This window comes from Citrobacter sp. U14242 (assembly GCF_046555775.1).
GTDB lineage: Bacteria > Pseudomonadota > Gammaproteobacteria > Enterobacterales > Enterobacteriaceae > Citrobacter.
The window spans coordinates 288,358-346,028 of record NZ_JBKGLW010000003.1; the positions used below are offsets into that span (position 1 = coordinate 288,358).

The 57,671-nt window shown below is 53.1% G+C and carries 54 protein-coding genes (2 of these 54 only partly in view); 21 read left to right on the forward strand and 33 right to left on the reverse strand.

Translation table 11 applies throughout. The features are described 5' to 3' along the window. The 3 genes from sbcD to araJ form a co-directional block, all read left to right on the forward strand. Positions 1 to 427: the 3' portion of an exonuclease subunit SbcD gene (gene sbcD / locus ACLJXE_RS06355; protein ID WP_410750387.1), read on the forward strand. It extends 776 nt beyond the left edge of the window; only the last 427 of its 1,203 coding nucleotides appear in the window; its start codon lies off the left edge, out of view; the stop codon is at positions 425 to 427. Next, complete coding sequence (gene sbcC, locus ACLJXE_RS06360; protein ID WP_410750388.1) at positions 424 to 3,567, forward strand: exonuclease subunit SbcC; 3,144 nt, start codon at positions 424 to 426, stop codon at positions 3,565 to 3,567. The genes sbcD and sbcC overlap by 4 nt, the downstream gene beginning before the upstream one ends. Before the next feature lie 194 nt (positions 3,568 to 3,761). After that, positions 3,762 to 4,931 (forward strand): MFS transporter AraJ, encoded by a 1,170-nt coding sequence (araJ, locus tag ACLJXE_RS06365; RefSeq protein ID WP_286628532.1) that lies wholly within the window; start codon positions 3,762 to 3,764, stop codon positions 4,929 to 4,931. Positions 4,932 to 4,935: 4 nt separating this feature from the next. Here araJ and mak read toward each other — a convergent pair whose 3' ends face one another. Next, entirely contained in the window at positions 4,936 to 5,844 is a 909-nt protein-coding gene (gene mak / locus ACLJXE_RS06370; RefSeq protein ID WP_286628533.1) for a fructokinase, read from the reverse strand. Positions 5,845 to 5,935: 91 nt separating this feature from the next. On the opposite strand from mak, the gene rdgC reads away from it, so the two are divergent. Then, positions 5,936 to 6,847, forward strand: a complete 912-nt coding sequence (rdgC, locus tag ACLJXE_RS06375) for a recombination-associated protein RdgC (RefSeq protein WP_286628534.1) — start codon at positions 5,936 to 5,938, stop codon at positions 6,845 to 6,847. Between the two features lie 93 nt (positions 6,848 to 6,940). Here the strand turns inward: rdgC and ppnP are convergent, their stop codons facing one another. The 4 genes from ppnP to ACLJXE_RS06395 form a co-directional block, all read right to left on the reverse strand. After that, entirely contained in the window at positions 6,941 to 7,225 is a 285-nt protein-coding gene (gene ppnP, locus ACLJXE_RS06380) for a pyrimidine/purine nucleoside phosphorylase (protein ID WP_248890785.1), read from the reverse strand. 71 nt (positions 7,226 to 7,296) lie between these two features. Further along, positions 7,297 to 7,974, reverse strand: coding sequence for an AroM family protein (locus ACLJXE_RS06385; RefSeq protein ID WP_410750389.1), 678 nt, complete (start codon positions 7,972 to 7,974; stop codon positions 7,297 to 7,299). 278 nt (positions 7,975 to 8,252) lie between these two features. Further along, positions 8,253 to 8,798: a shikimate kinase AroL gene (gene aroL, locus ACLJXE_RS06390; RefSeq protein ID WP_286628536.1), complete on the reverse strand. Its 546-nt coding sequence runs from the start codon at positions 8,796 to 8,798 to the stop codon at positions 8,253 to 8,255. Between the two features lie 184 nt (positions 8,799 to 8,982). Further along, complete coding sequence (locus ACLJXE_RS06395) at positions 8,983 to 9,438, reverse strand: YaiI/YqxD family protein (protein ID WP_286628537.1); 456 nt, start codon at positions 9,436 to 9,438, stop codon at positions 8,983 to 8,985. Between the two features lie 189 nt (positions 9,439 to 9,627). Between ACLJXE_RS06395 and proC the strand changes: the two genes are divergently transcribed. Beyond that, positions 9,628 to 10,437, forward strand: a complete 810-nt coding sequence (gene proC / locus ACLJXE_RS06400) for a pyrroline-5-carboxylate reductase (protein ID WP_048212460.1) — start codon at positions 9,628 to 9,630, stop codon at positions 10,435 to 10,437. 14 nt (positions 10,438 to 10,451) lie between these two features. Here the strand turns inward: proC and adrA are convergent, their stop codons facing one another. The 5 genes from adrA to ACLJXE_RS06425 all read right to left on the reverse strand — a co-directional run bounded on the left by adrA (position 10,452) and on the right by ACLJXE_RS06425 (position 15,334). Then, a complete protein-coding gene (adrA, locus tag ACLJXE_RS06405; RefSeq protein ID WP_410750474.1) occupies positions 10,452 to 11,567 on the reverse strand; it encodes a diguanylate cyclase AdrA in 1,116 nt (371 codons plus the stop codon). Between the two features lie 91 nt (positions 11,568 to 11,658). Next, positions 11,659 to 11,979: a phosphate starvation-inducible protein PsiF gene (gene psiF, locus ACLJXE_RS06410; protein ID WP_048212462.1), complete on the reverse strand. Its 321-nt coding sequence runs from the start codon at positions 11,977 to 11,979 to the stop codon at positions 11,659 to 11,661. A 147-nt stretch (positions 11,980 to 12,126) separates the two neighbouring features. After that, entirely contained in the window at positions 12,127 to 13,542 is a 1,416-nt protein-coding gene (gene phoA / locus ACLJXE_RS06415; protein WP_286628538.1) for an alkaline phosphatase, read from the reverse strand. Positions 13,543 to 13,646: 104 nt separating this feature from the next. Next, positions 13,647 to 13,889, reverse strand: a complete 243-nt coding sequence (locus ACLJXE_RS06420) for a sigma-S stabilization anti-adapter protein IraP (protein ID WP_410750390.1) — start codon at positions 13,887 to 13,889, stop codon at positions 13,647 to 13,649. A 248-nt stretch (positions 13,890 to 14,137) separates the two neighbouring features. Next, on the reverse strand, positions 14,138 to 15,334 hold the full coding sequence (locus ACLJXE_RS06425; RefSeq protein WP_323604994.1) for a multidrug efflux MFS transporter: 1,197 nt from the start codon (positions 15,332 to 15,334) through the stop codon (positions 14,138 to 14,140). A gap of 301 nt (positions 15,335 to 15,635) precedes the next feature. Between ACLJXE_RS06425 and ddlA the strand changes: the two genes are divergently transcribed. Further along, complete coding sequence (ddlA, locus tag ACLJXE_RS06430; protein WP_410750391.1) at positions 15,636 to 16,730, forward strand: D-alanine--D-alanine ligase; 1,095 nt, start codon at positions 15,636 to 15,638, stop codon at positions 16,728 to 16,730. 25 nt (positions 16,731 to 16,755) lie between these two features. Here ddlA and ACLJXE_RS06435 read toward each other — a convergent pair whose 3' ends face one another. Continuing rightward, on the reverse strand, positions 16,756 to 16,977 hold the full coding sequence (locus ACLJXE_RS06435) for a DUF2754 domain-containing protein (RefSeq protein ID WP_019076140.1): 222 nt from the start codon (positions 16,975 to 16,977) through the stop codon (positions 16,756 to 16,758). A gap of 263 nt (positions 16,978 to 17,240) precedes the next feature. On the opposite strand from ACLJXE_RS06435, the gene ACLJXE_RS06440 reads away from it, so the two are divergent. Continuing rightward, on the forward strand, positions 17,241 to 17,564 hold the full coding sequence (locus ACLJXE_RS06440; RefSeq protein ID WP_048212467.1) for a YaiY family protein: 324 nt from the start codon (positions 17,241 to 17,243) through the stop codon (positions 17,562 to 17,564). Here ACLJXE_RS06440 and ACLJXE_RS06445 read toward each other — a convergent pair. Together ACLJXE_RS06445 and sbmA are read right to left on the reverse strand one after the other, a co-directional pair. Further along, positions 17,549 to 18,652, reverse strand: coding sequence for a DUF1615 domain-containing protein (locus ACLJXE_RS06445; RefSeq protein WP_410750392.1), 1,104 nt, complete (start codon positions 18,650 to 18,652; stop codon positions 17,549 to 17,551). The two genes, ACLJXE_RS06440 and ACLJXE_RS06445, sit on opposite strands and share 16 nt — an antisense overlap. 14 nt (positions 18,653 to 18,666) lie before the next feature. Further along, entirely contained in the window at positions 18,667 to 19,887 is a 1,221-nt protein-coding gene (gene sbmA, locus ACLJXE_RS06450) for a peptide antibiotic transporter SbmA (protein ID WP_040232769.1), read from the reverse strand. Positions 19,888 to 20,268: 381 nt separating this feature from the next. Between sbmA and ampH the strand changes: the two genes are divergently transcribed. Then, positions 20,269 to 21,426 (forward strand): D-alanyl-D-alanine-carboxypeptidase/endopeptidase AmpH, encoded by a 1,158-nt coding sequence (gene ampH, locus ACLJXE_RS06455; protein WP_410750393.1) that lies wholly within the window; start codon positions 20,269 to 20,271, stop codon positions 21,424 to 21,426. 1 nt (position 21,427) lies between these two features. Here ampH and iprA read toward each other — a convergent pair whose 3' ends face one another. Together iprA and ehaB are read right to left on the reverse strand one after the other, a co-directional pair. Next, entirely contained in the window at positions 21,428 to 22,051 is a 624-nt protein-coding gene (iprA, locus tag ACLJXE_RS06460) for a hydrogen peroxide resistance inhibitor IprA (RefSeq protein ID WP_410750475.1), read from the reverse strand. Positions 22,052 to 22,135: 84 nt separating this feature from the next. Then, entirely contained in the window at positions 22,136 to 25,042 is a 2,907-nt protein-coding gene (gene ehaB, locus ACLJXE_RS06465) for an autotransporter adhesin EhaB (protein ID WP_410750394.1), read from the reverse strand. Between the two features lie 512 nt (positions 25,043 to 25,554). Between ehaB and hemB the strand changes: the two genes are divergently transcribed. Continuing rightward, positions 25,555 to 26,529, forward strand: coding sequence for a porphobilinogen synthase (gene hemB / locus ACLJXE_RS06470; protein ID WP_137384668.1), 975 nt, complete (start codon positions 25,555 to 25,557; stop codon positions 26,527 to 26,529). Positions 26,530 to 26,641: 112 nt separating this feature from the next. Next, positions 26,642 to 28,357, forward strand: coding sequence for a lysophospholipid acyltransferase family protein (locus tag ACLJXE_RS06475; RefSeq protein WP_410750395.1), 1,716 nt, complete (start codon positions 26,642 to 26,644; stop codon positions 28,355 to 28,357). A 58-nt stretch (positions 28,358 to 28,415) separates the two neighbouring features. Here ACLJXE_RS06475 and tauD read toward each other — a convergent pair whose 3' ends face one another. Genes tauD through tauA form a run of 4 tightly spaced genes read right to left on the reverse strand, consistent with a single transcriptional unit; the run spans position 28,416 to position 31,830 of the window. Then, positions 28,416 to 29,267, reverse strand: coding sequence for a taurine dioxygenase (gene tauD, locus ACLJXE_RS06480; protein ID WP_410750396.1), 852 nt, complete (start codon positions 29,265 to 29,267; stop codon positions 28,416 to 28,418). Then, the gene (gene tauC / locus ACLJXE_RS06485) at positions 29,264 to 30,091 is read right to left on the reverse strand and encodes a taurine ABC transporter permease TauC (protein WP_286628547.1); all 828 of its coding nucleotides are present in this window, start codon (positions 30,089 to 30,091) and stop codon (positions 29,264 to 29,266) included. Before tauC ends, tauD begins: the two co-directional genes overlap by 4 nt. Further along, the gene (tauB, locus tag ACLJXE_RS06490) at positions 30,088 to 30,855 is read right to left on the reverse strand and encodes a taurine ABC transporter ATP-binding subunit (RefSeq protein ID WP_286628548.1); all 768 of its coding nucleotides are present in this window, start codon (positions 30,853 to 30,855) and stop codon (positions 30,088 to 30,090) included. Before tauB ends, tauC begins: the two co-directional genes overlap by 4 nt. Positions 30,856 to 30,867: 12 nt before the next feature. Continuing rightward, positions 30,868 to 31,830 (reverse strand): taurine ABC transporter substrate-binding protein, encoded by a 963-nt coding sequence (gene tauA / locus ACLJXE_RS06495; RefSeq protein WP_286628549.1) that lies wholly within the window; start codon positions 31,828 to 31,830, stop codon positions 30,868 to 30,870. A 291-nt stretch (positions 31,831 to 32,121) separates the two neighbouring features. On the opposite strand from tauA, the gene ACLJXE_RS06500 reads away from it, so the two are divergent. The 6 genes from ACLJXE_RS06500 (at position 32,122) to fbpC (ending at position 39,917) form a co-directional block, all read left to right on the forward strand. Further along, positions 32,122 to 32,751 (forward strand): response regulator, encoded by a 630-nt coding sequence (locus ACLJXE_RS06500; protein ID WP_410750397.1) that lies wholly within the window; start codon positions 32,122 to 32,124, stop codon positions 32,749 to 32,751. Beyond that, positions 32,751 to 34,292 carry an MASE1 domain-containing protein gene (locus ACLJXE_RS06505; RefSeq protein WP_410750398.1) on the forward strand — a complete coding sequence of 514 codons (1,542 nt, stop codon included), beginning with the start codon at positions 32,751 to 32,753 and terminating at the stop codon, positions 34,290 to 34,292. Before ACLJXE_RS06500 ends, ACLJXE_RS06505 begins: the two co-directional genes overlap by 1 nt. A gap of 85 nt (positions 34,293 to 34,377) precedes the next feature. Beyond that, positions 34,378 to 35,682: an MFS transporter family glucose-6-phosphate receptor UhpC gene (uhpC, locus tag ACLJXE_RS06510; RefSeq protein ID WP_410750399.1), complete on the forward strand. Its 1,305-nt coding sequence runs from the start codon at positions 34,378 to 34,380 to the stop codon at positions 35,680 to 35,682. Further along, positions 35,679 to 36,710: an ABC transporter substrate-binding protein gene (locus ACLJXE_RS06515; protein ID WP_410750400.1), complete on the forward strand. Its 1,032-nt coding sequence runs from the start codon at positions 35,679 to 35,681 to the stop codon at positions 36,708 to 36,710. Before uhpC ends, ACLJXE_RS06515 begins: the two co-directional genes overlap by 4 nt. A 70-nt stretch (positions 36,711 to 36,780) precedes the next feature. Then, positions 36,781 to 38,859, forward strand: coding sequence for an ABC transporter permease (locus ACLJXE_RS06520; RefSeq protein WP_410750401.1), 2,079 nt, complete (start codon positions 36,781 to 36,783; stop codon positions 38,857 to 38,859). Positions 38,860 to 38,870: 11 nt separating this feature from the next. Then, positions 38,871 to 39,917, forward strand: a complete 1,047-nt coding sequence (fbpC, locus tag ACLJXE_RS06525) for a ferric ABC transporter ATP-binding protein (RefSeq protein ID WP_410750402.1) — start codon at positions 38,871 to 38,873, stop codon at positions 39,915 to 39,917. A 31-nt stretch (positions 39,918 to 39,948) separates the two neighbouring features. On the opposite strand, the gene mmuM is transcribed toward fbpC, so the two are convergent. The 9 genes from mmuM to ACLJXE_RS06570 all read right to left on the reverse strand — a co-directional run bounded on the left by mmuM (position 39,949) and on the right by ACLJXE_RS06570 (position 50,120). Beyond that, entirely contained in the window at positions 39,949 to 40,881 is a 933-nt protein-coding gene (gene mmuM, locus ACLJXE_RS06530) for a homocysteine S-methyltransferase (RefSeq protein WP_410750403.1), read from the reverse strand. Further along, positions 40,868 to 42,271 (reverse strand): S-methylmethionine permease, encoded by a 1,404-nt coding sequence (gene mmuP, locus ACLJXE_RS06535; protein WP_410750404.1) that lies wholly within the window; start codon positions 42,269 to 42,271, stop codon positions 40,868 to 40,870. The genes mmuM and mmuP overlap by 14 nt, the downstream gene beginning before the upstream one ends. A gap of 273 nt (positions 42,272 to 42,544) precedes the next feature. After that, complete coding sequence (gene mhpT / locus ACLJXE_RS06540; protein WP_410750405.1) at positions 42,545 to 43,759, reverse strand: 3-(3-hydroxy-phenyl)propionate transporter MhpT; 1,215 nt, start codon at positions 43,757 to 43,759, stop codon at positions 42,545 to 42,547. Between the two features lie 68 nt (positions 43,760 to 43,827). Further along, on the reverse strand, positions 43,828 to 44,841 hold the full coding sequence (gene mhpE, locus ACLJXE_RS06545; RefSeq protein WP_410750406.1) for a 4-hydroxy-2-oxovalerate aldolase: 1,014 nt from the start codon (positions 44,839 to 44,841) through the stop codon (positions 43,828 to 43,830). After that, positions 44,838 to 45,788: an acetaldehyde dehydrogenase gene (gene mhpF / locus ACLJXE_RS06550; protein ID WP_410750407.1), complete on the reverse strand. Its 951-nt coding sequence runs from the start codon at positions 45,786 to 45,788 to the stop codon at positions 44,838 to 44,840. Before mhpF ends, mhpE begins: the two co-directional genes overlap by 4 nt. After that, the gene (gene mhpD, locus ACLJXE_RS06555) at positions 45,785 to 46,594 is read right to left on the reverse strand and encodes a 2-keto-4-pentenoate hydratase (RefSeq protein WP_410750408.1); all 810 of its coding nucleotides are present in this window, start codon (positions 46,592 to 46,594) and stop codon (positions 45,785 to 45,787) included. The genes mhpF and mhpD overlap by 4 nt, the downstream gene beginning before the upstream one ends. A gap of 9 nt (positions 46,595 to 46,603) precedes the next feature. Then, the gene (mhpC, locus tag ACLJXE_RS06560) at positions 46,604 to 47,470 is read right to left on the reverse strand and encodes a 2-hydroxy-6-oxonona-2,4-dienedioate hydrolase (RefSeq protein WP_410750476.1); all 867 of its coding nucleotides are present in this window, start codon (positions 47,468 to 47,470) and stop codon (positions 46,604 to 46,606) included. 39 nt (positions 47,471 to 47,509) lie between these two features. After that, the gene (mhpB, locus tag ACLJXE_RS06565) at positions 47,510 to 48,454 is read right to left on the reverse strand and encodes a 2,3-dihydroxyphenylpropionate/2,3-dihydroxicinnamic acid 1,2-dioxygenase (protein WP_410750409.1); all 945 of its coding nucleotides are present in this window, start codon (positions 48,452 to 48,454) and stop codon (positions 47,510 to 47,512) included. A gap of 1 nt (position 48,455) precedes the next feature. Next, positions 48,456 to 50,120 carry a bifunctional 3-(3-hydroxy-phenyl)propionate/3-hydroxycinnamic acid hydroxylase gene (locus tag ACLJXE_RS06570; RefSeq protein WP_410750410.1) on the reverse strand — a complete coding sequence of 555 codons (1,665 nt, stop codon included), beginning with the start codon at positions 50,118 to 50,120 and terminating at the stop codon, positions 48,456 to 48,458. 191 nt (positions 50,121 to 50,311) lie between these two features. On the opposite strand from ACLJXE_RS06570, the gene ACLJXE_RS06575 reads away from it, so the two are divergent. The 3 genes from ACLJXE_RS06575 (at position 50,312) to catA (ending at position 52,397) form a co-directional block, all read left to right on the forward strand. Further along, the gene (locus ACLJXE_RS06575; RefSeq protein ID WP_410750411.1) at positions 50,312 to 51,124 is read left to right on the forward strand and encodes a DNA-binding transcriptional regulator; all 813 of its coding nucleotides are present in this window, start codon (positions 50,312 to 50,314) and stop codon (positions 51,122 to 51,124) included. A 135-nt stretch (positions 51,125 to 51,259) separates the two neighbouring features. After that, a complete protein-coding gene (locus ACLJXE_RS06580; protein ID WP_410750412.1) occupies positions 51,260 to 51,571 on the forward strand; it encodes a putative quinol monooxygenase in 312 nt (103 codons plus the stop codon). A 148-nt stretch (positions 51,572 to 51,719) separates the two neighbouring features. After that, entirely contained in the window at positions 51,720 to 52,397 is a 678-nt protein-coding gene (gene catA / locus ACLJXE_RS06585) for a type A chloramphenicol O-acetyltransferase (RefSeq protein ID WP_410750413.1), read from the forward strand. A 125-nt stretch (positions 52,398 to 52,522) separates the two neighbouring features. Here the strand turns inward: catA and ACLJXE_RS06590 are convergent, their stop codons facing one another. From ACLJXE_RS06590 to ACLJXE_RS06605, 4 genes are all read right to left on the reverse strand, one after another. Beyond that, positions 52,523 to 52,975, reverse strand: a complete 453-nt coding sequence (locus ACLJXE_RS06590) for an acyltransferase (RefSeq protein WP_286628567.1) — start codon at positions 52,973 to 52,975, stop codon at positions 52,523 to 52,525. A gap of 236 nt (positions 52,976 to 53,211) precedes the next feature. After that, on the reverse strand, positions 53,212 to 53,928 hold the full coding sequence (locus ACLJXE_RS06595) for a YebC/PmpR family DNA-binding transcriptional regulator (protein WP_286628568.1): 717 nt from the start codon (positions 53,926 to 53,928) through the stop codon (positions 53,212 to 53,214). Positions 53,929 to 54,360: 432 nt separating this feature from the next. Further along, positions 54,361 to 54,837, reverse strand: a complete 477-nt coding sequence (locus tag ACLJXE_RS06600) for a cold-shock protein (RefSeq protein WP_410750414.1) — start codon at positions 54,835 to 54,837, stop codon at positions 54,361 to 54,363. A gap of 86 nt (positions 54,838 to 54,923) precedes the next feature. Continuing rightward, a complete protein-coding gene (locus tag ACLJXE_RS06605; protein ID WP_005127954.1) occupies positions 54,924 to 55,169 on the reverse strand; it encodes a YmjA family protein in 246 nt (81 codons plus the stop codon). Positions 55,170 to 55,653: 484 nt separating this feature from the next. Between ACLJXE_RS06605 and ACLJXE_RS06610 the strand changes: the two genes are divergently transcribed. Beyond that, on the forward strand, positions 55,654 to 56,430 hold the full coding sequence (locus ACLJXE_RS06610; protein ID WP_410750415.1) for an MBL fold metallo-hydrolase: 777 nt from the start codon (positions 55,654 to 55,656) through the stop codon (positions 56,428 to 56,430). A gap of 18 nt (positions 56,431 to 56,448) precedes the next feature. After that, a complete protein-coding gene (locus ACLJXE_RS06615) occupies positions 56,449 to 57,399 on the forward strand; it encodes a GlxA family transcriptional regulator (RefSeq protein WP_410750416.1) in 951 nt (316 codons plus the stop codon). Here the strand turns inward: ACLJXE_RS06615 and ACLJXE_RS06620 are convergent. Then, a protein-coding gene (locus tag ACLJXE_RS06620; protein WP_286628576.1) for a class I SAM-dependent DNA methyltransferase crosses the window boundary here: on the reverse strand, positions 57,396 to 57,671 show its 3' portion. 375 nt of this gene lie beyond the right edge of the window; 276 of the gene's 651 nt are visible here — the last part of the coding sequence; the start codon falls outside the window, past its right edge; the stop codon is at positions 57,396 to 57,398. The two genes, ACLJXE_RS06615 and ACLJXE_RS06620, sit on opposite strands and share 4 nt — an antisense overlap.

Genomic DNA, 57,671 nt, shown 5'->3' on the forward strand with positions numbered 1-57,671 from the left:
CTTTGAAAACGGTAAGCTGAGCGCCGTTGAAAACCTCATCGTGCCAGTAACCCAACAGCTTGCCGTGTTGAAAGGCGATATAGCGACGATTAGCGCACAGCTGGAACAATGGCGTGACACGCAACAGGAACCGCCGGTGTGGTTAGATATAGAAATCGCAACCGATGACTATCTGCACGATATGCAGCGCAAAATCCAGGCCCTGACCGAGGATTTACCGGTAGAAGTCTTATTGGTGCGTCGTAGCCGTGAACAACGCGAGCGCATCATGGCCAATGAACGACGTGAAACGTTGAGTGAATTGAGCGTGACAGAGGTATTTGACCGCCGTCTGGCGCTGGAAGAACTCGACGATCCACAGCGTGAGCGCCTGAATCACCTGTTTAACACGACCTTACACACGCTCGCCGGGGAGACCGAAGCATGAAAATTCTCAGCCTGCGTCTGAAAAACCTCAACTCCCTGAAAGGGGAATGGAAAGTTGATTTCACGGCAGAGCCTTTTGCCAGCAACGGGCTGTTTGCCATCACCGGTCCAACCGGTGCCGGGAAGACCACCCTGCTGGACGCCATTTGCCTCGCGCTGTACCACGAAACACCACGACTCAATACCGTATCGCAGTCGCAAAATGACCTGATGACCCGCGACACGGCGGAATGTCTGGCCGAAGTTGAATTCGAGGTCAGAGGCGAAGCCTATCGCGCATTCTGGAGTCAGAACCGCGCGCGCAATCAACCAGAAGGTAACCTGCAGGTTCCGCGTGTCGAACTGGCTCGCTGCGCCGATGGCAAAATCCTCGCCGATAAAGTTAAAGACAAGCTGGAAATCACTGCCGAACTTACCGGGCTGGACTACGGACGCTTTACCCGTTCTATGCTGCTGTCTCAGGGGCAGTTCGCTGCTTTTCTCAATGCCAAACCGAAAGAACGCGCCGAGCTATTGGAAGAACTGACGGGGACCGAGATTTATGGACAAATCTCCGCCATGGTGTTCGAAAAACATAAAGCGGCGCGCACTGCGCTGGAAAAGCTACAGGCGCAGGCCAGCGGTGTTGCCCTGCTCGCCGCAGAGCAGGTGCAGTCACTGACAGAAAGTTTGCAGGTACTTACTGACGAAGAGAAACAGCATCTTACCCGTCAGCACATCCAGCAACAGCATCTTAATTGGCTCACCCGACAAAATGAGCTGCAGGCGGAAATACGCCGCCACCAGCAAGCATTACAAACCGCAAAAGAGGCACAAGAAAAAGCACAGCCGCAGTTGGCGACACTCAGCCTGGCACATCCCGCCAGAGCGTTGCGCCCGCACTGGGAGCGAATTCAGGAACAATCCGCCACGCTTAGCCGAACACGACAGAATATTCAGGAAGTGAATGCTCGCTTACAAAGCAGCTTAACGCTGCGTGGGCGCATCCGTCAGCAGGCACAAAAACAGTCGGTGACCCTGCTCACCGAACAGCAGACGCTAACCGACTGGCTGAACGAACATGACCGTTTCCGCTTATGGAGCAGCGAACTGGCAGGATGGAAAGCGCTATTGGCACAGCAATCTGACGCTAACGACCAGCTACGTCAGTGGCAAAAACTACGCGACAGCGACGTACGCAAGCTGGATGCACTGCCGCTTCCCTCGTTGGCCCTTAACGCGCAAGAGGTCACGGTAGCACTGGCGCAGCACTCACAGTGGCGTCCATTACGCCAGCAACTGAGCAATCTGCATGGACAAATTGCACCGAAACAAAAACAGCTGGTACAGCTACGCAGCACAATTCAGCAGCGGCAGCAGGAGCAAGCTCAGCGCAACGCGGCCCTGGCAGAAAAACGTCAGCGTTATAAAGATAAAAATCAGCATCTGACCGATGTAAAAACGCTCTGCGAGCAGGAAGCACGGATTAAAGATCTGGAAAGCCAGCGTGCTTTACTGCAATCCGGACAGCCTTGTCCACTTTGTGGCTCCACGACGCATCCGGCCATTGAGCACTATCAAACACTCGAACTCAGCGTCAATCAGGCGCGACGGGATGCATTAGAAAAAGAGGTCAAAACGCTGGCCGATGAGGGGTCAACGCTACGCGGACAGCTCGACGCGATAACCCAACAGTTACAGCGCGATGAACGCGAGGTACAGACGCTTTCTCAGGAGGAGCAAGCACTTACTAAAGAGTGGCAGGCGCTGACTACCCGTCTGAACATAACGTTACAACCGCAGGATGATATCGCCCCCTGGCTTGCAGCCCAGGAGGAACACGAACAACAGCTTCACCAGTTGAGCCTGCGTCATGCCCTGCAGGCTCAAATTACTGCGCATTCCGAACAGATAACCCAGCTTCAGCGGCATATTGAACAGCGGCAGACTACGCTTCTCGCTGAATTAACCCGCTACGGTCTGTCGCTTCCTGCCGATGACGATATCACCGCCTGGCTTAACGCACGTGCGGGCGAAGCGCAGATGTGGCAGCGTCGTCAGAATGAACTGACCGAGCTCCAGGCGAAAATGGCACAGCTTGCGCCATTGCTGGAAACATTGCCCGAAACCGGCACAAAGGAAGAAACGACAGAAAGCCTGGCGCTGGAAAACTGGCGGCAGGTGCACGACGACTGCCTCTCATTACAGGGCCAGTGGCAGTCGCTGCAACAACAGGAAGCCCAGGAAGCTCAACGCGCAATTGAGATACAGGCACAATTTGATAGCGCATTGCAGGCCAGTGTTTTTGACGATCGCGACGCCTTCCTTGCTGCCCTGCTGGATGAAGAGGCATTTAACCATCTTGAGCAGCTTAAGCAGTCGCTGGAAGGCCAGCGACAACAGGCGCAAACACTGCTTAACCAGGCTCAGCAGGCGCTGGCAACGCATCAGCAGCAACCGCCTGCTGGCGCGGATCTCACACTCACCGTGGAATATCTTCGCGATGCACTGGCACTGCTCACGCAACAACTGCGGGATAACACCACGCGCCAGGGCGAAATTCGCCAGCAGCTCCGGCAGGATGCCGAAAACCGGCAGCAACAGCAGACCCTGATGCAAGAGATTGAAAAGGCCTCACAGCAGGTCGAAGACTGGGGCTACCTGAATGCGCTGATCGGCTCGAAAGAAGGTGATAAATTCCGCAAATTTGCCCAGGGACTGACGCTGGATAACCTTGTCTGGTTGGCCAACAATCAGCTGACCCGCCTGCACGGTCGCTATCTGTTGCAACGCAAGGCCAGTGAGGCGCTGGAACTTGAAGTGGTGGATACCTGGCAGGCCGATGCCGTGCGTGATACCCGCACGCTATCCGGCGGCGAGAGCTTCCTCGTGAGTCTGGCGCTGGCGCTGGCGTTGTCCGATCTGGTCAGTCACAAAACTCGCATTGACTCCCTGTTCCTCGATGAAGGCTTCGGTACGCTGGATAGCGAAACGCTGGATACCGCCCTCGACGCGCTGGACGCCCTGAACGCCACGGGCAAGACCATTGGTGTGATAAGCCACGTCGAAGCGATGAAAGAACGTATTCCCGTGCAGATCAAGGTTAAAAAAATCAATGGATTAGGTTACAGCAAACTCGACAAGATGTTTGCGGTGGAGTAATCGGTCAGTGGGTGCGATTTCGCAGGCCGGATAAGCGCAAGCACCATCCGGCATAATACATAGCACGATCGTGAATACACAAAGACGGATATGAAATGGCAATCTCTCTTTCTTATCCGCAAGCTATCCCTTTATTGGCGGCGAGCATTCGGCGCTGTGGCGCATATCCTGCGTCTTTATTGTTGGCAGGTAGTATGAAAAAAGTCATTTTCTCTTTAGCCCTCGGGACGTTTGGGCTGGGCATGGCCGAGTTTGGCATGATGGGCGTATTAACCGAACTGGCACGTGACGTGGGCATTTCCATCCCCGATGCTGGCCATATGATTTCGTTTTACGCCTTTGGCGTTGTCATCGGCGCCCCCATTATCGCCGTGTTTTCCAATCGTTTTTCCCTCAAACATATTCTGCTGTTTCTGGTCACACTGTGTGTAGCCGGGAACGCCATCTTCACCTTCTCCTCCTCCTTGTTCATGCTGGCGGTAGGCCGGCTAATCTCCGGTTTTCCACACGGGGCATTTTTTGGCGTCGGCGCGATTATCCTGTCAAAGCTGGCGCGTCCTGGTAAAGTCACCGCCGCCGTAGCGGGTATGATTTCCGGCATGACCGTCGCCAATCTGATTGGCATCCCTGTTGGCACCTGGCTGAGTCAGACATTTAGCTGGCGCTACACGTTTCTGCTGATTGCCGTGTTTAACATCGCCGTTATTCTGTCGGTTATCTTTTGGGTACCCAACCTCCGCGACGAAGCAAAAGGCGGACTACGTGAGCAATTTCACTTTCTGAAAAGTCCCGAACCGTGGCTCATTTTCTCCGCCACCATGTTTGGGAACGCCGGTGTTTTTGCCTGGTTCAGCTACGTAAAACCCTACATGATGTACATCTCGGGATTCTCCGCAGCGCTGATGACTTTCATCATGATGCTGGTTGGGCTGGGGATGGTGTTGGGCAACCTGATGAGCGGACGACTGTCTGGTCGCTACACGCCGCTACGCATTGCGATAGTAACCGATTTTGTGATTGTCGTGGCCCTGCTGCTGCTGTTTGCATTCGGCGGCATCAAAGCCGCATCGCTGACGTTCGCCTTTATTTGCTGTGCAGGGCTATTTGCGCTATCAGCACCGCTGCAAATTTTACTGCTGCAAAACGCGAAGGGCGGTGAACTGCTGGGAGCGGCCGGAGGGCAAATGGCCTTTAATCTGGGTAGCGCAATTGGCGCTTACTTCGGCGGCTTAATGTTGACGCTGGGCTTTGCCTACAACTACGTAACGATCCCTGCGGCGCTACTGTCTTTTTCCGCGATGTCATCACTGCTGATCTATGGTCGTCTGAAGCGCGGTGTGCAACACGTTGCACCCGCGACGTAAAAGTTTATGCCTGCGGCCACAGCCAGGCCGCGCCGCGCACGCCACTGGAGTCACCGTGTAACGCCTTGCGCAGAGGCGTTTCACACTCACCGCCAAAAACAAACTGCTTAATCAGTGACGGAACGTTTTGGTACAGCCTGTCGACATTGCTCATTCCCCCGCCCAGCACAATCACATCCGGGTCGAGAATATTCACCACATGCGCTAACGATTTCGCCAGGCGTAATTCATATCGGCTCAGCGCCTGTTCCGCCAGCGCATCCTGTTCGTTAACCAGACGGATAATTTCACTGCCTTTTAGCGGGTTCCCGCTCAGGCGATGATAATCAGTGGCAAAACCGGTCCCTGAGATAAAGGTTTCAATACAGCCTTGTTTACCGCAATAGCAAGGTACCTCTTGCCGATAGCGCAACTCATCATCATCCATCCACGGCAACGGATTATGCCCCCACTCGCCCGCCGTGCCATTACCACCGGTATGCACCCGACCATTGAGCGCCACGCCGGAACCACAGCCGGTACCAATTATCACCGCAAACACGGTCTGCGCCCCCGCTGCTGCGCCATCGACCGCTTCAGACACCGCCAGGCAGTTAGCATCGTTTGCCAGGCGGACTTCACGGTTCAGTCGCGTACTCAGGTCTTTGTCAAAGGGTTGTCCATTGAGCCAGGTCGAGTTGGCATTTTTCACCACCCCGGTATAGGGCGACAGCGATCCGGGGATCCCTATCCCCACAGTTCCCGCCTGCCCGGTGTCTTTTTCCGCCATCTCCACCAGCGCGGCGATGGTTTCTATGGTTTGTCGATAATCATCACGCGGCGTCGGCAGGCGATAGCGAAAAAGCTGTTCACCCGCATCGCCAAGCGCGATAACTTCCGTTTTCGTACCGCCTAAATCGATACCAATACGCACGGTTTACTCCTCTTCCCGATTAACAATGCAAGCATAGCGACAATTCGCTATCATGCCCGCTGGATTTAACGACAAGGCCGTGGAAATTATCATGCTGTGGTTCAAAAATTTAATGGTTTACCGTCTTAGCCGCGATGTTTCTTTGCGTGCCGAAGAGATGGAAAAACAGCTGGCATCAATGACGTTCACCCCTTGCGGTAGCCAGGATATGGCAAAAATGGGCTGGGTTCCGCCGATGGGATCGCACAGCGATGCATTAACGCATACCGCCAATGGCCAAATTATTATCTGCGCCCGCAAAGAAGAAAAAATTCTGCCGTCGCCGGTTATCAAACAGGCGCTGGAAGCAAAAATAGTCAAACTGGAAGCTGAGCAGGGTCGCAAGCTCAAAAAGACCGAAAAAGACTCGCTGAAAGATGAAGTGTTGCACTCATTGCTGCCGCGCGCCTTTAGCCGCTTCAGCCAGACAATGATGTGGATCGACACCGTCAATGACCTGATCATTGTCGACTGTGCAAGCGCAAAGAAAGCAGAGGACACGCTGGCACTGCTGCGTAAAAGCCTCGGTTCACTGCCGGTTGTCCCGTTGACGATGGAAAACCCAATCGAACTGACGCTGACCGAATGGGTCCGTTCCGGCACGACGGCGCAAGGTTTCCAGCTACTGGATGAAGCCGAACTGAAAGCGATGCTGGAAGATGGTGGCGTGATCCGCGCGAAGAAACAGGATCTGGTTTGCGATGAAATTGCCGTACACATTGAAGCAGGAAAACTGGTCACCAAGCTGGCGCTCGACTGGCAGCAGCGTATTCAGTTTGTCATGTGCGACGACGGTTCCATTAAGCGTCTGAAGTTCAGCGATGAACTGCGCGATCAGAATGAAGACATCGACCGTGAAGACTATGCTCAACGTTTTGATGCCGATTTCATCCTGATGACGGGTGAACTGGCCGCGTTGATTAAAAGTCTGGTGGAAGGATTAGGCGGCGAAGCACAGCGCTGAGTGACTTCGTATTGCCAGATGTCACCTCTTGCGACTTATCTGGCCTACGCATATTGTAGGCCAGATAAGTGAGTATTATCAGGCAATAAACAATTACAGATAGCGGCAAAGGTAGGATGTTGGCTCTGCCACTTGCAGATGAAATTCGCTGTTGCCCGGTACGTTAAACACATCCCCTGCGGCATATACTTTCCACTCAGTTTCCCCCGGCAGTAACACATTTAACGCACCGCTTACCACCGTCATCTCTTCAGGTGCTACTGTACCAAAGGTGTATTCACCTTCCGCCATAACGCCAACGCTGGCGCGGCCAGTACTGCTGCTGGTAAAACCAATCGATTTTACTTTGCCGGAAAAGTATTCATTACTTTGAAGCATACAACTGGCCCTATCTCGTGATTAAGTTGATAACCAATATAGGGGCCTGACGTTGTACCTGTCACGCAAAATTAAGCGAGCAACTCGGATGCCAGTCGGGCAATCAGTACGTTAGACAGAAGAACCGGGACATCCAGCGACTTTTGCAGTAAATCACGATGGCGTTGGTTAAAACCCAAACAATCCAGCATGATCACATCCGCACCTTGCTCAAGCAGATCTTTTCCTGCATCAATCAGCTGTTGTTCAGAACCGTGAATCGGGTTTGCCACGGCATAGACGGGAGACGTCTGTAGCACCTGCCATTTTTGTTCCTGGGCCTGGCGCAATTCGGCGACCGGCACAATCACTCCAACCTGATGCCCTTCCACAATTGAGGCCACCAGGGGAGGAATTATTCGTAAAGGCTCCAGCAGGATACTATTGCGGGCCGTCAGGCGGGTAATTGAGGCCGTGCTCATCAGCAAAATAACGTCAACCCCCTGGTTATCCAGCACTTCAACAATACTTTGCAAATCGCGCTCGACTTTCTGGCGCGAGACATGAGCCAGTTGATGATCGCTCAGCAGCGTTAATAACACATCTTCGCCGGGCGAGACCGCATACTCGGCCATCACATCTTCTCGCCGCATCTGTCCCAGCAGGCTGTGGTGAGTAATGTGTTGTTCCTCAATATATTCCGTCAGGAGCGGTAATACCTCACACATCGGCACAACACCAATCGTGAGGATAGCCAACGACGTACTCATTTGTTGCTCCACCGTCTTCTTACTTTGCTGTGAATTCCCGGACAAATGCCGGGCACTGGCCTGCGCTACAAATGCTCAAAAGCGTAGCAGCAGATCGGTGATGCATAGTGTAAAGATTCCAAATCATTCCAGTACTAGATTGTTATCGTTTAACTTTCAATTTCCGCGGTATACCGGGAGGTTCGAAAATTGTGATACAGGCACGCTCCGGCAAAGGACAGATAATTTGTCTGCGCGCCCGGGATTGAGTGGAAGGGTTGGTCTATCTCGGGAAGCCCTTAACAATAAGCTCCGCCCTGTAGCCGTGACCGGGCTTGCGATAGTATCGCAAGAATATCGGCCACAACCTGCGAAGGTTCATTCGTCGCATCAACAATATAATGCGCCGCTTCACGATACAGTGCATCGCGCTGCTCAAGAACTTCCTGCACTTCTTCGGTTAATGGCTTACCGGTTAAGGTCGGGCGCAATCCTTCCTCAGGCGCCACTTCCAGGCGGTTTACCAGTACCGATACTGGTGCACTTAAATAGATGACCATGCCGTGACTACGCATGTAGTGACGATTATATTCAGTAAGAATAATACCGCCGCCGGTCGCCACGACTGTTGAGGGGGCCGTAACGGCCTGCAAGGCGGTCGTTTCCTGGGCGCGAAAACCTTCCCATCCTTCTCTTTCAACAATTTCAGCCACGGTCATCTGCACGTGTGATTGCAACCAACGATCGGTATCAACGAACTGAAAGTCGATGGCTTTCGCCAGTGCCATACCGGTTGTCGTCTTACCACACCCCCGGGGGCCAACAAGATAAAGCGGTTGTGTCATCACAGAAGTTCCCCAGAGAACCGCAGGTAAGCGGGATCTGATGCTGTTAAAGTTATAATCATACCATCAAACTAGTACATCGCCAAAGTGTAAAGAATACGTTCCAGTAAGGCGATGAAATCGATTAAACCCTACTATAACAAGAATTCACCACGAAGAAAGTGTAAAAAATAAATTACAGTCATTATTTTCTACGTTGAACTTCCAGCCACCATTTGTCCAGTTCAGCCGCAAAATGTTGCCTGTCACGCGGTGAAAGGCTATCAGGCCCTCCGGTCTGGATCCCGCTGGCACGCAGCGTATCCATAAAATCACGCATCGTCAGACGTTCACGGATTGTCGCCTCGGTATAGCGTTCACCGCGTGGGTTGAGTGCCGCAGCGCCTTTTTCAATGACTTCAGAAGCCAGCGGGATATCCGCCGTGATCACCAGGTCTCCAGCGCTGCACTGGCGCACGATTTCGTTATCGGCGACATCAAACCCGGCCGGAACACGTAAGGTGCGGATAAAACGCGAAGGCGGAACGCGCAAACTCTGGTTTGCGACCAAAATGAGCGGCATCTGCATCCGCTCGGAAGCCCGATATAAAATTTCTTTAATCACATTCGGACACGCATCCGCATCCACCCAAATCGTCATAACACCTCCAGACACATGTGCAATTGCACATTGTCTCGTGCTTTTACTTTCAGGCAAAGCGCTGTTTCTCCTTCTGAACGCCTTCATTCCGCGCTAAGCTTAGCTTTCCCAGATTTACCCTAACTAATTCAAGTTACTTGAAGGATGACGGGTATAAAACAATGAATATCACGCATAGGGAGTGACAAGATGGACAAGAAAATTGGTTTTATCGGCTGCGGAAATATGGGTAAAGCAATTCTTGGCGGCCTGATCGCCAGCGGCCAGGTACTCCCCGGACAAATCTGGGTCTATACCCCCTCTCCCGATAAAGTCGCAGCACTGCACGATCAGTACGGCATAAATGCGGCGCAGTCTGCGCAAGAAGTCGCGCAGATCGCAGATATTGTCTTTGGCGCCGTGAAGCCTGGTATCATGATTAAGGTGCTGAGTGAAATCACCTCCAGTCTGAACAAAGATTCTCTGGTGGTATCCATTGCCGCGGGCGTCACCCTCGATCAACTCGCCCGCGCACTGGGTCATGACCGTAAAATTATCCGCGCAATGCCTAACACGCCGTCACTGGTCAATGCAGGAATGACTTCCGTCACCCCAAATGCGCTGGTGACACCGGAAGATACTGCTGATGTGTTGAATATTTTCCGCTGCTTTGGCGAAGCCGAAGTCATCGCAGAATCGATGATTCACCCGGTCGTTGGCGTCAGTGGTTCAGCCCCGGCCTATGTGTTTATGTTTATCGAAGCCATGGCGGATGCCGCCGTTCAGGGCGGCATGCCACGCGCACAAGCATATAAATTCGCGGCACAGGCGGTCATGGGATCGGCGAAGATGGTACTGGAAACGGGTAAACATCCCGGAGAACTGAAAGATATGGTGTGCTCACCAGGTGGAACCACCATTGAGGCAGTGCGCGTCCTCGAAGAACGCGGCTTCCGTTCATCAGTCATCGAAGCGATGGTTAAATGCATGGAGCAATCAGAGAAACTCAGCAAATCCTGAGTGCAAGTCGGACGTCAGGCCGCCGCTTCAGTACGGTTACGTCCGGCATTCTTTGCTTTGTAAAGCGCCATATCCGCTGACTTCAACCATTCCCGATAGTGCTCTGTTTCAGAAGTCAGCGGAGCAACACCGACGCTAATTCGCAGGGCTACTTGCGGAGCACAGGACAAGCGTAACTGGCTAAGTCGTTCATGGACGCGCGACATCGCTGCGATTGCGCTGGTTGCAGGTGTACCGCACATAATTACCGCAAACTCATCACCACCAAAACGCCCAATCACATCACTGCCGCGCAGCGTCATTTGCAACTGACGCGTCAGCGCAACAATCGCCTGATCCCCAACGTCATGACCCCAGGTATCATTGATGCTCTTAAAATGGTCGATATCGATAATAAGCAGAGTGGCATCACGTTGCTGACGACGGCAATTATCAAATTCATTGCGCAGCAGTAGCTCCCAATGGCGCCGATTATAAACTCCGGTCATTCCATCCCGCGTACTCATTACCTGCAGGCGGCGTTTATGCTCCGCCAATTTGATCACCGTCTGGTAGCTAACCCAGGCAAACAGTAGCGGATAAATCACCAGTACCGGCAGCGACAACAACACGCTCAGTTGCGTACTGCTAAACACGACCGGAATATCCGTTAACTGTAGCGTCACCAGACATGAAACCACCATCAACACGACGCCAGCGATGAATAATCGCACCCCACCTGCGCCCATCAGGTTGATGCAGATAATCATCAGCAGCGCCGTGGATGGTAGCAGGTTTGCCCCCATGATCCCCATCCACATGCCCGCGAGGATCGCATCGGCTTTAATATTCGTAAATTCACTGTACAGCGGATCTTCCGCTTTGCTCGCCAACTGCCACGCCAGGTGTGGCCAGACAAACGCCCACCCCACCAGTAATAGCCACCAACCTCCGGTTATAGGTTGCGAGACTAATACCGACGCGATGGGGAAAAACATTCCCCCCAGCCCGACTGCGCGAGGCAGCCTTATCCGTCGGGCAAATCGCAGACCGGAACGTTGGTGGTCGTTTTGATGAAGCGATATAAATGCTTCATTCGGTACGGCCTTCTTTTGATAAAAGTTTTCATCATTCATCGTATTTGGGAATATTCTGAAACAAATTTCCCAAATTATAGAAAGGGGTCTGGCGGCGGAAGTATGATATTTCGGGTGAGCGATTTTATCCGCTCACCCGTATGTATTACGCAGCTTTTTTCAGGCAAGCGCTCATAAATTTTTTACGATCGTCGCCTTTCAGCGACTGCTCTGTTGCCTGAACATTGCATTCACGCATTTTCTGCTGCTGCGGCGTCAGACTCTTTTCATCAGGCGCAGACTTACTGTTTTTCAGGCAATCACTCATATATGTCTTCCGGGCATCCCCTTTTAAGGTCTGCGCCGTCGCCTGCTGGTTGCAGGTGGTCATACGCTGTTGTTGCGGGGTTAGCGTCTTCTCGGCAGCACCGACAGTAGTTAAGAAAACCAGGCCAAACAATAGGGTAACGAGCAATGTTATTTTCATAGCACCATCCTGTTGTGAGTATTCACTCTACACGTCACCTTTCAAGCGACCTCGATGTTGGCTGCCTGAAGGATGACGTGTAGTAAGTCTGGTTGCTGACGCAAAAATAGCCACCTCATTATTAAAATTAAGTGACCAAATAGCCGGTTACTTCAGCCCTAACGCCGCTTTCATGGTGTAAAACAGGTCGGTCTGATCGGTCAGGCCGACCACATTCGCCGCATGCGGGCCATAGGCGGCAATACGCAACTGGCTGCCGGTATGCTCCTGTGATTCCTCTTCCGAGTTGCCATAGCTGATAACCATCACCGCGCCATCTTTGGTATTCAGCGCCTGAGTCAGGCCAGGGGCTTTGGTGTCTGGCGCAACAATCTGGCTGGCATGCGCGTGGTCAGCAGTCACGACGACCAGCGTATTGCCGTCTTTCTTCGCGAAAGCCAGCGCGCGCTGCACGGCTTCATCCAGATCGACCGTTTCACCAATCTGACCACACGGGTTTGCGGCGTGATCCTGCTTATCGATGGACGCGCCTTCTACCTGCAGGAAAAAGCCTTTTTCATTCTTGCTTAATAGCTCAATCGCTTTATCCGTCATCTGCGCAAGCGTTGGTACCGTGTCGTTACGTTTTGGATTTGGCGTACAGGTCACGGCTGGCTTATCAAGGTTACCGTGGTAAGACGCTTTTGGCCCTTCCCAGCGTACCGGCATGTTGCCGTCAGAGAACAAGCCTAACAGCGGTTTATCCTGATTCGCTTCGGTAATGGCTGCAAGCGTCGCGGTATCACTGACCATCTGATAACCACGGGCCTGAGCCTGCTCACGCAGCGTTTTACCCTGCCACTCGCCCGCTGCAGCGGTCTCAGCAAAGGTTTTTGCCCCGCCACCCAGCGTAACATCAGCGCGGGCATTCAATAATTGTTCGGTGATTGACCCTTTTCCGCCTTTTTCCAGCGCATTCGTCGGGCATTTCTCAGCGGTGACGCTCGGACCGTAACATTTACGCGACGTCACATGTGCAACCAGCGCGGCGGGGGTGGCATCCTGCAATTCAGCAGTAGATACGTTGCCTGTCGCCAGACCGGCAGCTTTGGCCATTTCCAGAATAGTGGCGTGATCTTTTTCGTGAATATCAACGCCCAGCGCACCGTTATATGTTTTAACCCCGGTCGTCCATGCCGTCGCAGAGGCTGCAGAATCGGTCACATAGTCAGGTTTACCCGTTTTTTTATCCAACGCGTAGTGCGTGTATTGTCCGGTCAGGGGGAGCGCATCAATACCTTTAAAAAAACCACCCGCGCCTTCAGCATAATTTCGCGCAGCGGTAATTTCCGAGTCTCCCATACCATCGCCGATCAATAAAATAATATTTTTGGCTGGTTTATCGCTCAAAGAATCTCGTAGTGCTGCCGTTTGATCAGTCGTTAATCGACGCGCGCCACCCGGTGTGGTGATATCTCCCTGTGCGGCACGATTATCCATAGCCACTACGGTAGATGTTTCTGCATTAATAACCGGGGTAAACAGCAAAGGTAACAGGGCAATAGCGAGTGCGCTTTGTTTCACTTTATTTTCTCCATGTACAAATACGGTAAAATTAAAACAAAGCGACTATAAGTATTTGATGTGACACTTTTATGATAATTCGTGGATAAGTATCTGCAGATATCTCAACACGTTTTGGGTAGGTTCTCGCCAGCACTTTGCATAGTCGTTAGAAACGCGGGCATTTGGCTTACCCCTGCCAGCGCGCCTTCTATTTGACGAATCAGTGTTTGCTGCTCATTTATTGCCATGTTGCGTAGCATTTCCATGATGACCCGCTCCAACGTTGCGACTTGCGCGGCCAGGTTTTGCGACTCTTCTTCTTTTTGGGCGAGCTTAAGTAACAACTCAGTGATGAGATTTTTCATTTTCGTATTCCCTTAACCAAATAAAGGCCACGTTATCACTAAGACTCACAACTTCCTAGAGGATGAAAGTTGTATTTATTGCAGAAATAAAACGTTTTGCGAAAACAATCACAACACAAAATAAGGGGGAATGACGCTTACTGCAGAATAATTCAATATAAAAGGGTAAGGAGATTAATAGTCACCCTGATATATAATCTTCAATTATGGATTAACAACGCTGGCAACCCGCGTTGTTAATCCGCCATTCAGCGAGCGAGACGCCGGCGTCGCAACGCGATAGCCAGTTGCCAGATGTTAATAAGCACAATGCTCGCGGTAGCAATAAAGACCCAGCGGAAACCCGCCATTGCCGATACGGTTGCGCCCATCAAGGGTCCAGCGACGTTTCCAAGATACATAAACGACTGATTATACCCAAAGATGCGCCCGGTAATCTGCTCACTGGAGTATTTCACTAATAGCGTTTGCACCGCAGGCAGCATTGCGCCATCGGCAAAGCCGAGCAGAAAACGTAATATCCCTAACTGCAACGGAGTGGTAACCCATGACATGGCGAAAAACAGCACCACGGCGAAGATGAGCGTTGCCATTAGAATCCGTTCAGTACCAATTCTGTCACCCAACTTTCCAAGACGCGGTGCTGAAATCAAAGCGGATATGCCGGGAACCGAGGCAATCAGCCCACTGAGAAAAGCTATATTTGAGCTATCTGGCACCATCGATTTGATAAACAGCGCCAAAATGGGGCCAATAGAGCCGTTACACAGTTGAATCACCATGGTGGTAAAAAACAGGCTAATAACCAGCGCGGGATACGGTAACGAAGCAAAAACAGCTTTTCCGCTTAAACGCTCGCTTTTTTTAATCGTCGGACGGACACCCTCTTTAATTAAGAACAGTGTGACCAAAAAACTCACCACCAACAGCGCGGCGGTAATGCAAAATACTGCACGTAAGCCAACATGGTCAGCAATAAAACCGCCCATCAGCGGCCCGCCAATCACCCCACTAATTTGCGCCGTTGAGAGCGTACTCAACGCCCAACCACTACGCTCGCGCGGGACTTGCGACGCCACCAACGCCATCGCATTAGGAATATATCCCGATGTTAACCCCATCACTCCTCGCAGCAGAAAAAGCTGCCAGACGTTCGTTGCAAATGCCTGCAGCAAAATGGCAATTGCCATACCCAGCGAGGCCCGTAACAGCATCAGCTTACGCCCTTTACGGTCAGCTAAACTGCCCCACATCGGTGAAACAATGGCAGAAATAAGAAACGTGACGCTAAACGTTAACCCGGACCACATTGAGAGCGCTTCGTGCGAGGTGACGCCCAGTTGGGAGATATAGAGCGGTAGAAAAGGCAGGATTTGGCTGATCGCCAGGCCGGTGAAAAAGCAACCGAACCACACGGAAATAAGGTTAACTCTCCAGGATTCCATAAGGACTCATAACGGTAATTAGCTGAAAACTGCGAGCAGCTTAACAAATTACGCCTTCAAACGAGGGCCCAGAGGTGCGATGTTTCACAGTTTAGTATTTTATCTCCCCGCTCATCATATTTGTGACATTCATCACATCAAATCCACATTGTATGCAGGGGATTATGCTTCGAACATGACCTGTAGATTTGTGCGTATTCATTCCCGGGTAATCCACCAAAACAATCTGCCAGAAGCCGAGGAATCCTGCGTTTTGTCGTGGTAATGTATGTGCTTTGCATTCAAGGAATGGGTTTTTAAGATGGCAAAGTTGCGAGTAGGAATCGTATTTGGTGGTAAATCAGCGGAACATGAAGTGTCATTGCAATCGGCAAAAAATATTGTCGATGCCATCGACAAGACTCGCTTTGACGTTGTGCTGTTAGGTATTGATAAACAAGGGCAGTGGCACGTGAGCGATGCCAGCAACTATCTGCTCAACTCTGACGATCCGGCACGCATTGCGTTGCGTCCTTCCACGACCAGCCTGGCGCAGGTACCGGGTAAACAAGAACAGCAGTTGATCGATGCTCAAAACGGCCAGCCACTGCCTACGGTCGATGTTATTTTCCCTATCGTGCACGGCACGCTGGGTGAAGATGGTTCACTGCAAGGCATGCTGCGCGTGGCGAATTTACCGTTCGTCGGTTCTGATGTGCTGGGTTCTGCGGCCTGCATGGATAAAGACGTCACCAAACGTCTGCTGCGCGATGCCGGATTAAACATCGCGCCATTTATTACGCTCACCCGCGCCAATCGCAACAGCATCAGCTTTGCTGAGGTCGAATCGCGTCTGGGTCTGCCGCTGTTTGTGAAGCCAGCCAATCAGGGATCATCCGTTGGCGTCAGCAAAGTCACCAGCGAAGCGCAATACGACCAGGCTGTTGCACTGGCGTTTGAGTTCGATCATAAAGTGGTGGTGGAACAAGGGATCAAAGGCCGCGAGATCGAGTGTGCGGTACTGGGTAACGATCACCCGCAGGCCAGCACCTGTGGCGAGATCGTCCTGAACAGCGATTTCTATGCTTACGATACCAAATATATTGACGATAACGGGGCCAAAGTCGTGGTTCCGGCGGCAATTGCGCCAGAAATTAACGACAAGATCCGTGAGATCGCTATTCAGGCTTACCAGACGCTGGGTTGCGCCGGGATGGCGCGGGTGGATGTGTTCCTGACCGCAGAGAATGATGTGGTGATCAATGAGATCAACACGCTGCCGGGCTTTACCAACATCAGTATGTATCCCAAACTGTGGCAGGCCAGCGGCTTAGGCTATACCGATTTGATCACTCGCCTGATCGAACTGGCGCTGGAACGCCATGCGGCGGATAGCGCGCTGAAAACCAGTATGTAATCCCGCCAGGATGCCTGATAGACCTCTATTGGGCATCCTTTGCTTCTTCTTCATCTTCCACGCGGCGACGGATAATTAATCCGGCCAGCCAAAAGCTAATCACCCAGGTGACCAGCCCTACCGCATAGGTTTGCCACCCCTGCGCTTCAAAACCGAGTAAGCCCACCACGCCGTTGAGAATAAAGATAAGCCCAATAGCGAAGGCATAATAGTGCCAGTCTCGGCGGATTTTAACAGGCAGGTTCATAACGGCTCCGGTGGATATACAACATGACAACGCATCCTCGCACATTTCCTCATACACGTCTGTGGCCTGTGCGGAATTTCTGAAATGTAAATTAATTTCACTTAAGGTTGCGTAATTGTGACGATCAGCAAAAAACCGAAATCCAGGAATAATCTCTACCTGAAATTACCATCATTCTGATATTGACATTGCCGATCACCTGTCAGACTCACTGTCAGTTCCAGGCAATACGTCAAAAAAGCAGGTTATTTCCGGAGGTCTTTATGGCTGATTTTACGCTCTCAAAATCCCTGTTTAAGGGCAAGCATCGGGATACCTCCTCCCTACCCGGCAATATTGCGTATGCCGTTTTTGTCCTGTTTTGCTTCTGGGCCGGGGCTCAGGTTTTAAATCTGTTAGCCCATGCACCCGGTATCTATGAAGAACTGATGCAGCTACAGATGCAAGAAACCGGACGCCCGCGTGTTGAAATTGGCTTAGGCGTAGGCACCCTGTTTGGACTGATTCCCTTCCTCACTGGATGCCTTATCCTTGGCGTCATCGCGGCGGTGGTGCGCTGGCGCCATCGTCATCACAACGATGACTGACCCATACACTTCGCCCGACGATCGTCCACGCGTTTAGCAAACCATGCCGTGGTCAAATTACGCGTAATCTTCGGGCTTTCCAGTTGAATACCTGGCAGCATTTCCCGTGGTAACGCTTTTCCTGCCTTCGCTTCCGCCAGCTTATACATCTTCTCGTACAGCGCAGTCTCCTCGAAGGCCTGGCTGTCGCCTTTTTGCAACTGACGATGGATATCGCTCTCACTCATCCCCAGCTTCCCGGCAAGCTTGCGTACCGCCAGCTCCGTTTTACCCGGTTCTTTGCTGTTGTAGAGAATCAAATCCCCATCCAGCGCCAGCTTTACACCACTGGCTTTGCTGACGGCATTCTGAAACGCCGCATTACGGCTGGCGTACCATCCCGCATTAAAATCCGCGAAACGGAAGATGGGCGCGCTATAGTTCGCCGGGTAATTCAGCAAGTGATACGTGCCGAACCAGAGTCCACCGCGCAGAGTGAAGACTTCCTGACGTACCGTTCCGGCCATTTTCCACGGATACCCGGAAGCATGCTGTTCGGCAAACGCAATGCTGACCTGCATCGGTCCCCCGGTATGCACCGGGTTGAGCGAACCAAACAATGTCTGTCCCATCGGCACCATATTGATGAAATCATCAAAAATAGCGCTAAGCTGCTTTTCCGTCTTCACCGTATCCAGGCGCTCGCTGTAGCTTTTCCCATTTGGCGAGTTAATCTTCAGCGCGGTATGCACCACAAATAGCGGGATGTGCATACGCTCGGCACGACGATCGATCTCTTTCCAGGCGATTTTACTTAAGTTCGGCACGGCTGGATCCGCCTGGTAATTTGACTCCTGTTGCGCGACCGCCAGCACCGAACAGATATTTTCAACCGTCGGCGCCAGCTTCTGGCTTTCAAAGGTCTTCGCCAAATCCTGCGCCCACGCGTCCCGATCTTTTACGCTGGCGGGCATTTTCTGGCGCACCACGCTCGCCACATCAACGGCTTGCTCCCCCTTTTTTAATGGTTGCGCGGGTTGGCTACTACACCCCACCAGCACCAACACCGCCAGACCAGACCAAGGGTAAAGACGGGAAACCGTCGACATAACATCTCCTTTTGTTAGCTAAGCGTATGGGTAACAGCCTGAATTTCCTGACCATCCAGTTCACGTTCGAAACTGCGCAGACGCTTATAGATAGACATCAACTCAACCAGCGTCGTCCACGAATTAATCAAATACTGGAACGAGCCGCGTACCTGACCAAACACGTTGGTGATTTGCGTCATCAGACCGAGCGTAATCGTACCGGCAACAATCGATGGAAACAGCAGGAACAAACCGAAAACGTTATCAACCTGCAGGTAAAGAATACGGGCAATATTGAAGTACATATAGTGAAAATAGAGGCGAAAATAGTTTTGGCGCACCGCGTGGAACAGCTCGCGAACCGTCGGCGGCGTCGCGCGATTGCCATCATCTTCACCGTACACCAGCTCTTTACGGTACGCCGCTTCCACCCGCTGATTTTTGAACTCCAGCCCAGGCAGTTTGATCCCCACCACGGCCAACAGCCCGGTCCCCATCAACGACCAGACAATCGCGGCAATCACCAGACCGTAGGGAATATGTCCAACAATCGGCAGATCCGGGACATGCGCAGAGAGCGTAACCAGTACCGGCAGGAAGGCAATCAGCGTCATAATCGCGTTAATAAAACTCACGCCCATGTCTTCCAGCGTAGAAGCGAAACGCATGGTGTCTTCCTGCACACGCTGCGCCGCACCTTCGATATGACGCAGATGCTGCCAGTGCGCCATATAATGTTCGTTCATCGCGGTACGCCAGCGGAAGACGTAATGGCTGACGAAGAAGTTGTTCATCACGCCAATGACGACGGCTATCAGCGCAATCCCGAGAAAGATCCCCACTTCCTGATAGAACTGCTCAATTTTCACCTTATGCGGCGTGCTGAGCGCGGTTTGAATCAGGTCATAGAACGGCGCATACCATGCGTTGACGGCGACGCCGACTTCAACCAGAAACCAGGTGACGAAGATAATCAGCGAGGTACCGAGTATCGACCAGTACTGCCAGCGGTGCGGACTGTAGATAAACCAGAACAGCGCGAACACGCCAACGCACAGAATGTAGTACGCATAAAAAATCAGATAATCCAGCGACCAGAAACGGGCCGCGCTAATCGGTACGTCTCCCGACGCGCCGGTAATCTGTGCAACCCAGGCTCCCCCACCTGCTTGCCAGAATACAACAGCGACCAGTGCCCAAATAAATGCCGAAATAAAGAACGGCCCCGGCTTTGGGAAAAAAGACTTAAACATAGTGCTCTCCTGCTAACTTCTTATCGTTATGACGACTGCTGTGCATTTGCCACGGTGGTTTACCGCGGCAAGACGGCTTACGCCCAATAAACACAAGCTGAAACCGACAATTGTGACCAGAACCGACGCACTTAGTTCGCTCTCTGGTTTTGTAGAATTGTTTCTGCGGTTTTCACACCGACAGCGTTCCGGCATGTTCAGATTATTACAGCGTGAGATCACAAAAGCGAACATCCACTCTCCGGGAAAAGCCCACGTTTACTCATCGTTACGTTTTTCCCACTATCATTGGCTGATAAGCGCTTTGCAATATGCCAACGAGTAGTATAAATACGCATACGCACGTCATCTTTTATTTCCTCTAACTCATGGACACCACCGTTGAAACGTAGTCTGCTTTTTTCTGCCGCGCTGTGTGCGGCGTCATTGACATCTGTCCAGGCGGCACAGCCTATAACCGATCCCGTCTTTGCCTCTGACATCGTCGACCGTTATGCCGACCATATTTTCTACGGCAGCGGAGCGACAGGGATGGCGCTTGTGGTGATTGATGGTAATCAGCGCGTGTTTCGTAGTTTTGGTGAAACGCGCCCCGGCAATAATGTTCACCCGCAGTTGGATTCCGTCATTCGCATCGCGTCGTTGACCAAATTAATGACCAGCGAAATGTTAGTGAAATTACTCGATCAGGGCACAGTAAAACTCAACGATCCATTGAGTAAATATGCACCACCAGGTGCACGCGTTCCGACATATCAGGGAACGCCTATTACACTAGTGAATCTGGCGACGCACACCAGCGCACTGCCACGCGAGCAGCCTGGCGGCGCGGCAAAACGCCCGGTCTTTGTCTGGCCGACTCGCGAGCAACGCTGGAGCTATCTCTCTACCGCAACGCTAAAAGCCGCACCGGGCTCCCAGGCATCCTATTCGAACCTGGCGTTTGACCTGCTGGCCGATGCGCTGGGAACCGCGTCTGGCAAACCTTATCCGCAGTTGTTTGAAGAGAAAATCACCCGACCGCTCGGGATGAAAGACACCACCTTTACCCCGTCACCCGATCAGTGCGCACGCCTGATGGTCGCGGAAAAAGGCGCCAGCCCGTGTAACAATACGCTGGCGGCCATGGGCAGCGGCGGCGTCTATTCTACGCCCGGCGATATGATGCGCTGGATGCAACAGTATCTCTCCTCTGATTTTTATCATCGTAGCCAGCAGGCCGACCGGATGCAGACGCTGATTTATCAGCGTACGCAGTTAACTAAAGTGATAGGGATGGATGTTCCGGGTAGAGCCGATGCGCTAGGTTTGGGCTGGGTCTATATGGCGCCGAAGAATGGGCGTCCAGGAATTATTCAAAAAACCGGTGGTGGCGGTGGATTCATTACTTATATGGCGATGATCCCACAGCAAAACGTAGGAGCCTTTGTCGTGGTGACCCGCTCCCCGCTGACCCGCTTTACCGCGATGAGCGACGGAATCAACAATCTGGTGAGCGAACTGAGCGGCAACAAACCACAGGTCGTTCCCGCATCTTGATTTAGTACTCAGAAGGCAAATGGTTAACGCTTACCAGTTTGCCTTTATTCATTTCAATGTAACCTCCTTTACGCAGTGCCGCGAGGACTTCAGCGACAACAGAGCGTGAAATTCGCGTGCGCTGGTGAATATAATTCATAACGCCGATACGTAAGCGTAGCGTTTCGTCCCACTCCATCATGGTCATCAGCGTAGCCCGGATTTGCGCGTATGAATTATGTCCAATCAACTGTAAATCACGTAATTCCAGTATTTTATTTTGCCAGGCTAGCCAACAAAAAGCTTCCCGCCACAGTTGACATTGTTCAATTATCTTAATCGTTTGAGATGCTGGAAGATGATATCCAGAACAGTTACTTTCTGTCATTAATTTGTATTGCATATCATTTTTCATTACACCATCGGCAAGCCCCATGATAAAAGGAGCCTGTGCAATACCCACTAATATGTTCTCCTCTCGCCGCAAGGAAATCACACCATTTAAAATAATAACAGTGTCGTCTATTTTTATATCACTGGAACATATAATTTGTTTTTCATCATCAAATTCGAAATGAACACCATATTTCGATAAGCATTGATCAAGCTTATCAAATTCATAAAGGGGTTTACCCACAGATAACATTTGAGCATTCCTTGCGTTAATGCCCATCAAATCCTTGACGGGCATTTACATTAAATTACCGTTATTCTCTCACTGAGAAAGTTCTTACCAGGTATATTTAACACCTACGTTTGCAGACCAGTCTTGATCAACATCACCACCACCAAGATAATTGGCATCGGTGTAAGTGCTAAAGTTTTTGGTGAAGCTGAACTGAGTACCCAATCCAACACGTACCGCAGAACCTTCTACGCCGTTGTCGATGGAATCACCGTTTACGTCAGAATCATTATTAGAGTCGTCGTAAACATACGCCAGTTTGAAGTATGGAGTCAGTGCCTGATCTTCGCTGTAAGCGAAGGTATAACCGGCATCAATACCCAGTTCATAACGCATGCTGTCGTAGGACTGACCATCCACTTTCATGTCGTTGCTCAGCTTATAGTCATCACCAGACTGGAACAGACCAGATACGCTACCGTAAGGCGTCACGTAGCCAGCATCACTCAGTTTCAGATCATAACCCAGTTTCAAGCCAAAGCCCCAGGCATCAGAAGAACCGCTACCGTCAACGTACTGACCGTTGCTCATGTTAGCAGACAGATCGTTGTTAAAGTGAGAGTAGCTCATACTGCCGTCAACAAAGATGTTGTTGGCAAAATGCGCAGAAGAGTAGATGTAGGCAGTCTGGCTGTCCTGATCTACCTGACCAGTACGGTCGCTCATATCACCTTTCGCGAAACCTGCTGCAGCGCCGACAACCCACTTAGCATTGTTACCATCAATTTTGGAGTCAACACCAACCATGATGCCGTTAACGTCCTGATCGTAGTTAATGGTGCCGTTATCCGCGTCGAAGCTACCACCGAAGTAGCTCACCCAAGCGCCACCGTTATCTACCAGACCATGACGCGCGTTAGTCAGACGAGTACCGACGGTATCTTGTTCCAGGTTCCAGATATTGGTGTTAGCCGACGGGATGCTCAGTGCCATATTCGCGTAATCGGTCAGCGCCATCTGCTGCAGAACAACGGTGTTACCCTGCTGCTGTGCCTGATAGGTGTAAGCACCCAGGTCAGCTTTGTTAGCTGCAGAGAAGGTAGCAGTGCTGTTCTGATCGTTGACATAGATTAGCTCGTTGCCTTTGTAATCAGCAATAGAACCCTTACCTGTCGCGTTATCGATACGCACTTTATAGTTACCAGTTGCCGCCGCTACGTGGTCACCATAGTTATCAACTTCAGACTGATCGGCAGACGTATCGGAATCGCCGTTACCGTTGATAGTCAGGTGACCATCAGAGTTCATCGCGATCACGCCGTAACCGTAGTTAGCCTGAGTTTTGTCGTTAGTACGGTCGTTGGTCAAGTCAGCATTCAACACATAGTTGGTGCTGTTGATATCGAAAACACCCGCATTAACATGGTTGTAAGCGTCGGTGTAGCTGGTCAGGTTCAGCGTATCAACCTGCAATGCATCACCCGTACTGTTGCCAACATCCAGAACACCGTTGTTAGTAACGTTGATGGTATTTGCATAGAGGGCAGCACTACCAACACTCCAGCCAGCAGCAACATCATCAGCAATCGTGACGATACTGTTGTCAATAGACAGGGTATCTGTCGCAACATGACCATCTTCGTTGATGTTCAGTGCAGAAGCGCCGGTCAGAGCGATAGAGTCAGAAATCAGGGTAGAATCACCCACATTCACGACGGAACCGCTGTTGATGCTTAGGGTATCAATCAGAGAGGTTTTGGTCGTATCCCACTGTGACGCACCGTTCAATGTAACGTTGAACAAACCGCTCTGGTAAACGGCATTGCCAACCACATGACCATTTTCGTCATAATCGGTCGTATCGCTATCGATACCGTAGGTAGATAACGGCCACAGGCTGTTCGCCTCGATGTCGATAAGCGTTGCAGTCGCTTCGGTACCGGCGTTGTAATCAGTGACAACCTGATGTGCAGACATTGCCGCACCGACCCATTTGCTGCCATTGTTCAGAGTCAGATCCAGACGATCGGTGCCATCCCAACCATTAGTGTCGAGATCGCCATCCGCATCACGGTAGGTGTCAGCACCATGCGGGAAGAAGTTTTCGTCGAAGTTGCTGGAGAACAACACGTCGCCCATCAGGGTAGAATTATCAAACGTTGCAGTCGTCTGCATCGCGTTGTCAGCATTCGGATTTGCAATAACCGCTAATGCGATATCATCAGCATTCCAGTCAATGCCGTTGTAATCGCTGGCATTGCTGGTATTACCAAACCAACCTTCTGTTCCTTCATCAGACCATGAACCAGAGGTCACGGTAGAATCGCTGACTGCGATGGCGTTATTAAATACTTCGCCGCTGTTTACACCGGTGCTGACGGTGTTATCGTCAATATCTTGCCACTCATAACCCTGAGTCAGGGTAATACCTGCGACATGAGAGTTATTAGTGATAGACAGATCAACTTCTTGATCCAGAGTGATAGCCGTACCGAGTTGATAAACATCGACAACGTGTGAGTCAACGGCATCATTATACGAACCGTTATAGGTATAATGTTCGTAGTTGTCATCGATAGTAGAGTTATCAACGGACAGCGCCAGACGGTCATACGAATAATCACTCGCTATACGATCAACACAACTATCTGTCAGGCACTCAGAAGTGATCATACCGTGAATAGTGCTGTTTTTGATGGTCAGACTATTGGCATTGGTATTGGTTGAAACACCATCATCCAGATAGTAAGTAGAAATAACACCGTTAACGGTAGCGTTATTGATTACCGGATAAATATCACCGTTATAAATGCTATCGGTCGCGTAGTTATTCCAGCCTACATAACCATTATAATAAACATCGTCTTCATGAGTAGCGTCATTATAGTGGTGGAATGTGTTGTAGGTAGTGCCAGAGATGTCATTCGTTGCAGCATTTGCCTGAGAGGCGATTGCCAAAGTGCAAGCCAATGCTAATTGTGAGACTACAAGTTTCTTTTTCCAGGAGTGCATTTGTCATCCCTCCTCAGGGACGTAATATCGTTGATCCATCAATTATCAATGCATAGAAAACATATTATGTTTCGCGGAATGATTATGCGGCGTCATGGGTAAAAGGTTCAATTATTCTTTCCACCAAGTCCGAAATCGGACAATACTTACACCCCAACAAATGCCTTTACCAACAACCCAAAATAATTATATTTTTCATACAATTAATTCATAAAAAGACAGATAACTCATATGATAAACAAATGAATCGCAAAATAAACAGATAATTATTGAATAATTAAATACGTCTTTATTTAGACCACAAAAAAAAGAAAACACATCTATATTTAAAATAAAATAATAAATAATAATACCATTGGCAAATATGAATAAATTGTTATTCACATGAATATATTGCTCTAGCTATTCTCACATCCTCCAGAAAATGCAAGCATAAAACCCATTTTCGTAAAACGGCCACACACAGATTGAGGTATACTACGGCCTTCGATTTCACAAACATCAGGCATACCATGACAGACCTAATCCAACGCCCTCGCCGCCTGCGCAAATCCCCTGCGCTGCGCGCTATGTTTGAAGAGACAACACTGAGCTTAAATGACCTGGTGTTGCCGATCTTTGTTGAAGAAGAACTCGACGATTACAAAGCCATCGAGGCCATGCCCGGCGTGATGCGCATTCCGGAAAAACATCTGGCACGCGAGATTGAACGCATTGCCAACGCCGGAATCCGCTCGGTGATGACTTTCGGGATTTCCCACCACACCGATGACACTGGCAGCGACGCCTGGAAAGAAGACGGTTTGGTAGCGCGTATGTCGCGCATCTGCAAGCAGACCGTGCCGGAAATGATTGTCATGTCAGACACCTGCTTTTGCGAATACACCTCGCACGGCCACTGCGGCGTATTATGTGAACACGGCGTTGATAACGATTTAACCCTGGCCAATCTTGGCAAGCAGGCGGTGGTTGCCGCCGCTGCGGGTGCTGACTTCATCGCCCCTTCCGCCGCGATGGACGGCCAGGTACAGGCGATTCGCCAGGCGCTGGACGCGGCAGGCTTCACCGATACGGCGATCATGTCCTATTCCACCAAGTTTGCCTCTTCGTTCTACGGTCCGTTCCGTGAAGCCGCAGGTACTGCGCTGAAGGGCGATCGTAAAACCTATCAGATGAACCCGATGAACCGTCGCGAGGCAATCCGCGAATCATTGCTGGATGAAGCTCAGGGTGCAGACTGCCTGATGGTGAAACCGGCGGGCGCCTATCTGGATATCCTGCGCGATATCCGCGAGCGCACCGAACTGCCAATTGGTGCCTACCAGGTAAGTGGTGAATACGCGATGATTAAGTTCGCAGCCATGGCCGGTGCCATCGACGAAGAGAAAGTGGTGCTGGAAAGCTTAGGCTCGATCAAACGCGCGGGTGCAGATCTGATTTTCAGCTACTTCGCACGCGATCTGGCTGAGAAAAAAATCCTGCGTTAATTCCTTTCAACGCCCCGCACTGCGGGGCGTTTTATCATAAAACGTCACCAAACCGCCATCTAACCGACACATCGCCCTTCTACTGTCACAAAAGGACAGAGGAGGAGCCGCTATGTTTAGTCTCGACAATGTCATCGACGACCTGTGGCCAGAGGCGAGGCCCGCCCCGTGGCAAAAAAAAGTACTGAGAAAACTGTTACATGAAGAGGAATTCCAACAGTTTGCTGTTCGTCACCGCCATCTGAAAGGGTTAGATACCGTCGAACAGGTGCTGGAGCATCTCAACATTCACTGTCAAATTCCGGTCCGTAGTCTGGAACAAATTCCCGAACAAGGGCCGCTGGTTATCATCGCCAACCACCCTACCGGCACACTCGACGGCCTGGCCCTGCTGTACGCCGTCTCGCGCGTTCGCCGCGATGTTAAAGTCGTCACCAACCGCATGCTCACCCATCTCGAACCGCTCAGTTCGCTGTTTATTCCGGTGGATAATGTCAATGGCCGCACTGCTAAAGCGGCGCTACAGCTGATGGACCGACAGTTGCAAAACGGCGGTGTGCTGATCTTCTTCCCGGCCGGTGAAGTTTCGCGCATAACCCGGCGTGGCATTCACGATAAAAAATGGCACTCCGGCTTTATTAAGCTCGCCGCCAAATACCGCGCACCGCTCTTACCTGCATGGATTGAGGCACGTAACAGTACGCTGTTTTATGCCAGCACCCTGGTGTCGCAGAACCTGCCGATGCTGTTGTTAATGCAGCAGATGTTCCGCCGCCGGAACAGCAACCTGCCGGTGACCATTGGCGAGCAAATTGCGTGGTCGACATGGTACACCCCGCAAACCACGCCGCGAGAAATGACAGACAAGTGCTACCGACACGTTCAGCTACTGGGGAAAGGACTGCCGGGCATCTTTAAAACCGAAAGCGCGATCGCTCGCCCGGAACCCCGTGCCCTGCTCAAGCGCGAGCTACACCAGGCCGAGTGCCTGGGGCGTACAGCAGACGGTAAGGTTATCTATCTTTGGCAACGTAACGGTCAGGAAGAGGTTCCGTTGCTACGCGAGCTGGGCCGTCTGCGGGAAATCGCCTTCCGCGCGGTAGGTGAAGGCAGCGGCAGACGCCGCGACATCGACAGTTATGACGATGACTACCTGCATCTGATCCTGTGGGATGAAGACGATTTGGAGATCGTCGGTGCCTACCGCTTTATGCCGACCGCCCTACAGATGGAAAAGCGCGGGCTGGACGGCATTTACAGCTATAGCCTGTTTCATTACGACGAACGGATGGACGATATCCTCCGGCACGGCATTGAGCTGGGGCGCAGCTTTATTCAGCCACGCTACTGGGGACGCCGCGGGCTGGACTATCTGTGGTCCGGTATCGGCGCATATCTGGCGCGCCATCTCCACTATCGCTACCTGTTTGGCCCGGTCTCTATTTCCGGTGGGCTACCGCCTTCGGCCCGCGATTTGCTGGTTGCCTTTTATCGCCTGTGGTTTCCGGCAATGCATCCGCTGGCGGAGTCGCGCCGACCGTACCCAGCCTCGTTACCCGACGCACTGGCGCAGTTTGGCGGGGAAGATTACAGCGAAGACCTGACGCGGCTGAAGTCGCTACTCGGCAACCTTGGTTGTGGTATTCCACCACTCTACAAGCAATATTCCGAAGTGTGTGAGCCAGGTGGCGTACAGTTTATCGACTTTGGCAGCGACCCGGACTTTAACAACTGCGTGGATGGCCTGGTACTGGTGGATTTAACGTATCTGAAGGCAAATCGCTACCAGCGGTATATCGAACCGCATTTGGTTTCGCCGGCAGAATAAGACGTTTGTGTCGCCATTCGGCACGGTGCCGCATCGTGCCGAATGGTGTAATTCTCTGTTACGACGCACGATAGAACGGCTTATCCCCTAAAATCGTGGCCCGATGCATAATGCGCCGCTGCGGCAGATAATCCGCATTGGCGTAGTGCTGCGTCACGCGGTTATCCCAAATCGCCACATCGTCAGGCTGCCAGCGCCAGCGCACCTGAAACTCTGGTTTAGTGACATGCGCAAACAAGAACCCGAGTAGCGCTTCGCTCTCTTTCTCCGTGACATCCACAATCCGCGTAGTAAATCCCTCGTTCACAAACAGCGCCTGTTTACCGCTTACCGGATGCGTTCGCACCACCGGATGCAGCAACGGGGGATGTTTAGCGACCGCTTCCAGCCAGCGCTGGTGCTCTTCTTCCGTCTTACGGTATTTGTACTCCTGGAACGATTTGCGGAAATCATGCTCTGCCCGCAGGCCGCTCAGCAACTGACGAAACGGCTCAGAGAGCGCCTCATAAGCGGCAATTCCACTGGTCCACAGCGTATCGCCTCCGGTCGAAGGCAGCGTTTTTGCTGCCAGAATGGCCCCGGCTGGCGGCGTGTCGATAAAGGTCACATCGGTGTGCCAGTTATCGTTATCTGGCGGATTATCGTTGTGCGTATCCAGCACGATAATCTCCTCCACGTCCTCGGCGTGCGGGTAGACCGGATGAATATGCAGATCGCCAAAACGTAGTGCCAGCGCTCTCTGCTGCTGCGGCGTAATCCCCTGCTCACGCAGGAACACCACCTGATGGCGCAGCACCGCATGATAAAGCTGCTCAAACTGGTTATCGCTTAGCGGACGCGTCAGGTCCGCACCGGTAATTTGTGCGCCAATATACGGCCCCAGCGGGGTAATGCTCAGACGTTCACTCATTGTACTTCTCCATGCCAGGGCGTCAGACGACGCTGAAGCGCGCGCAGACCCAGTTCTAAAATAAAGGCGATAACGGCAATTACCGCGATCCCTGCCAGCACCACATCCGTTGCCAGAAATTCACCGGCGGACTGGACCATAAAACCCAAACCTCGCGTGGCGGCAATCAACTCCGCGGCTACCAGCGTTGACCAGCCGACACCCAGCCCGATGCGCAGCCCGGTCAGAATTTCAGGCAATGCACCGGGTAAAATAACAAACCACAGCACCTGCACGCGGCTGGCCCCTAGTGATTGTGCAGCGCGCACTCTTACCTGCTGCGCGCTGCGGACACCGGCCAGCGCCGACATCGCAACAGGCGCGAAAATCGCCAGGTAGATCAATAAGATCTTGGAGGTCTCACCGATACCAAACCAGATCACCATCAGCGGTAAATAGGCCAGCGGCGGAACCGGACGGTACAATTCAATGATCGGATCGAGAATGCCGCGAATTGTCGGGCTCAGTCCCATCGCGATCCCGACCGGAACACCCAGCAGCACGGCCGCCAGCAGCGCGATGACAATTCGCGCCAGGCTCGCTGCCAAATGTTGCCACAGCGTGGCATCCATAAATCCTTGTGGCCCGGCGATGGTGATCAACTTTTGCAGTACCTGACCGGGCGCGGGCAAAAACAGCGGGCTGATTAATTGCAGCGCTGCCACCGTCCACCACACCGCCAGAATGACGACCAACGTCCCAAGACTTAACGTTATCTGACGTGAAAACGGCCAGCGCCAGTTCAGCGTACGCTGTCGCGGTTTATCATTAATAACTACGCTCATGAGAACGCCTCCCGTTGCGCAAAGACGCGGCTTAACACGTACTCGCGCATGGCAATAAACTGCGGATCGGATTTAATGCTGCGGCTCGCTTCCCCGGCCACAAAGCGCCGGGCAAAGTTTAGCGGCAGACGCTCCATCACCCGACCAGGGCCGGATGAGAGCAGCACCAGCTCGGTGGCCATAAATACCGCTTCTTCAATATCGTGCGTAATTAACAACACCTGTTTACCGGTCTCATGCCAGAGCTTCAGCAGCAGGGTTTGCATCTGCTCGCGGGTAAACGCGTCAAGTGCACCAAACGGTTCATCGAGCAGCAGGAGCTGTGGATTGGCCGCCAGCGCCCGGGCAATGCCAACACGCTGACGCTGGCCGCCAGAAAGCTGCCAGATAAAACGCTTTCCTGCACCGTCCAGCCCTACTTTCTGCAACATCTCCTGGGCGATACGCTGACGCTGCACTTTCTCGACCCCTGCCAGTTGCAGACCAAAGGCCACATTATCCTGCACGTTACGCCAGGGCAGCAGACCTTCGTTCTGGAATACCACCCCGCGTTCCGCGCCCGGACCTTCCACCTTCATACCGGACAGCGTAATGCTGCCGTGCTGATACGGCACGAACCCGGCAATCAGATTTAGCAGCGTGGTTTTGCCGCAGCCGGAAGGCCCGAGTACCACCAGCAGTTCGCCGCTATCAAGCGTCAGATTGATATCGTCCAGCACCGTTTTTCCACCGTAGCTGGCTGCGAGATGAGAGATTTGCAGCATCAGCGCCTCCTTTTATTGCACGAAGCGATCGGTAACGTACTGGCTGTAATCCGTCGCGACAGCTGGCACTTTGCCCTGCTCTTTGAGGAACTGCGCAGTATCGACAATCGCTTTGTTTACCGGTCCGGTAAGCTCGGCGGTTTGCTGTTGCACAGTCAGGTAGGTATTCCCTTTCACCAGCCCCGGCACATCCGCCTCCGGTACGCCGCTTAAGCGCGACAGCTTGCTGATATTCTCCGGCTGTTTCAGCCATTCATCGGGGTTAGCAATATAGGGTTGCTGCGCATCAATCGCGCTTTTGGCAAAGGCTTTCACCACCTCGGGATGTTTCTCGGCAAAATCTTTACGCACCACCCACACGTCCAGCGTCGGCGCGCCCCACTCGCCAACCTTTTCAGAATCGGTTAATACCTTGCCATCTTTTTCCAGCGCATTGACGGCCGGCGCCCAGACGTAAGCACCATCAATATCGCCTCGCTGCCAGGCGGCAATAATTGCCGGCGGCTGCAGGTTCACAATCTCCACCTGACCGGGTTTGATACCCCAGTGTTTGAGCGCCGCCAGCAGGCTGTAATGGGTTGTGGAAATAAACGGCACGGCAATGCGTTTGCCGATCAAATCCTCCGGCTTACTGATATTTTTCTTCACGACCAGCGCTTCAGAGCTACCCAGTTTTGACGCCAGCAGGAAAACTTCAATCGGCACCTGTTGACTGGCAGCGACGGCCAGCGGGCTGGAGCCGAGATTGCCAATCTGCACATCGCCGGACGCCAGTGCGCGCACGATACTCGCCCCGCTGTCGAATTTTCGCCAGTCAACGGTGGCCCCGCTCTCTTTAGCAAAGGTGTTATCCGCCTGCGCCACTTTGGCCGGTTCGGCGGAGGTTTGATAGGCGACAGTGACGTTTACCGCCTGTGCCTGGAATGCCGCGAGTGCCAATGCGGCAATGAGTGTGATACGCGATGTTAGTGCCATAGTGTCTGCTCCCCTTATTTGTTATGGGTGCAGTATTTCCGGCGCGATGCGTTTGATGAAGTAATTAAAAATTCTGGCTAATAGCGATCTGTTTTTAGAAAAAAAGCAGCAATGGTTAGCGATTTTGCTCATTACAGATGGAATTCGTAAGCCTGATAAGCGCAGCGCCATCAGCCACACCGACAAAACATTACGTTTTTGTTACATCCATTACATAACTGCATCTGACTGATTGCCAGCGCGGCGCTGGCAGGCATCATAGATATCCTTGTCAGGCAAGAGAGCAATATCATGATTCATGTTGTGCTGGTGGATGACCATGTGGTGGTGCGTTCCGGCTTTGCGCAATTACTCGGTCTCGAAGAGGATCTCGCCGTTATCGGCCAGTACAGCAGTGCGGCAGAGGCCTGGCCTGCATTACTGCGCGAGGACGTCAATGTCGCGGTCATGGATATCGCCATGCCGGATGAAAATGGTCTGAGTCTGCTAAAACGGCTGCGGGCGCAAAAACCCGGCTTTCGCGCCATTATTCTCAGCATTTATGACGCGCCGACGTTTGTACAAAGCGCGCTGGATGCCGGGGCCAGCGGTTATCTGACCAAACGCTGTGGACCGGAAGAGTTGGTACAGGCAGTGCGCTCAGTCGGTATGGGAGGCCATTACCTGTGCGCCGATGCGCTGCGGGCGTTACGCGGTGGGGAGCAACCTGCGCAGGTGCTGGAGGTATTAACCCCGCGCGAACGCGAAGTGTTTGATCTGCTGGTCAAAGGTGACAGCGTGAAAGAGGTAGCCTTTAAGCTCGACCTCAGTCATAAAACGGTCCACGTCCACCGCGCGAATGTACTGGGCAAGCTGCAATGCCACAGCACCATCGATCTGGTGCATTTTGCTCTCGACCACCAGTTGCTGACGGGGCATTAATGTCTCGCTCTGCTCGCCACTGGGTTATCTCTCTGTTTATTCTACTGGCCTGGGGTTCAGGCTGGCTAATGCTGTGGACGTTAGGTTTTTACCTGACCCATAACGGTCAGCAGGCGGCATTATTTCTGCCGCACGGCGTCTATCTCGCCCTACTGATCCTGCTGTCCCGCCGCTACTGGCCCGCGCTGGTATTGCCACCGGTGTTGATCCTGTTCTGGCTGCACAACGAACAGTTACTCAACGGTTATCTTCTGCCAGCCGCACCGCTGATAAGCCTGATACCGGCCAGTATCGGTCAGTCATACTGGCATAGCTTCCCGCTCTACTGGCAGCGGCTCACCTTACTGCTGGCCGCCGTGACGATCACGTCGCTGCTCAATACCGCGCTGCTGTCTCCCTTTATTCAAAGCCCGGCGATGTTGATTGGGCTGGCATCGTTTACCGGTGGTGTGCTGCTCACCCCGTTTGTCTATCTGATCTACGAATTTCTGCGCCAGCAACACCGCTATCATTTACTCGGTCTGGATACCACCAACCCACCGCTGCGCACTTCACTTATCATCTGGTGCAGTCTGTTCTTTATTATTGGTATCGGCACGCAGATGGTGCTCTCGCCAGACATCGAACGCCTGTTGCTGATTGTCGTGTTCCTGCCCAATGTGGTGATGGCATGGAAATTCGGTTGGCAGGGCGGCGTTTTGTCCGGACTGCTCGGCAGTATGATGATCACCATCGCCCGCCAGATAGGCGTAGGATTTAGCAACCTGGTCGAACTGGAGATTTTCCTCGCCACCCAGGCGCTGCTGGGCATAGGGCTGGGAATAGCCATCAGCCGCCAGCAGCATCTGGCGCAAAACCTGCACCATTATCGCCAGCGTCTGGAAAGCGAACTGGCGGCCCGCCGCGCATTGACTGAACAACTGATCCGCACGGAAGAAAACACGCGCAAAAGCCTGGCGCGGGAACTGCATGATGAAATTGGCCAGAACATTACCGCCATTCAAATTCAGTCTCAGTTGGTTAAACGTTCGCAGGGTCCTGAGCAAACGCTCGAAGCGGCGAACCAGATCAACGATCTTGCCCGGCGTATCCACCACTCGACCCGCCAGTTACTGCGCCAGCTACGCCCGCCCGCGCTTGACGAGCTGTCTTTTAAAGATGCGCTGCACCATTTGGTCAATGAATTTGCCTTTGCCGAACGGGGTATTCACTGCCGGTTTGATTACCGACTGGAAAATACGCCAGAAAATGAAACGGTGCGCTTTACGCTGTACCGTCTGTTGCAGGAATTGCTCAATAACGTCTGTAAACATGCCGATGCCAGCGAGGTGTCAATTGCGCTGCGCCAACGGGATCGCTGCCTGTTGCTGGAGGTCGATGACAACGGCGTGGGCATTCTTCCTGAAAAAATTCCCGGTTTTGGTATCCAGGGGATGCGTGAACGGGTCAGCGCGCTCGGCGGCGAGCTGACCCTCGAATCTCACCACGGTACGCGGGTAATTGTTAACCTGCCCACAAATTTGCAACAAATCGCCCCTTAACCAGGAAAAAGTCTTAGTCACTCCGGACTTTCTCTCATCCCCTTTTGCTTTCGCTTACCTATAGTCAGCACAAACGGAGACAGCTATGCATGCACGCTCAGCCAGCGAAACAGACCAATGCTACCGGGCACTACGTCCCCGGCTGCTGATGTGTATGGTGGTGGGATACGCCGCGTTTTACCTGACGCGCAAAAGCGTTAACTACGTGCTCCCGGCCCTGCAAACGGATCTGGGACTGGATAAAAGTGATATCGGTCTGTTGGGATCGCTGTTTTACCTGACCTATGGTTTGTCGAAGTTTACCGCGGGACTCTGGCATGACAGCCACGGGCAGCGCGCATTTATGGGAATAGGCCTGTTCGCTACCGGCATCCTGAACGTGGTGTTCGCGTTTGGTGAATCGCTGACGCTGCTGCTGGCGGTCTGGACGCTCAACGGATTTTTTCAGGGCTGGGGCTGGCCGCCCTGCGCCCGCCTGCTGACCCACTGGTATTCGCGTAACGAACGCGGCTTCTGGTGGGGCTGCTGGAATATGTCAATCAACATCGGTGGGGCCATCATCCCACTGATTAGCGCCTTTGCCGCCCACTGGTGGGGCTGGCAGGCGGCGATGCTGGCACCAGGGATCATCAGCATGGCATTAGGTATCTGGCTGACGCTGCAACTGAAAGGCACGCCCCAGGAAGAGGGATTACCGACAGTGGGGGAGTGGCGGCATGACCCGCTGGAGCTACGCCAGGAACAGCAAAGCCCACCGATGGGATTGTGGCAAATGTTACGCACTACCATGCTGAAGAATCCGATGATCTGGCTGCTGGGGGTGTCGTATGTGCTGGTGTATTTGATCCGCATCGCGCTTAACGACTGGGGCAACATCTGGCTGACGGAAAGCCACGGCGTGAATCTGCTCAGCGCCAACGCCACGGTGATGTTGTTTGAGGTCGGCGGCTTGCTCGGTGCGCTGTTTGCCGGCTGGGGATCGGATTTGCTGTTCAGCGGTCAGCGCGCCCCGATGATTTTGCTGTTCACGTTAGGGCTGATGGTCTCCGTCGCCGCGTTGTGGCTGGCGCCGGTTCACCACTACGCACTGCTGGCGGTCTGTTTCTTTACCGTGGGCTTTTTTGTGTTTGGCCCGCAGATGTTGATTGGTCTGGCGGCCGTCGAATGCGGACACAAGGCGGCGGCAGGTTCAATCACCGGTTTTCTCGGGCTGTTCGCCTATCTGGGGGCCGCGTTGGCGGGCTGGCCGCTGTCGTTGGTCATAGAACATTACGGCTGGTCGGGGATGTTCAGTTTGCTCTCGGTTGCCGCTGTCTTTATGGGTTTATTGCTGATGCCGCTGCTTATTGCAGGCATTACCCCTTCTCTCAGTCAAAGGATAAAACAATGAAACTGACGCTTACCTCTACCCTGATTGCCTCTACTCTGGCGTTGGCTGCCTTCAGCAGTGCGGCACAAGCACAAGGTCGTCTGGTGGTCTATTGCAGCGCCACTAACGAATTGTGTGAAACCGAAACCAAAGCCTTCGGCGACAAATATGACGTGAAGACATCGTTCATTCGCAACGGCTCCGGCAGTACGCTGGCGAAAGTCGATGCCGAGAAGAAAAACCCGCAGGCAGATGTGTGGTACGGCGGTACGCTGGACCCGCAATCTCAGGCCGGGGAAATGGGCCTGCTGCAACCTTATAAATCGCCAAATCTCGAGCAGATCATGGAGAAATTCCGCGATCCGGCAAAAGTAAAAGGCAACCTCTCCTCCGCGGTTTACGTCGGTATTCTGGGCTTTGGCGTCAATACGCAGCGCCTGAAAGAGAAAAACCTGCCGGTGCCAAAATGCTGGAAAGATCTGACCAAACCGGAATACAAAGGTGAAATTCAGATTGCCGACCCGCAAAGTTCAGGCACCGCCTACACCGCACTGGCGACCTTTGCTCAACTGTGGGGTGAAGATCAGGCCTTTGACTACCTGAAACAGCTCAACGCCAACGTCTCTCAATACACTAAATCAGGCATTGCCCCGGCACGTAACGCCGCCCGTGGCGAAACGGCGATTGGCATTGGCTTCCTGCACGACTACTCGCTGGAAAAAGAACAGGGCGCCCCACTGGAGCTAATCTCCCCATGCGAAGGTACCGGCTATGAAATTGGCGGTGTCAGCATCCTGAAAGGCGCGCGTAACCTCGACAACGCCAAACTGTTCGTTGACTGGGTACTGTCAAAAGAGGCTCAGGAGCTGGCGTGGAAGAAAGGCAAGTCCTATCAGATCCTGACCAACACCACCGCCGAGACCTCGCCGAACTCGCTGAAACTCGACGATCTGAAGCTTATCAATTACGACATGGATAAGTACGGCTCTACCGACGTACGTAAAGCACTGATCAATAAATGGGTCAGCGAAGTGAAGATGGGTAAATAAGCCTACATTTTGCGGTTAATGCCCGGTGGCGCTCACGCTTACCGGGCCTACATACAACACCGGAACGCTTATGTCACATACACTTGCACTCCATCCCGTGAAAAAACGGGATGCGATATTCCTTTGGGTTTTGCTCGGCTGGCTGGCGTTTGCCTTGCTGCCGAGCTGGAGCCTGGACTACGGTCTGCTGGAGTCCACGCGCGACGAAATTCTCGACGCCTACAGCTGGTCACATTTCAACATTAGCTGGCTATGGTATCTGCTGCCGAGCCTGCTGCTGGCGCGTCCGTTTAATGAAGCCCGACGCGAACAGCGAAGCCGCCATTATCTTGACGCGGGCTGGGCATTCTTCTGCATGGCCTTTATCGTTGCCAGCGCCACCCTTGAAGGGCGCGGCTTAGGTTATGCCACCATCGTGCTGTTTGTGGCACTTGGCGCGATTATGACCCTGGCGCTCACCCGCCTCGAATGGCTGGGCGGCGACCGTTTCGTTATCGGCTCGCTCACCGCCATTGTCGCGCTGATCGGTATTTTTATCGTCTGGCCGAGCATCGCGATTTTCATTCCGATGTTCACCAACGACGCCGGGGCGTTTGCCCCGCTGGCGTTTATGAATGTGCTGTCCCAGGCGCATATCATTCAGGTGATCCTCAACTCGATTATGCTGTCGATCGCCGTTGGTATTGGCTGTACCTTCTTCGGTCTGGTGCTGGCTATCTACACCACCCGCATCGCTAAACGCAGCGCCATCATTGGCCGCATTTTCTCAATACTGCCGATCGTTACCCCGCCGTTTGTCGTGGGTTTGGGCGTAACCCTGATGATGGGACGCTCCGGCTACATCACCGAATTGATGGTGGACTGGTTTGGTTTAACCAACACCAACTGGTTGTACGGCTTTACCGGCATCTGGCTGGCGCAGGTGCTGGCCTTCACCCCGATGGCGTTTATGATCCTCGACGGCGCGATCAAAACGATTCATCCGTCGCTGGAAGAGGCGTCGTACACCCTGCGCGCCAGCCGCTGGCAGACCTTTAACGGCGTATTTGTCCCGCTGCTGAAACCGGCGCTGGCGAACGCCTTTTTGATCGTGGTGGTACAGTCGCTGGCCGACTTCAGTAACCCGTTGGTGCTCGGCGGCAACTTCGACGTGCTGGCAACGCAAATTTACTTCTATATCACCGGATCACAGCTCGACTACCAGGCCGCCAGTACGCTGGGCGCTTTCCTGCTGCTGTTCTCACTGCTGGTATTCTGCGTGCAGTACATGTGGATCGGTAAACGCTCGTACGTCACCGTTTCAGGTAAATCCTACCGTGGCGACGTGCAGCCGCTACCCGTCACGCTGGTGTGGAGCGTGGTTGCCCTGCTGGCAGTGTGGATTGCCTTCAACGCCCTGCTGTACGGCAGCATTTTCTACGGCAGCTTCACCGTCAACTGGGGCGTGGACTACACCCTGACGCTGGCGAACTTTACCAAATTATTCGGCCAGGGAATGAGCGACGGTGCATGGCCTTCACTGCTCGATACCCTGCTCTACGCCGGGATTGCTGCGCCGATCACCGCCATCTTCGGTCTGCTTATCGCCTGGATTGTGGTACGTCAGCAGTTCAAAGGTAAGAAGACCATCGAGTTCACCACCATGCTGTGCTTTGCCGTACCGGGCACCGTCGCGGGTGTGTCCTATATTCTGGCCTTTAACAGCGCCCCGGTGTACCTCACCGGTACCGCAGCAATCGTCATTATCTCGATGGTGATGCGTAACGTACCGGTCGGCATTCGTGCGGGTATCGCAGGCTTAGGCCAGATCGATAAATCACTGGATGAAGCCTCACTCAGCCTGCGCGCCGGTTCGCTGCGTACGATTACGCACATCCTGCTGCCGCTGCTGCGCCCGGCAATCCTCTCTGCGCTGATCTACAGCTTTGTCCGCGCTATTACGACCGTCAGCGCCATTGTGTTCCTCGTCACGCCGGATACCCGTGTGGCGACGGCTTACATCCTGAACCGCGTAGAAGACGGCGAATACGGCGTGGCGATTGCCTACGGTTCTATTCTGATCGTGGTGATGCTGGCGATTATTTTTATCTTTGACTGGCTGATCGGTGAATCACGAACCTCCCGTTCAAAAGCCAAAAACCAGGCGTAATGGAGCGCACTATGACCCAGAAAAATTTCGTTGAACTGCGCAACGTCACCAAACGATTTGGCAGCAACACGGTTATCGACAATATCAATCTCACCATCCCACAGGGGCAAATGGTGACGCTGCTCGGTCCGTCCGGTTGTGGCAAAACCACCATTTTGCGCCTGGTTGCCGGACTGGAAAAACCGAGCGAAGGGCAGATTTTTATTGATGGCGAAGACGTCACCCACCGCTCTATTCAACAGCGCGATATCTGTATGGTGTTTCAGTCCTACGCCCTGTTCCCGCATATGTCGCTGGGGGAAAACGTCGGCTATGGCCTGAAAATGCTTGGCGTATCGCGCTCAGAGGTGAAGGCTCGCGTCAAAGAAGCGCTGGCGATGGTCGATCTGGAGGGTTTCGAAGAACGCTATGTCGATCAGATCTCCGGGGGGCAGCAGCAGCGTGTAGCGCTGGCGCGCGCGCTGATCCTCAAACCAAAGGTACTGCTGTTTGATGAGCCGCTGAGTAATCTCGATGCCAACCTGCGTCGCAGCATGCGCGATAAGATCCGCGAGCTGCAAAAACAGTTTGATATCACCTCACTGTACGTCACCCACGATCAGAGCGAAGCCTTTGCGGTGTCCGATACCGTACTGGTCATGAACAAGGGGCACATCATGCAGATTGGCTCGCCGCAGGAGCTCTATCGCCAGCCGGCCTCACGCTTTATGGCGAGCTTTATGGGCGATGCCAACCTGTTCCCGGCGGCGTTTAGCCAGGACGCGGTTGATATCTACGGCTACCGTCTGCCACGACCGCTGCATTTTGCCACGCAAGGTGAAGGAATGGTCGGCGTGCGCCCGGAAGCGATCACGCTCAGCGATCGCGGCGAAGAGAGCCAGCGCTGCGTGATTCGCCACGTTGCGTATATGGGCCCGCAGTATGAGGTCACGGTAGAGTGGCACGGACAGCAGATTTTATTGCAGGTCAACGCCACGCGACTGCAGCCGGACGTTGGCGAACAGTATTACCTCGAAATCCATCCGTACGGCATGTTTGTTCTGGCGGATGCGGCATGATGATGGACCGGGCCTTCCAGCCCGGTCATGCTCAACAATGGGCTTTCAACCCGGCAATATCCTCTGGCGTGGTGCGACAGCACCCGCCAATCAACCGCGCGCCCGCCGCCTGCCATTGCAGCAAATAGTCCACCAGCCGCGCACAGTGTTCACCGTGACGATGCCAGGTTTTGCTCACCGCATCGTAATGCTCGCCGGAATTGGGATACACCACCAGCGGCAGCGCCGTTAAGCCATGCAGATGCTGCAACGCAGCGGTGGTCTTTTCCAGCGCAATGCAGTTAATGCCTAACGCCACCACCTGCGGATATTGCGCAAGGAAAGCGACCACGTCGCGCAGCGCTGTACCATCGCTCAGATGTTCGCTGTCACGCAGGGTAAACGAGAACCATGCCCGCGCACGCGGATACATGGTTAACAACTCAGCCAGCGCGCGAATTTCAGCAAAATTCGGCATCGTTTCACAGGCCAGCAGATCGGCCCCGGCATCCAGCAACGCTTCCACGCGCGGACGATGAAATGCCTGTAACGCTTCAATGCTTAACGCGTAATCGCCGCGATACTCGGAGCCATCGGCCAGAAAGGCACCGTAAGGCCCGACGGACCCCGCAACCAGTAACGTCCCGGCCTGCGGATTTTCCGCCAGATACGCCTCACGCGCTTTGCGCGCCAGCTCCACGCTTTTGCCAATCAGCGCTTTCGACTGCGCCTCATCCAGACCGAGCGCGGCAAAACCCGCCGGTGTTGCCTGATAGCTGGCGGTGATTGCGCACTGTGCCCCTGCCCGGAAGTAATCCAGGTGAACTTCGCGGATAAGCTCCGGGTTTTCTACCAGCACCCTGGCAGACCACAGGCTGTCGGCTAAATTACACCCTCGCGCTTCCAGCTCCGTCGCCAGAGCACCATCCAGCAACAGGAAATCCTGTTTATCGAGGAGGGCGCGTAACGGATTATTCTGCGACATGTTCTGGCTCCTGTTTTGCTTTACGGGGTTGAGTAAGGAAATAAGCACCATAACACAACGCGACAAACGGTAACCCGCACCACAACGCAATTCTCTGCGCCGGATCGAATGCCAGTCCCACACAGGCCACCAGGCACAGCACAAAACCCAGTACGGGTACCAGCGGATACCACGGGGCGCGATAATGCAATTCACTCAATGCCTTACCCTGCTGCAGATGACGGCGGCGAAACACAAAATGCGAAGCGCAGATACTCAGCCACACCGCCACTACCGCAAATCCGGAGATCGCCGACAATGCGACAAACACCGTATCCGGGGCCACGACGCTGGAAAACAGCGCCAGCATACCGCCAAGCATACTGACAGACAGCGCCGTCAACGGTACGCCATTTTTCGTGACCTGCGCAAAACAGGCTGGCAGTGTACGTTCATTCGACAGCGACCACAGCATGCGTCCGGAAGCATACAGCCCGGAGTTCGCCGCAGAAAGAATGGCGGTCAGGATCACGAAGTTAAAAATATCAGCGGCGTACGGAATGCCCACTTTCTCAAATACCAGCACAAACGGGCTCTTCTCCACGCCGGCCTGCTGCATTGGGATTAGCGCCGCCAGCACAAACACAGTGCCGATAAAGAAAATAATCAACCGGGCGATGGTGGTACGAATCGCCACCGGGATCACCTTGCGCGGATTTTCCGTTTCGCCAGCGGCAATACCGATAAGCTCAGTCCCCGAAAAGGCAAAGTTCACCGCGACCATGGTCATCAGGATCGGCAGGCCGCCGTGCGGGAACCAGCCTTCCGCCGTGATGTTACTCAGTCCCGGTGCGGGTGAACCATCCTGCATCGGGATAAAGCCGAAAATAGCCGCTCCGCCGAGGAGAATAAACGCGATGATGGTGACCACTTTCACCAACGAAAACCAGAACTCCCCTTCGGCAAAAAAGCGTGTAGAGATAACGTTGAGAGCAAAAATAATCGCGCAGAAAACCACACACCAGACCCATACCGGCACCTGAGGAAACCAGTACTGCATGCAGAATCCGGCAGCAGTAAAGCTCGACCCCAGCGCCACAGTCCAGGTCAGCCAGTAGAGCCAGGCGACGGTATACCCCGTCGCTGGCCCGAGATAGCGCGCAGCATAGACGTGAAACGCCCCGGTTTCCGGCATCGCGACCGACAACTCGCCCAGGCACTGCATCACCAGCCAGACCACCAGCGCACCAATCAGATAAGCCAGTAGCGTTCCCGCCGCCCCCGTGGTCGAGATGATGTACCCGGTATTGAAGAATAACCCTGTGCCAATCACGCCGCCTAAGGAGAGCATAATCAGGTGACGCGTTTTCATCGTGCGCTTCAGTGGCGCATTTTGTTGTGTTGTTTGCATATAACCTTCCAAACGTATGGACATCTAAACATCCAAAGAAGGTTTGTTATACCGTGTTTATTAACAGAATGCAAAGTCAACCCTGCACCAGATGCAGATGCCCGCGTCGGGCGCTCAACACGGGATGAGGGGTAATAATGAGATATAAAAAGGGCCGCCAGCTCATAACGCCTCCGTTGCCAGACTGTATGTAAACTCTGGCAACAGAGCCGCCGACTTGCGTTCACCCGGAAGTAGGAAGCGAGTGTTCCCGTTCATACAACCGGATGACTCTCAGGAACCGCTGGCCTGGGCCGTCATCTGCGATTTACGGCTCATCAGGATAAATACTGCCAGGCCAGCCAGCAGAATGCCCGGCGCGGAGGCCGCCATCACGCCTACCGTTCCGGTGCCCAGCGCCAGCATTTTGCCCGCCAGCAGCGGGCCGCTCATCGCGCCTAAGCGCCCAACCGCCACGGCAGTGCCTACGCCGGTGGCGCGGATTGACGTGTTGTAAAACAGCGGCGCCAGCGCATACAGCACGCTTTGTCCACCAGTGGCAAACATACCAGCAACAAAGCCGGCCATCAGCATGCCGCTCCATGACGAAACCGTCCCCAGCGCCAGCAGTGAGGCCAGCATTCCGGTGTAAATCAGTAACGACATCACCACCGGGCGCAGTTTGTCCATCAACGCCCCGAGGATTAAGGTGCCGCTGGCCGCGCCAATTTGCAGGGCAAACATCACGCCCGCCGCCTGCGATGGCTGAAACCCCTGCTCTACCAGCAGCATCGGCAGCCAGTTGATCAGCATATACACCACCAGCAGGGTGAAGAAATAACACAACCACAGCAGCAGCGTGGCAGTCGCGGTGGTTGGCGCAAACAGGGCGCGCAGCGGCGCGGCAGTAGTCTGCGTTTGCTGGGTATACACCTGTGATTCCGGCAGCCAGCGCATCAACAGCGGCACCAGCAGCAGCGGGATCACGCCTCCCACCCAGAATACCGTTTGCCAGGCAGACGCCAGACCACTAAACCCGAGCGCCGCCGCCAGCGCCGCACCAATCGGTACGCCGCAGTACATCAGGCTCACCGCCGTACCGCGAAAACGCGGGCCAGCCGCTTCGGAGGTTAACGCAATCAGGTTCGGCAACGCCGCGCCCAGCCCGACGCCGGTCATCAGGCGGGCAAAGACCAGCGACGAGAAGTCCCAGGACATCGCCGTCGCCAGCGAGAACAGGCCGAACAGCGCCACGGAGCCAATGAGAATACGCTTGCGGCCATAGCGGTCGGCGAGCATGCCGCCCACCAACGCGCCGGGCAGTAATCCCAAAATCCCGGCGCTGAAGATCCAGCCCATTTGCATTTTATCCAGCGCAAAGGCGTGGGCGATACCGACGGCAGCAATACCGGCGGCTTGTAAATCCAGCCCTTCCATCAGGGCGACTAAAAAACACAGCCCGACGGTCAGCGTCAGGCGCGAAGAGGATGCGGGGGTACGGGTCGTCATAAGATGTCCCTCAGAGGTCACGATGCAGGTGAATCGCGGCTGATACATTGCCAGCCGCGTAATCATTTTTACTTGCTGTTGCGCAGATCCAGCGCCACATCAACGATCATATCTTCCTGGCCGCCGACCATTCGGCGTTTGCCCAGTTCAACCAAAATATCTACCGCGCTCAGACCGTAACGCGCTGCCGCCACTTCGCAATGGCGCAGGAAGCTGGAGTACACCCCGGCATAGCCCAGCGCCAGCGTTTCACGATCTACCCGCACCGGGCGGTCCTGTAACGGACGTACCAGATCGTCGGCGGCGTCCATCAACGCATAAAGATCGGTGCCGTGCTGCCAGCCGAGCTTATCCGCCGCGGCGATAAACACCTCCAGCGGCGCATTACCTGCACCTGCGCCCATCCCCGCGAGGCTGGCATCAATACGATCACAGCCCTCTTCTACAGCAGCAAGAGAGTTCGCCACGCCAAGGCTCAGGTTGTGGTGGGCGTGCATCCCGGTTTCTGTTTCCGGCTTCAGCACCGCTTTCAGGGCGCGGAAGCGGTCGCGGATATCCGTCATGTTCATCGCCCCGCCGGAATCAACCACGTAGATACAGGTCGCACCGTAGTTTTCCATCAGCTTCGCCTGCTGAGCGAGGTTCTCTGGCGTGGTCATGTGACTCATCATCAGAAAGCCGACGGTGTCCATACCCAGCTCGCGCGCATACTGAATATGCTGGGCTGACACATCCGCTTCGGTGCAGTGGGTCGCCACACGCACCACCCGCGCACCGGCCTGATACGCATTTTTCAGGTCGTGAATGGTGCCGATACCTGGCAGCAACAGCGTGGCGATTTTAGCGTGCTTCACCACCTCCGCCGCGGCCTCAATCCACTCCAGGTCGCTGTGTGCACCAAAGCCGTAGTTAAAACTGGAACCCTGCAGACCGTCGCCGTGCGCCACTTCAATGGAATCTACCCGCGCGTCGTCCAGCGCTTTGGCAATCTGACGCACGTTTTCCAGCGAATATTGATGACGAATGGCGTGCATGCCGTCGCGCAGGGTCACGTCAGAGATATAGAGTTTTTTACCGTTCATGCTGCTTCTCCTGCCTTGCGTGCCAGCGACTGCGCCATCTTCTCGGCGGTCGCCAGCGCACTGGAGGTCATAATATCGAGGTTACCGGCGTAGGCTGGCAGGTAGTGCGCCGCGCCTTCCACTTCCAGATAGACGGCGGTTTTCAGCCCGGAGAACTGACCGATGCCCGGCAGATTCACTGGTTTATCCTCAGGGATGACGTCAAACTGCACGCGCTGTTTCAGGCGATAACCCGGCACGTACGCCTGTACCGCCGCCGCCATTTCATTAATCGACGCCTCAATTTCCGCCTGAGAAGCGTCTTCGCTCAGCACATACACCGTATCGCGCATCATCAGCGGCGGCTCTGCCGGGTTAAGCACAATAATGGCCTTGCCTTTTTCCGCACCGCCGACCACTTCAATGGCCTTCGAGGTGGTTTCAGTAAACTCATCAATATTGGCGCGCGTGCCGGGCCCTGCGGATTTACTGGCTATCGAGGCGATAATCTCTGCGTAATGGACTTTTGCCACGCGAGAAACCGCCGCCACCATCGGGATAGTCGCCTGCCCGCCGCAGGTCACCATATTGACGTTCTGCTGATCGACGTTAGCGTCCAGATTCACCACCGGTACGCAGTACGGGCCAATGGCCGCGGGTGTGAGATCGATCAGGCGAATGCCCGGTTTCACCGCCCGTAAGGCGGCGTCGTTTTTCACGTGCGCGCCCGCGCTGGTGGCATCAAACACGATGTCGATATCGGCAAATTCAGGCATCGCCATCAGCCCCGTCACCCCTTCATGGGTGGTGGCAACGCCCATACGCCTGGCGCGCGCCAGTCCATCGGATTGCGGGTCAATACCAACCATCACCGCCATTTCCAGATGCGTGCCGTGACGCAGAATTTTAATCATCAAATCGGTGCCGATGTTGCCGGAGCCGATAATGGCGACTTTACGCTTACTCATGACTGACTTCCTTTTGATACCGCCGCAGAAAACGTGGCGGCAACTGAACCAATACCCTCGATATGGGCCTCAAAACGATCGCCCGCATTCACCGCTACCATCGGACCTAATGCCCCGGTAAGAATGATGTCTCCGGCGCGCAACGGCTCTCCGAGGCTGGCCATTTTGCGCGCCAGCCAGACGGCGGCGTTGATTGGATGTCCCAGGCACTCGCTGCCGCGCCCGCTGGAGACCTCTTCATTGTTGCGCGTCATTTTCATCGCGCAGTTTTTCAAATCTAACCCTGCCAGACGCTGTGCCGGGCCACCGACCACATACACGCCGCAGGAGGCGTTATCCGCCACGGTATCAACAAACTTGATTGACCAGTCGCGGATACGGCTGCCGACCACTTCCAGTGCCGGTAATACCCACTCGATGGCGTTAACCAGCTCGTCAAAGGTGGTGTCGGCATTGGGCAGATCGCGGTTCAGAACCAGCGCAATCTCCGCTTCAATACGCGGTTGCAGCACGCGCTCAAACGCAATGGTGTCGTTATCGCCGTAGCACATGTCGGCAAACAGCGTGCCGAAGTCCGGCTGATCAACCCCCAACTGCTGCTGCACTTTCGGGTGCGTCAGCCCCACTTTGCGCCCGACCACGCGACGCCCACGCGCCACGTCGTACTGCACGTTGAGGCGCTGAATAGCGTAGGCCGCTTCGGCGTTGTCCACGCCGATCAGTTCACGCAGCGGCGCTATCGCGACGCCCTGTTCTTGCGCCTGACGTAAGTCAGCGGCTAACTGTTCAAGATTTTGCTTCGTCATATCCATTCCTTAAGGGCGTGCGAGGAAGTTCAGCACCAGCTGATTAAAGGCGTCGGCATGTTCCCACTGCGCCCAGTGCCCGCAGTCGCGGTAGATGTGCAGTTCAGAACCGGCAATTCCGGAGAGCAGGCGCAGACCGGCGTCCATCGGCACAAAGCGGTCGTTGCGTCCCCAGACAATCAGGGTCTGGGCTTTAATTTCCGCCAGACGCGGGCCAAAGTCAGGGAACTGTTTCGGGTTCGCTTCCAGGCTCTGAACAAAGTTTTCCAGGTGGTCGCGGCGCGACAGCATGTTGTTCAGACGCGCTTCAAACAGCGCTTCGGTGAGATCGCTGGTGTCGAAGACAAAGATCTCCATCATCAGTTTCAGGTTCTCGATGGTCGGTTCGCGGTACAGCTGATTCAGGCGCTTGATGCCTTCGGTTGGCATCGGCGTAAACAGGCTCATGCCGCCCGTCCCGCCGCCCATCAGCACCAGCTTGCCCACGCGCTCCGGCCAGCTCAGGGTAAATGCTACGGAACTGTGCCCCCCCATCGAGTTGCCCAGCAGGTGGATTTTCTGAATATCCAGTTGATCGACCACGCTTTTCAGGATGCGGGCATTGAGATCGGATCGCGACCCACGGTTAACGATCCCATCGCTTTTGCCCCAGCCAGGACAATCCAGCAGGATCACCCGGTAACCGGCCTCCACCAGCGGATCGATATTACGGCTGAAGTTCGCCCAGCCCGTCGCGCCCGGACCGGAGCCATGTAACAGCACGACGGTTTCTTCGCCCTGTCCACAGTCATTAAAATGCACACGCAGGGTTTCACCTGCTTCCTGCACCTCAAGAAAACGGCTGGTGGCGGCTTCGGTTTGCGGTTGGTAAGTCATCATGTTCTCCTGCATATTCAGTTCTGTTTCAGTTCTGTTTCAGTTCTGTGTAGTGGCGCTCAGGGAGCCGAATCCGGCGATCCACTCCGGGATCGGGCGGTAATAACGGCCTTCGCTGCGCCAGTTACCAAAGGCAGAGATGGCGGCAAAGGCAGCAACCCAGGTTTTCACTTCGTGTGTTGATTTGCCCGCCATCGCGGACAACTCTTCGTTACTGACCGTGTCCAGCTCCTGCAAACGCCCCTGCTCAAGCAGGGTCATAAAGCGGTTATCCCAGACGGGGTTAAGCGGGTGCAGCGTGTTTTGATCGGTCACGAACTTCTCGGCGGCGCTGATTACCCGCTGCTGGCGCAGTTCTCGCTCGTTTTCGGGTAGCTGTTTGCCGCTGCCGAGCAGACGGTCACGCATATGCGCATCAGCCTTTGCCAGCTCCGGTACCGGCGGCTGATGCGACAGCCCGCCGGAGCCTAAAAACAGCACGCGCTTATTCAGTGAACTGGCGAAACGGCCAATCGCTTCACCGAGCATGCGGGTACGCTGGAAGCCCGGCAGCGGCGTGGCGACGCCGTTAATAAACACCGGCAGCACCGGTACCTTATCCAGACCGCCGAGCAAAAACTCCAGCGGCTGCGCGAAGCCGTGATCAACCTGCATGTTGTAGGACACGGCGAGATCGATGCCGCTTTTCATTACCGCGTGGGCGCAGGCTTCAGCGAGATCTGTCGGCACCGGCAGTTCCCCCGCCGCGCTGCCGAAATCGCCAATCGCCGTGGCCCCCACGCCTAAACAGAAGGGCGGCATCACGTCGTAGAAAAAACCGTTGTAATGATCGGGGGCAAACAACACCACCAGTTCAGGATCGAACGCCGCAATGCGCGCACGGGCGCTGGCGATCACGCAGTTGACTTCATCGAGCACGGCCTGCGCCGGGTCGACATAGCCCACCAGCGGCGAATGGGAAAGACAGTGAAGATAAGCGTGCATATCAGGCTACCTTTTCAACGGGAACAGCGGCATTGGCGCGGGTAAGCGTCATCACCGACGCCAGTTTATTCAGGGTATTGCCCAGGGTTTGCGGAATGGCAACGGCAGCAACAAAGCGATCCGGGCGCATCACCACCAGCGCGGCGTTATGCTGAGCAAACCACGCGCGCAAGCGGTTCTGCGTATCACCAATGCGGATAACGCCGTCATGGTTATCCTGCTCGGTATTAATCTGGGTATCCGGCACCACCTGGATAAACCGCGTGCCAAGCGCGCGCCACTGCTGGATTTGCGCCTCGCTCATGCCCCACTGCGGATTACAGCCCCAGCCGATCACCGCAAAATTCGCTCCGATAACGTTGTCGAGCAGCGTCACCTCGCCTGTTTCCAGCGTCACTTTCGGCTGGATAAACATCTTGCCGACCGGTGACGTTTTCGCGTTGCCTTCACGCACCAGCGCCCCGACGTGGTACTGCGGCATCGGTTTAAAACGCATTTCAAGGAAGTAGCGTTTGACCGGCGGAATGTAGTTCAGCAGCCAGGAAACCCCGTCGCGCACCGCGCCGTGCCAGCGTTTCGGCGGTGCCAGCACGTTGCCTGCGGTAACGGACAAATCAATCATCGCTTTGGCGTGGTCGCGGCGTTCCTGCTGGTAGGTATCCAGCAACGCATCACCGGCTTTACCGTTGATAACCAGCGCCAGTTTCCACGCCAGGTTGAAGGCATCGCGCATGCCGCTGTTGTAACCCTGCCCCTGCCAGACCGGCATAATGTGCGCCGCGTCGCCCGCCAGCAGTACGCGGTCAATGCGAAAACGTTCGGCCAGACGGGCGTTATGGGTATAGACGCGTTGGCGGATCAGTTCGACGTTATCCGGGTTCGGCAGCACTTTGCTCAACAGCTGGCGCATATTTTGCGGCTCACTCAGTTGCGCTTCGGTTTCCCCCGGCATCACCATAAACTCAAAACGACGCACCGCATGCGGCAGTGCGGCAGAGACATAGGGACGCACCGGATCGCAGCACAAATAGACATGCGGCGTGCTGAGCGGATCGTTGGCAATATCCACTACAATCCACTGATTCGGCGCGGTTTTGCCTTCAAACGGTACATTCAACGAACGTCTGACATTGCTGCCACCGCCATCGCAGGCCACCAGCCACTGCGCTTTCACCGTTTCACGCTGACCGTCTGGCGCTTTCAGGTTCAGTGTCACTTCGCCGTTTTGTTGACTGAAGGCTTCCAGTTCACGGGAGAACAGACAGCGCACATTGGGAAAACGCGACAGCCCTTCCAGCATCACCGCGTCCACCTGTGGCTGAATAAACGCGTTACGGCGCGACCAGCCAAATTCATCGGTCATCGGCTGGATATCGGCAAAGCAACGGCCTTTCGGGGTAAGAAAGCGCATCGCGTGCCACGGCGTGGTGTGCGGCAAAACATTCTCAACCAGACCGACGGACTGCATGGTGCGTAGCGCTTCATCGTCAATACCGATGGCGCGGGGATAGTCGATCAGTTTGTCGAGTTTCTCCACCACCAGTACCTCAATACCCATCTGACCAAGGTAGTTCGCCATCATCAGCCCTACCGGGCCGGCACCGGCAATCGCCACCTGCACGGCGTGCTGTACAGCGGGCTGGATATCCGGGTTTATCGTTGTCATTTCAGAACCTCACTACTCGGACAAAACGCAATTGCAGGCCCTGGCGAGACGCAATTCATTTTGTTAAAAAGATGTAAATTATTTTTTATTGTGCGGTCAGTATAGGAGTGAGTTTTTGCGCTACAATCAAAACATGCCTGGATGTGCACTAAGTGCACAACGTTGTTTTACCTGTAGATTTGTCAATAAATATGAAAAATGACGACGGTACCGAATACAAAACCGTACGCGGATTAACGCGCGGATTAATGTTATTAAATATGTTAAACCGACTCGATGGTGGAGCCAGCGTTGGCCTGCTGGCTGAGCTGAGCGGCCTGCACCGCACTACGGTCAGGCGACTGCTGGAAACGTTACAAGATGAGGGTTACGTCCGGCGCAGTCTTTCCGATGACAGCTTTCGTTTAACCATTAAAGTCCGCCAGCTTAGTGAGGGATTTCGTGACGAGCAGTGGATTTCTGCCCTGGCTGCCCCGCTGCTGGGGGATTTACTGCGCGAAGTTATCTGGCCAACCGACGTTTCCACGCTGGATGTAGACGCGATGGTGGTGCGTGAAACCACCCACCGCTTCAGCCGCTTATCGTTTCACCGCGCGATGGTCGGGCGTCGATTGCCACTGCTGAAAACCGCCTCCGGCCTGACCTGGCTGGCGTTTTGTCCGGAGAATGAGCGTCAGGAACTGATCGAAATGCTGGCCTCGCGACCCGGAGAAGAGTTTCAGTTGGCGCGAGAGCCACTGAAGCTCAATGCCATCCTGACCCGCGCGCGGAAAGACGGTTTTGGCCAGAACTATCGCGGCTGGGATCAGGAGGAAAAAATCGCCTCCATCGCCGTCCCCATTCGCAGTGAACAGCGGGTGATCGGCTGCCTGAACCTGGTGTATATGGCCAGCGCGATGACCATCGAACAGGCTGCAGAAAAACATCTTCCGGCCTTACAAAAGGTGGCAAAACAGATAGAGGATGGCGTCGAGTCGCAGGAGATTTTGGTTGCCGGGAGGTGAGGTGGATCACAGTTATACATATCATCTGATTGATAGCTGGAATGATTCACTCATCAGCCGATATCACGTGGTGTCATCTTGCTTAAATAATATCTTCATTGCAGAGTGTGCATTCATTTTCTGCCAGGAGGCTACATGTTAAAGGTCATTGCTGAAGATTTTATCAAACCTGAATATATTGAAACCGTTCTCCCTTTGTATCGTGAACTCATATCCGCCACGAAGAAAGAACCGCGCTGTCTTGCTTATGACCTCTATATTGATGAAAAAGATCCCGGGCATTTTATTTTTATAGAAGAATGGCCAAACCACGCGGCGCTCGATGAACATTGTGCGAGTGAGCATTTCAGACGACTTGTGCCGTTAATCGATCAATACACGCGCAAAGAAGCACGTTACATATTGATGAATGACATCGTAAATCCAGGGGTGCAAAGTCTCTTGTGAAGAAGCGTTAATCTTTCCTCCTGTATAAGGATACGCTACTCTCACAAATGCGTTCGCTGGTAACATGCTTCGGGACATGCAGGGTGATTAAGTCATGGAAAGACTTAGGCTAAGATATGATATTTGATTGCAAATCAAAGGATAAAAAATGAAAAAAACGACGCCAGAATATACGACTGTTGACTTATCTCGTTGGGCAAGGAAAGAGCATTTTGAGGTATTTCAGTCTTTTGCTCAAAGTACCATTAACCAAACTGTTCTGTTAGACGTTACCGCAGTACTAAAACATATAAAAGAGATTGGCTGGAAATTTTACCCTACTATGATTTCCCTCCTTTCTAAAGTTGTCAACAAGCATACTGAATTCCGTATGGCCATAAAGAACAATGAGCTTGTCATATGGAATGAAATTCATCCAAGCTATACCATTTTCCATAATGAAACTGAGACTTTTTCATCATTATGGAGCCGCTACGATGGCAATATTCATCACTTCCAAAACACTTATTCAGAAGACGTAGCACGCTATTGTAATAACCTTTCTTATTGGCCAAAAGGAGAGTCTCCGGAAAATGTATTTTTCGTATCGGCTATTCCTTGGGTAAGTTTTACCAGTTTTAATATCAACATTGCGAACATGCAGAACTTTTTTGCCCCCATGTTCACACTTGGAAAATACTATGAACAAGATGGGAAAGTCTTGTTACCTCTCGCCGTTCAGGTACATCACTCCGTGTGCGATGGTTTCCATTTAGCAAGACTAATCAATGAACTACAGGAAATGAGTCATGACCTGCGGCACCATTCAAAGGAACGCAACGTCTGATGCAGCAGACGTTTCTTTATATGGCGTGAGCAGCAAGAATAGTCGCCATGTCTGTGAACAAGAGGGGTTGACATGAACAGTCCGGGAAGAACATAAATTTGGGTTCGCGATGGCAAAGGTAATACTTAAAGCTTTCGCAAAAGTCTGGCCGGATTGCCAGCATACACGCCTTTTACCAGCACGGGCTTTGTCACCACACTACCGGCACCAATCACCGCACCACTGCAAATTTCTGTTGTTAAAATTGTAGCGCCACTCCCCACCGTTACTGCGTTGCCTAATACAATATTAATCCAGCTTTTTGCAGAAGCGTCAGGACTTCCGCTCTTGAAAAGATCGTTAGCAAAGGTCACGCCATGCCCTATAAAGCAGTCCTCGCCTAAGGTAACGTTCTCACAGATGAAAGTATGGGACTGCACTTTAGTTCTATCGCCTATGACGCATCCCTTTTGTATCTCAACAAATGGTCCGACAAACACATCATGGCCCAGCTCGCATTCATAAAGATTCACAGGCATGACTATTGTGACATTTTTACCTTGTTTTACGTCACGAATACCACTTTCAATAATATTCATATCAGCACTGTCCTTACTCAAGATAATGCGGTTCAGTATTGAAAACCTGAACTTTCTGGAACTCTTTACCATCTATTATCAGATAGTTAAGGCCAGGGATTTCAATTAATGCTTTTCTTTTAGTAATAGTATTTTTATCTGTTTTTTATAATCAACACATCTTATCAGACATGTTGATCATAACAAACTTACAATTTATAAAATCTGCCACAATGACAGATTTCTTTAATTTATAATTAGAGATTTGCAACGTTATGATATATTTTTTGAACATCATCATCATCTTCAAGGGCATCAACAAGTCCTTCAAAGATTTCTAAATCTTCTGGTGAAAGTTCAATTTCTGATTGAGCAATCATTTCTAATTCTGTTGTTGAAAACTCAGTAATTCCAGCTGCTTTGAGGGCTGCAATGCCTTTATGAAGATCTGTAGCTTCAGTATAAATAACAATACTACCTTCTTCTTCGGTTACATCACGAACATCAACTTCAGCTTCAAGCAAAATTTCAAAAATATGATCTGGGTCAGTGCCTTTAAATACAATGACTCCGGTATTGTCAAACATATAGCTGACAGAACCCGCCGCACCGATATTTCCGCCTTTTTTATTGAAGATTGAGCGAATATTAGCAATCGTACGGTTAACATTTGAAGTCAACGTTTCAGCGATAATCATTGAACCGCTTGGTCCAAAGCCTTCATAACGCCCTGCCATGAACGTTTCATCGCCGCCACCCTTGGCTTTATCTATTGCTTTATCAATAACATGCTTTGGAACTTGTGCTTGTTTTGCACGTTCAATAACGAATTTTAAAGCTGTGTTTAATTCCGGGTCTGGTTCACCTTGTTTAGCAGCAGCATAGATTTCCACACCGAATTTTGAATATACTTTAGACGTTGCACCGTCTTTAGCCGTTTTTTTACCAACAATATTGGCCCATTTACGTCCCACTGGAAGAGTCTCCTCGACAATTTATTTGCATGACAGGCAGGTTAATAACCAGCCTGTTTTTCCCGGCACATTATATCATCATATGTAAATTCTCGTCTATGAAAAATAAAAACATCCAAACCTTACGGAGTGTTACTTTAATTTCATCAATAATTAACATTATGGATAAGTTATTCAAAAATTTCCTTCTGGTTCTTCTGTTTTTATTTTTAATAATAAATCTGCAGCAGTAATAGATAAAGCAAGGGAATCAAAAGTAATAAACCCGGCAAAGTCCCGTCTTCACTTTTTATATAAAACGTTCACATTTGCTTCTGACACAAAGTGGCTTTTGCGCCCACATACCTGTCCAGTCTGACTGAATGCAAAAAAAAACCGAAACCCTGCTTTTGAAAAGAGCAGCGTTTCGGCATTCATTCACTCTGAAGGACGTCAGACTTTCAGCAGTTTCACCGTCTCGTCGATGTCGATTTCATCTTCGGAAAAGATCAGCGTCGTGCCCTGGAAGGTAGTGATCGCCAGCTTTTTCAGCGTGCGCATTTCGCCAGGCTTCACTTCTGATTTCGGTCGGATGCTGTTCATCAGCACGCCGACAGACAGCACCGCGTTTTCTTTGTCGATACGGGTTTCAACCGGCACTTCTTCGCTGTACACCAGGTAAGACTTGATCGCCGTGAGCTTCAGGCGCTCGCCCGCGATATAGATGTATTTGCTGTCGGGTATGACTTTCACCGCATAGGCAGACAGGCCTTTGTTGTTGGTGGTGGGCTCAAAAGTCACCGCCGCGTCTTTCTTGATCAGCTCAGGATTAGCAACCTTAATCACATGAAAATAGCGGTTGTCGCCGTTTTCATCTTTGATAAATCCAAAGCCTTTATCTTTAAACCACGTTGTGATTGTTCCGTTCATTGCTGTTTCCGCCTGATTAAACCGAATACTCGTAGAGCATACCTACTCAATTTGCGCGCAGTGTAAAACACAGACCCTGTCTTTGGCTACTCGTTACCCCAGCGATTGAGGAACTCCGCGATATCATCAATACGCTGTGCGTCGACTCCGGCCACAGTTGCCATCTCCTGCTGCGCGTCTTCGCTGATCTCTTCGTTGTTCATCAAACGAGTGATCAGCTGCTGGAAGTAGTGCGCCAGCGCATCGCGTTCGGCATCGCTCACCGGCTTTGCGGCTTCGGTCGCGTACTCATCGGCGATATCATAATATTTTAGCGGAATGTCGTTGTTCATCAGGTGCTCCGGGGTAAATACGTGTGCCAGCAGTTGCCTGCCGCGTCTGGGGTGAATGATAGCATTGTTATTTCATGGTTCGCGATCTGTTTTATTCACTGTAATACGTTGCATTTATCCATTATATTTTCTGGAGCCACTTCGCATTTAATAAACCTTCCCAGACTTAATTGACTGTATTTTCATTCAGTTCGGTACAATAGTGGAGAATTAAATAGTGCTATAAAAAAGAAACATAAGCTTAGTTTAAATCAACTATCTTTAATCATTTCCAGCACATTAAATAATTTAGACAATAACCCGGTGATTAAAAACAGCAAACAAAGGTTCGTCCCGTAGGGCTGATAAACGCCCCGCCATCTCCTACTGACATCATTGCGTTGCGATTGGCCCAATCCCATCGTTAGTCGCCCATTTGCCCACATTCATCTTCTGGACAACACTCTACGATGACACCACTGACCCAACACGTAGAGCGCACACCATGAACATCACGCAAATCCGTAATGCCACACAGCACATCACCTTTGGTGGAATGACTTTTCTGGTCGATCCTATGCTGGCAGCGAAAGGCGCATATCCGGGTTTTGCCGGAACTGCACGTGCCGAAATTCGCAACCCAACCGTCGACCTGCCCATCGACCTCGATACCCTGCTTAATGTCGATGCGCTGATCGTGACCCATCTGCATGAAGATCACTGGGACGAGGTTGCCGCTCGTGTCGTGCCGAAAGACAAACCAATCTATGTGCAAAATGACCATGATGCACACGTGCTGCGGGAGCAGGGTTTCACACAACTCACCGTGCTGACGCAAAATACCGTCGTCGGCGCTATCACTCTGCGTAAAACCGGCGGCCAGCACGGCTCCGATCGCGCCTATGCGATTCCACAAATGGCAGAGCGCCTGGGCGATGCCTGTGGTGTTATCTTTATGCATCCGGCGGAAAAAACGCTGTATCTGGTCGGCGACACCCTCTGGCGCGACGAGGTGGAAGCCAACATGCATACATTCCAGCCCGGCGTGGTGGTTCTGAACGCGGGTTTTGCCCACGTCATCGGGTTTGGCTCAATTATCATGGGTGCGGAAGATGTGCTGAAAACCCACTTCACCTTACCCGAAGCACAAATTGTAGCGACCCATATGGAGGCGATTAACCACTGTCTGCTGACCCGCGCGGCCCTGAAAGAGTACGCTCGTGATAACCAGATTGAACATTGCGTCAACGTGCCGGAAGATGGGGAAACCCTGACATTTTAATCCCGACAAAGGAATCGTATGCAGCCGCTTAACGTCGCCATTGTTGCCGTGGAAGATTTCAGCCCGTTTCACTTCTCGGTGCCATGCATCATTTTCAGTGACAAAATGGCGGCGCAAAAGCGCTTTGAGGTACAGATGTGCGCCGAAAAACCGGGCATCATCTCCTCGCAGGATGGTTTCTCCGTTACCGCAACTCACGGTTATGAAGCGGTGGAGGCCGCCGATATCGTGGTGATCCCCTGGTGGGGCACCACCGCGCATTGTCCACCGCAAAGCCTGCTTGATGCGCTCAACCGTGCGCGACAAAACGGCGCACAGATTGTCGGGCTGTGCCTGGGGGCGTTTGTCCTCGGCTATGCGGGGTTACTGGATGGTAAACGGGCCGCTACGCACTGGGAGTTCGAGCAGGATTTTCAGGCACGCTTTCCGGCGGCCCACCTGGATATCAACGCCCTGTACGTGGATGACGACGGCATTATTACCTCAGCAGGTACCGCCGCCGCGCTGGATTGCTGTTTGTACGTGATCCGCCAGCGTTTTGGCAGCACGGTGGCGAATCAGATTGCCCGACGGATGATTGTGCCACCGCATCGTGAGGGCGGTCAGGCACAGTTTATTGAACAACCGGTAGCGAAAAACACCCAGGATCAACGCATCAACGCCCTGCTCGACTATTTGCGCCAGCATCTCCACGAGCCGCATCATCTCGACGTTCTGGCGCAGCGGGTGATGATGAGTCGTCGCACGCTAACCCGTCATTTTATGAAGGCCACCGGGTCAAGCGTGGCTGAATGGTTGATTACCGAGCGCCTGCGCCGCAGCCAGGTCTTGCTGGAGTCCAGTCAGTTACCCGTTGAACGCATTGCCGAACAGGTCGGTTTTCTCTCCCCTATCACCTGGCGGCAGCATTTTAAATCCCACTTCGGCGTCAGTCCGGCTGAATGGCGTAAAACCTTTCGCGGCGATTAACCTCTTTTTTGCGCCAGCCAGATGGTGTGCCCGGTACAGTGCGGATCTTCCATCACCCTCTCAATCACCGTAAAGCCGTGTGCCGACAGCAATGCGTGGTACTCATCAGGCGCGAGGCTGGCGTGAAACAGTGGCTCCCCCTCAAATTGTCCCATGGCGATGCCGTTGTCCGTGCCGCTGGTAAACATCAGCGCGCTACCGGGATGGCTGAGGCGGTCAAAAATGGGGAACATCTTTTGCTGGTCCAACTGGGTTAAATGGAAAAAGCTGTC

Excerpts from the sequence above, each read along its gene's own strand:
- sbcC (WP_410750388.1), top strand. The coding sequence starts at position 424 with ATGAAAATTCTCAGCCTGCGTCTGAAAAACCTCAACTCCCTGAAAGGG.
- araJ (WP_286628532.1), top strand. The coding sequence starts at position 3,762 with ATGAAAAAAGTCATTTTCTCTTTAGCCCTCGGGACGTTTGGGCTGGGC.
- rdgC (WP_286628534.1), top strand. The coding sequence starts at position 5,936 with ATGCTGTGGTTCAAAAATTTAATGGTTTACCGTCTTAGCCGCGATGTT.
- ppnP (WP_248890785.1), bottom strand. The coding sequence starts at position 7,225 with ATGCTTCAAAGTAATGAATACTTTTCCGGCAAAGTAAAATCGATTGGT.
- ACLJXE_RS06385 (WP_410750389.1), bottom strand. The coding sequence starts at position 7,974 with ATGAGTACGTCGTTGGCTATCCTCACGATTGGTGTTGTGCCGATGTGT.
- aroL (WP_286628536.1), bottom strand. The coding sequence starts at position 8,798 with ATGACACAACCGCTTTATCTTGTTGGCCCCCGGGGGTGTGGTAAGACG.
- ACLJXE_RS06395 (WP_286628537.1), bottom strand. The coding sequence starts at position 9,438 with ATGACGATTTGGGTGGATGCGGATGCGTGTCCGAATGTGATTAAAGAA.
- proC (WP_048212460.1), top strand. The coding sequence starts at position 9,628 with ATGGACAAGAAAATTGGTTTTATCGGCTGCGGAAATATGGGTAAAGCA.
- psiF (WP_048212462.1), bottom strand. The coding sequence starts at position 11,979 with ATGAAAATAACATTGCTCGTTACCCTATTGTTTGGCCTGGTTTTCTTA.
- ACLJXE_RS06420 (WP_410750390.1), bottom strand. The coding sequence starts at position 13,889 with ATGAAAAATCTCATCACTGAGTTGTTACTTAAGCTCGCCCAAAAAGAA.
- ACLJXE_RS06425 (WP_323604994.1), bottom strand. The coding sequence starts at position 15,334 with ATGGAATCCTGGAGAGTTAACCTTATTTCCGTGTGGTTCGGTTGCTTT.
- ddlA (WP_410750391.1), top strand. The coding sequence starts at position 15,636 with ATGGCAAAGTTGCGAGTAGGAATCGTATTTGGTGGTAAATCAGCGGAA.
- ACLJXE_RS06435 (WP_019076140.1), bottom strand. The coding sequence starts at position 16,977 with ATGAACCTGCCTGTTAAAATCCGCCGAGACTGGCACTATTATGCCTTC.
- ACLJXE_RS06440 (WP_048212467.1), top strand. The coding sequence starts at position 17,241 with ATGGCTGATTTTACGCTCTCAAAATCCCTGTTTAAGGGCAAGCATCGG.
- ACLJXE_RS06445 (WP_410750392.1), bottom strand. The coding sequence starts at position 18,652 with ATGTCGACGGTTTCCCGTCTTTACCCTTGGTCTGGTCTGGCGGTGTTG.
- sbmA (WP_040232769.1), bottom strand. The coding sequence starts at position 19,887 with ATGTTTAAGTCTTTTTTCCCAAAGCCGGGGCCGTTCTTTATTTCGGCA.
- iprA (WP_410750475.1), bottom strand. The coding sequence starts at position 22,051 with ATGTTATCTGTGGGTAAACCCCTTTATGAATTTGATAAGCTTGATCAA.
- ehaB (WP_410750394.1), bottom strand. The coding sequence starts at position 25,042 with ATGCACTCCTGGAAAAAGAAACTTGTAGTCTCACAATTAGCATTGGCT.
- hemB (WP_137384668.1), top strand. The coding sequence starts at position 25,555 with ATGACAGACCTAATCCAACGCCCTCGCCGCCTGCGCAAATCCCCTGCG.
- ACLJXE_RS06475 (WP_410750395.1), top strand. The coding sequence starts at position 26,642 with ATGTTTAGTCTCGACAATGTCATCGACGACCTGTGGCCAGAGGCGAGG.
- tauD (WP_410750396.1), bottom strand. The coding sequence starts at position 29,267 with ATGAGTGAACGTCTGAGCATTACCCCGCTGGGGCCGTATATTGGCGCA.
- tauC (WP_286628547.1), bottom strand. The coding sequence starts at position 30,091 with ATGAGCGTAGTTATTAATGATAAACCGCGACAGCGTACGCTGAACTGG.
- tauB (WP_286628548.1), bottom strand. The coding sequence starts at position 30,855 with ATGCTGCAAATCTCTCATCTCGCAGCCAGCTACGGTGGAAAAACGGTG.
- tauA (WP_286628549.1), bottom strand. The coding sequence starts at position 31,830 with ATGGCACTAACATCGCGTATCACACTCATTGCCGCATTGGCACTCGCG.
- ACLJXE_RS06500 (WP_410750397.1), top strand. The coding sequence starts at position 32,122 with ATGATTCATGTTGTGCTGGTGGATGACCATGTGGTGGTGCGTTCCGGC.
- ACLJXE_RS06505 (WP_410750398.1), top strand. The coding sequence starts at position 32,751 with ATGTCTCGCTCTGCTCGCCACTGGGTTATCTCTCTGTTTATTCTACTG.
- uhpC (WP_410750399.1), top strand. The coding sequence starts at position 34,378 with ATGCATGCACGCTCAGCCAGCGAAACAGACCAATGCTACCGGGCACTA.
- ACLJXE_RS06515 (WP_410750400.1), top strand. The coding sequence starts at position 35,679 with ATGAAACTGACGCTTACCTCTACCCTGATTGCCTCTACTCTGGCGTTG.
- ACLJXE_RS06520 (WP_410750401.1), top strand. The coding sequence starts at position 36,781 with ATGTCACATACACTTGCACTCCATCCCGTGAAAAAACGGGATGCGATA.
- fbpC (WP_410750402.1), top strand. The coding sequence starts at position 38,871 with ATGACCCAGAAAAATTTCGTTGAACTGCGCAACGTCACCAAACGATTT.
- mmuM (WP_410750403.1), bottom strand. The coding sequence starts at position 40,881 with ATGTCGCAGAATAATCCGTTACGCGCCCTCCTCGATAAACAGGATTTC.
- mmuP (WP_410750404.1), bottom strand. The coding sequence starts at position 42,271 with ATGCAAACAACACAACAAAATGCGCCACTGAAGCGCACGATGAAAACG.
- mhpT (WP_410750405.1), bottom strand. The coding sequence starts at position 43,759 with ATGACGACCCGTACCCCCGCATCCTCTTCGCGCCTGACGCTGACCGTC.
- mhpE (WP_410750406.1), bottom strand. The coding sequence starts at position 44,841 with ATGAACGGTAAAAAACTCTATATCTCTGACGTGACCCTGCGCGACGGC.
- mhpF (WP_410750407.1), bottom strand. The coding sequence starts at position 45,788 with ATGAGTAAGCGTAAAGTCGCCATTATCGGCTCCGGCAACATCGGCACC.
- mhpD (WP_410750408.1), bottom strand. The coding sequence starts at position 46,594 with ATGACGAAGCAAAATCTTGAACAGTTAGCCGCTGACTTACGTCAGGCG.
- mhpC (WP_410750476.1), bottom strand. The coding sequence starts at position 47,470 with ATGACTTACCAACCGCAAACCGAAGCCGCCACCAGCCGTTTTCTTGAG.
- mhpB (WP_410750409.1), bottom strand. The coding sequence starts at position 48,454 with ATGCACGCTTATCTTCACTGTCTTTCCCATTCGCCGCTGGTGGGCTAT.
- ACLJXE_RS06570 (WP_410750410.1), bottom strand. The coding sequence starts at position 50,120 with ATGACAACGATAAACCCGGATATCCAGCCCGCTGTACAGCACGCCGTG.
- ACLJXE_RS06575 (WP_410750411.1), top strand. The coding sequence starts at position 50,312 with ATGAAAAATGACGACGGTACCGAATACAAAACCGTACGCGGATTAACG.
- ACLJXE_RS06580 (WP_410750412.1), top strand. The coding sequence starts at position 51,260 with ATGTTAAAGGTCATTGCTGAAGATTTTATCAAACCTGAATATATTGAA.
- catA (WP_410750413.1), top strand. The coding sequence starts at position 51,720 with ATGAAAAAAACGACGCCAGAATATACGACTGTTGACTTATCTCGTTGG.
- ACLJXE_RS06590 (WP_286628567.1), bottom strand. The coding sequence starts at position 52,975 with ATGAATATTATTGAAAGTGGTATTCGTGACGTAAAACAAGGTAAAAAT.
- ACLJXE_RS06600 (WP_410750414.1), bottom strand. The coding sequence starts at position 54,837 with ATGAACGGAACAATCACAACGTGGTTTAAAGATAAAGGCTTTGGATTT.
- ACLJXE_RS06605 (WP_005127954.1), bottom strand. The coding sequence starts at position 55,169 with ATGAACAACGACATTCCGCTAAAATATTATGATATCGCCGATGAGTAC.
- ACLJXE_RS06610 (WP_410750415.1), top strand. The coding sequence starts at position 55,654 with ATGAACATCACGCAAATCCGTAATGCCACACAGCACATCACCTTTGGT.
- ACLJXE_RS06615 (WP_410750416.1), top strand. The coding sequence starts at position 56,449 with ATGCAGCCGCTTAACGTCGCCATTGTTGCCGTGGAAGATTTCAGCCCG.